Annotated in this window: 35 protein-coding genes and 1 pseudogene (2 of these 36 cut by a window edge); 17 read left to right on the top strand and 19 right to left on the bottom strand. The window is 44.9% G+C overall.

Translation table 11 applies throughout. The features are described from left to right. A protein-coding gene (locus SWP_RS15475; RefSeq protein ID WP_020913510.1) for an OmcA/MtrC family decaheme c-type cytochrome crosses the window boundary here: on the bottom strand, positions 1-2,113 show its 5' portion. 332 nt of this gene lie to the left of the window's left edge; only the first 2,113 of its 2,445 coding nucleotides appear in the window; its start codon is at positions 2,111-2,113; the stop codon falls past the left edge of the window. Positions 2,114-3,010: 897 nt separating this feature from the next. Here SWP_RS15475 and SWP_RS15470 point away from each other — a divergent pair. The 7 genes from SWP_RS15470 to SWP_RS15440 all read left to right on the top strand — a co-directional run bounded on the left by SWP_RS15470 (position 3,011) and on the right by SWP_RS15440 (position 14,813). Beyond that, positions 3,011-4,054: an efflux RND transporter periplasmic adaptor subunit gene (locus tag SWP_RS15470; RefSeq protein ID WP_044556478.1), complete on the top strand. Its 1,044-nt coding sequence runs from the start codon at positions 3,011-3,013 to the stop codon at positions 4,052-4,054. Continuing rightward, positions 4,054-7,149 (top strand): efflux RND transporter permease subunit, encoded by a 3,096-nt coding sequence (locus SWP_RS15465; RefSeq protein ID WP_020913507.1) that lies wholly within the window; start codon positions 4,054-4,056, stop codon positions 7,147-7,149. Before SWP_RS15470 ends, SWP_RS15465 begins: the two co-directional genes overlap by 1 nt. A gap of 646 nt (positions 7,150-7,795) precedes the next feature. Beyond that, on the top strand, positions 7,796-8,749 hold the full coding sequence (locus SWP_RS15460; RefSeq protein WP_020913506.1) for a DmsE family decaheme c-type cytochrome: 954 nt from the start codon (positions 7,796-7,798) through the stop codon (positions 8,747-8,749). A 17-nt stretch (positions 8,750-8,766) separates the two neighbouring features. Next, positions 8,767-10,776: an MtrB/PioB family decaheme-associated outer membrane protein gene (locus tag SWP_RS15455; protein WP_020913505.1), complete on the top strand. Its 2,010-nt coding sequence runs from the start codon at positions 8,767-8,769 to the stop codon at positions 10,774-10,776. A 41-nt stretch (positions 10,777-10,817) separates the two neighbouring features. Continuing rightward, positions 10,818-13,346 carry a DMSO/selenate family reductase complex A subunit gene (locus SWP_RS15450; RefSeq protein WP_020913504.1) on the top strand — a complete coding sequence of 843 codons (2,529 nt, stop codon included), beginning with the start codon at positions 10,818-10,820 and terminating at the stop codon, positions 13,344-13,346. A 14-nt stretch (positions 13,347-13,360) separates the two neighbouring features. Then, positions 13,361-14,038, top strand: a complete 678-nt coding sequence (locus tag SWP_RS15445) for a DMSO/selenate family reductase complex B subunit (RefSeq protein WP_044556476.1) — start codon at positions 13,361-13,363, stop codon at positions 14,036-14,038. Between the two features lie 100 nt (positions 14,039-14,138). Continuing rightward, positions 14,139-14,813 carry a TorD/DmsD family molecular chaperone gene (locus SWP_RS15440; RefSeq protein WP_020913502.1) on the top strand — a complete coding sequence of 225 codons (675 nt, stop codon included), beginning with the start codon at positions 14,139-14,141 and terminating at the stop codon, positions 14,811-14,813. Positions 14,814-14,882: 69 nt separating this feature from the next. On the opposite strand, the gene SWP_RS15435 is transcribed toward SWP_RS15440, so the two are convergent. Both SWP_RS15435 and SWP_RS15430 read right to left on the bottom strand, forming a co-directional pair. Further along, complete coding sequence (locus SWP_RS15435; protein WP_020913501.1) at positions 14,883-15,359, bottom strand: hypothetical protein; 477 nt, start codon at positions 15,357-15,359, stop codon at positions 14,883-14,885. A 172-nt stretch (positions 15,360-15,531) separates the two neighbouring features. After that, the gene (locus SWP_RS15430) at positions 15,532-15,969 is read right to left on the bottom strand and encodes a hypothetical protein (protein WP_020913500.1); all 438 of its coding nucleotides are present in this window, start codon (positions 15,967-15,969) and stop codon (positions 15,532-15,534) included. A 592-nt stretch (positions 15,970-16,561) separates the two neighbouring features. On the opposite strand from SWP_RS15430, the gene SWP_RS15425 reads away from it, so the two are divergent. After that, positions 16,562-17,101, top strand: coding sequence for a peroxiredoxin family protein (locus SWP_RS15425; RefSeq protein WP_020913498.1), 540 nt, complete (start codon positions 16,562-16,564; stop codon positions 17,099-17,101). Between the two features lie 89 nt (positions 17,102-17,190). Here SWP_RS15425 and SWP_RS15420 read toward each other — a convergent pair whose 3' ends face one another. From SWP_RS15420 to SWP_RS15380, 10 genes are all read right to left on the bottom strand, one after another. Beyond that, the gene (locus SWP_RS15420) at positions 17,191-20,262 is read right to left on the bottom strand and encodes an efflux RND transporter permease subunit (RefSeq protein WP_020913497.1); all 3,072 of its coding nucleotides are present in this window, start codon (positions 20,260-20,262) and stop codon (positions 17,191-17,193) included. 421 nt (positions 20,263-20,683) lie between these two features. Then, on the bottom strand, positions 20,684-21,340 hold the full coding sequence (locus SWP_RS15415) for a 3-oxoacid CoA-transferase subunit B (RefSeq protein WP_020913496.1): 657 nt from the start codon (positions 21,338-21,340) through the stop codon (positions 20,684-20,686). 13 nt (positions 21,341-21,353) lie between these two features. Then, a complete protein-coding gene (locus SWP_RS15410; RefSeq protein ID WP_020913495.1) occupies positions 21,354-22,052 on the bottom strand; it encodes a CoA transferase subunit A in 699 nt (232 codons plus the stop codon). Positions 22,053-22,135: 83 nt separating this feature from the next. After that, positions 22,136-23,035, bottom strand: a complete 900-nt coding sequence (locus tag SWP_RS15405) for a hydroxymethylglutaryl-CoA lyase (protein WP_020913494.1) — start codon at positions 23,033-23,035, stop codon at positions 22,136-22,138. A 3-nt stretch (positions 23,036-23,038) separates the two neighbouring features. After that, positions 23,039-23,164 (bottom strand): hypothetical protein, encoded by a 126-nt coding sequence (locus SWP_RS23970; protein ID WP_020913492.1) that lies wholly within the window; start codon positions 23,162-23,164, stop codon positions 23,039-23,041. A gap of 7 nt (positions 23,165-23,171) precedes the next feature. Continuing rightward, a complete protein-coding gene (locus SWP_RS15400; protein ID WP_020913491.1) occupies positions 23,172-25,229 on the bottom strand; it encodes an acetyl/propionyl/methylcrotonyl-CoA carboxylase subunit alpha in 2,058 nt (685 codons plus the stop codon). Position 25,230: 1 nt separating this feature from the next. Next, positions 25,231-26,109, bottom strand: a complete 879-nt coding sequence (locus tag SWP_RS15395) for an enoyl-CoA hydratase-related protein (RefSeq protein WP_020913490.1) — start codon at positions 26,107-26,109, stop codon at positions 25,231-25,233. Between the two features lie 39 nt (positions 26,110-26,148). Further along, the gene (locus tag SWP_RS15390) at positions 26,149-27,756 is read right to left on the bottom strand and encodes a carboxyl transferase domain-containing protein (protein WP_020913489.1); all 1,608 of its coding nucleotides are present in this window, start codon (positions 27,754-27,756) and stop codon (positions 26,149-26,151) included. Between the two features lie 115 nt (positions 27,757-27,871). Further along, on the bottom strand, positions 27,872-29,041 hold the full coding sequence (locus SWP_RS15385) for an isovaleryl-CoA dehydrogenase (RefSeq protein WP_020913488.1): 1,170 nt from the start codon (positions 29,039-29,041) through the stop codon (positions 27,872-27,874). 104 nt (positions 29,042-29,145) lie between these two features. Next, on the bottom strand, positions 29,146-29,541 hold the full coding sequence (locus SWP_RS15380; protein WP_044555982.1) for a MerR family transcriptional regulator: 396 nt from the start codon (positions 29,539-29,541) through the stop codon (positions 29,146-29,148). 352 nt (positions 29,542-29,893) lie between these two features. On the opposite strand from SWP_RS15380, the gene SWP_RS15375 reads away from it, so the two are divergent. Then, positions 29,894-31,798 carry a propionyl-CoA synthetase gene (locus SWP_RS15375; RefSeq protein ID WP_020913486.1) on the top strand — a complete coding sequence of 635 codons (1,905 nt, stop codon included), beginning with the start codon at positions 29,894-29,896 and terminating at the stop codon, positions 31,796-31,798. 406 nt (positions 31,799-32,204) lie between these two features. On the opposite strand, the gene ltrA is transcribed toward SWP_RS15375, so the two are convergent. Then, positions 32,205-33,677, bottom strand: a complete 1,473-nt coding sequence (gene ltrA, locus SWP_RS15370) for a group II intron reverse transcriptase/maturase (RefSeq protein ID WP_020913350.1) — start codon at positions 33,675-33,677, stop codon at positions 32,205-32,207. A gap of 1,464 nt (positions 33,678-35,141) precedes the next feature. Between ltrA and SWP_RS15365 the strand changes: the two are divergent. Beyond that, positions 35,142-36,175: pseudogene (locus SWP_RS15365) on the top strand (IS110-like element ISSpi2 family transposase). A 369-nt stretch (positions 36,176-36,544) separates the two neighbouring features. Here the strand turns inward: SWP_RS15365 and SWP_RS15360 are convergent. Next, complete coding sequence (locus SWP_RS15360) at positions 36,545-36,997, bottom strand: hypothetical protein (protein ID WP_020913482.1); 453 nt, start codon at positions 36,995-36,997, stop codon at positions 36,545-36,547. A 1,092-nt stretch (positions 36,998-38,089) separates the two neighbouring features. On the opposite strand from SWP_RS15360, the gene gndA reads away from it, so the two are divergent. Continuing rightward, positions 38,090-39,640: an NADP-dependent phosphogluconate dehydrogenase gene (gene gndA / locus SWP_RS15355; protein WP_044555980.1), complete on the top strand. Its 1,551-nt coding sequence runs from the start codon at positions 38,090-38,092 to the stop codon at positions 39,638-39,640. A 75-nt stretch (positions 39,641-39,715) separates the two neighbouring features. Here the strand turns inward: gndA and SWP_RS15350 are convergent, their stop codons facing one another. Beyond that, complete coding sequence (locus SWP_RS15350) at positions 39,716-40,198, bottom strand: hypothetical protein (RefSeq protein WP_044555979.1); 483 nt, start codon at positions 40,196-40,198, stop codon at positions 39,716-39,718. A 405-nt stretch (positions 40,199-40,603) separates the two neighbouring features. Here SWP_RS15350 and SWP_RS15345 point away from each other — a divergent pair, with 405 nt between their 5' ends. From SWP_RS15345 to SWP_RS15325, 5 genes are all read left to right on the top strand, one after another. Further along, positions 40,604-42,682, top strand: coding sequence for a phytanoyl-CoA dioxygenase family protein (locus tag SWP_RS15345; protein ID WP_020913476.1), 2,079 nt, complete (start codon positions 40,604-40,606; stop codon positions 42,680-42,682). Between the two features lie 322 nt (positions 42,683-43,004). Continuing rightward, positions 43,005-43,499: a GNAT family N-acetyltransferase gene (locus SWP_RS15340; protein WP_061388949.1), complete on the top strand. Its 495-nt coding sequence runs from the start codon at positions 43,005-43,007 to the stop codon at positions 43,497-43,499. Positions 43,500-43,532: 33 nt separating this feature from the next. Continuing rightward, positions 43,533-43,814 (top strand): DUF6916 family protein, encoded by a 282-nt coding sequence (locus tag SWP_RS15335; protein WP_020913473.1) that lies wholly within the window; start codon positions 43,533-43,535, stop codon positions 43,812-43,814. Positions 43,815-43,881: 67 nt separating this feature from the next. Continuing rightward, positions 43,882-44,529, top strand: coding sequence for a phage tail protein (locus tag SWP_RS23225; RefSeq protein ID WP_020913472.1), 648 nt, complete (start codon positions 43,882-43,884; stop codon positions 44,527-44,529). Between the two features lie 204 nt (positions 44,530-44,733). Beyond that, positions 44,734-53,295 (top strand): Ig-like domain-containing protein, encoded by an 8,562-nt coding sequence (locus SWP_RS15325; RefSeq protein ID WP_020913471.1) that lies wholly within the window; start codon positions 44,734-44,736, stop codon positions 53,293-53,295. 116 nt (positions 53,296-53,411) lie between these two features. Here the strand turns inward: SWP_RS15325 and SWP_RS15320 are convergent, their stop codons facing one another. From SWP_RS15320 to SWP_RS15310, 3 genes are all read right to left on the bottom strand, one after another. Beyond that, the gene (locus SWP_RS15320; RefSeq protein ID WP_020913470.1) at positions 53,412-55,649 is read right to left on the bottom strand and encodes an acyl-CoA dehydrogenase; all 2,238 of its coding nucleotides are present in this window, start codon (positions 55,647-55,649) and stop codon (positions 53,412-53,414) included. Positions 55,650-55,996: 347 nt separating this feature from the next. After that, the gene (locus SWP_RS15315) at positions 55,997-56,464 is read right to left on the bottom strand and encodes an OsmC family protein (RefSeq protein WP_020913468.1); all 468 of its coding nucleotides are present in this window, start codon (positions 56,462-56,464) and stop codon (positions 55,997-55,999) included. Between the two features lie 90 nt (positions 56,465-56,554). Continuing rightward, positions 56,555-57,448, bottom strand: coding sequence for an AraC family transcriptional regulator (locus SWP_RS15310; protein ID WP_187148505.1), 894 nt, complete (start codon positions 57,446-57,448; stop codon positions 56,555-56,557). A gap of 175 nt (positions 57,449-57,623) precedes the next feature. On the opposite strand from SWP_RS15310, the gene SWP_RS15305 reads away from it, so the two are divergent. Further along, a protein-coding gene (locus tag SWP_RS15305) for a hypothetical protein (protein WP_020913465.1) crosses the window boundary here: on the top strand, positions 57,624-57,671 show its 5' portion. The gene runs 333 nt beyond the window's last position; the window shows 48 of its 381 coding nt (coding positions 1-48); the start codon lies at positions 57,624-57,626; its stop codon lies beyond the right edge, outside the window.

The raw sequence follows: 57,671 nt of genomic DNA, 5'->3' as shown, positions 1-57,671 counted from the left end.
GGCTGGTGTATACCGCACCATCGCGTACTAAGTTGTTGCCATCATTGAGTGAAGTCGTTGGTGCTCGGGTGATTGATGCTCTACTGTTTTGTGCCAAAGGTAAATCAATCTGGCTAGCGTCATGGCATTGAGCGCAATCACTGATTGGGGCTGAGTAAAACTCATTACGACCAACCATATTAAAGTCGTTCTCTGCATCGACAAAACGGAAGTTTGAATGGATTTTATGGACTTCAAATTTCAGATCGCTAGAACCACCATCACGTGGTGAATCTGCTGGTGAACGCGTGAAGCGATTCGAGTTGTGGCAGGCTTTACATTGTGATGGGTCATCAGAGCGACGGCTGTCATGCTGAATAACTTGCTCATGGCATGAATCACACTTATTAAAGTTAGCACCCAATTTGAGCTCAAAGTCTGGGTTGTAGGCCAATGTCGCCGCATCGAAGAAGTTATTGATTACCGTTGAAGGTGCTGAGATCTTCTCTAGTGCGTTATTGTCTTTGCAGTTTACCCGCTCATTTTGGCTATCAACACACACGCCTGAGGAGATGAAAGTAGTCAGAATATTACCGCTAGAAAGTGGCTCTCCGTTGTTAATATTCACGTCGAGTGCACTATCCCACTGACAAACAATATCGCCAGTTGTTGCACCAGCTTGGCAAAGTGGGTTGTTATCAAGCTCAAAAGAGTTGGGGGTGTTTTTGGCCACGTGAGTTTCAAAACCTGCGCCGTTGTCCCAGTTCATCAGCAGACGAACGCTATTTTTATACTGCAGGAACTCATCTGTCAGCGCTATTCCTTCACCATGTTGGGTGATACGAACATGGACATCAAAGGCTGTAGCGCTCGTTGCGATTAAATGAGTGACTTCAAACTTCACCCCATAATCAATGCCTGCGGATTTTTTGCCTAGCGCAGCGACTGTATGGACATTCTCAACAGACATACCGGCGCCTTCGCCATGACAGGACAAGCAAGTGTCATTGTCAGCTGGGAACATGATATGTTTCTCGCTGTTTGGCTTAGCAGCTAACATGGCTTCGTTAAATGCGGTGTTATCGTGGCAAGAGGAGCAGGTTTCTACGGTTGGCATACTCTTCCAGTTGCCGCCGTCGGAGGTAATAACACCTTGAAGGTTAGGGTTTAACACTAAGTCCGCGTCGTCTGCATGGCAGCCAGTACAGTTACGAATGTCCTGTGGATAGTTAATACCGTCAATAGTGCCTTTGTTGTTCAGCACCCAAATGCCATCATTTTCAGCGTAAACAGTTTCTTTATCACCATTACGAGTAAATAGGCTGTATTTGTTACCAGCTTCGGCGAGTGTTGGTAGATCTATGCCTTGATGTATTTTATGTGCCATGACTTTCAAGTCTAAGCTTTCACCACTGATAGGGTCATTTGCATCTGGGTTGTGGCAAGTGACACAGTTATCGGTGTCAACGCGGTTACCACCGTGGAAAGCGAGTTCAGTGTGACAGCTATTGCAGCTTTCAATAGCAACAATTTGGCGAGAGTGGCTAACGTCTCCCCCTGCAGGCACCCAGTCAAAAGTGCTATTGACTACCGGATAGTTGTCAGACTTTCTAACTTCTAAACCGATGCGGTGGGTTAATGCTTCTTGCCAAACAATGGCTTCTCCAGATACAGGATCGACAGCGTCTAAAACACTAGCGGTAAAGGTGTATTGGTAGCTGCCATCCATATTATCGATTAACTCACCCTTATCAGAAGTGGGTAAGCTGACATTGTTGATGCCTGGATGCTGTGCACTATCGATATCAGTGGCTTTACGCAGATAACTACTCCAGTCTGAGGTGTAGTTGTCTTCATCGGGGATAAGTTTAGCAAGGGTGGTTCGCACGTCAGTGATCCCGACTAGGGGACTGCCATTTTGATCTTCTGCTTTAAAGGTAAACACCAGCTTATTCTCAGTAAATGTTGGCGGTAACATTGTCACCACTACATTCGCTGCACTAGTCACAGTGTCACTGTTACCCGGTGGCCCATCTTCGCCTGGTGCGCCATCTTTGCCGTCATTACAGCCTACTAATGCTAGGGCGGCAATAGTGGCCGCTAGCAAATTATACTTGGTTATTTTTTTAGACATTTCATCAATCCCACTATATTCCCAATCGAGTGTTACATCAGTTTGAGTACTGCCTGCTTATTAATGCTGACATCTACTCAAACAGAGTTGAAACAAGGTTTCAGTGAGTATTTTCTAATATGGATCAACTAATTTATAGATAACTGAAGTTCACTAGAATATAGATTCTGATAACTATAATTATCTTTACTTATATAAGTGACTGATAAAAATAATGAATAAGTAATTTAATAAGCACTAAATAATAGCAATGCAGTTTGGGAAATATTAAAAATTGTTAACTATCTAACATTAAGTTAATCCCTGTGTTGTTAGGTGTGTGATTGTTGCGTGTATTTGAAGTTTTTTATGGTTATAAAACGGGCGGTTAACCTTTGGTTTATTGCCAGTTGACTTAAGGATAAGTCAGTAATGAGTCATTTATTTGATCGCCTTCTATGTGAGGATGCGAAACTGAGAACGTCGTTTGTATTTAGGCGCTAACAAACCTCTTTCTTTCAGTGAAAAATACCAAAAATTTAAAGCTAACCATTCTAAAAGTATTATAAAAGAGTGTAATGAAGTGTAAAGCGCCAAGACAAGGCGCCTGCTATTACTTAAGCTTTAGCGTCGAACTTATGCTTCTTTCTACTGTTTTTACAAGAAGGAAGTTAAGTCATTTAGCCATTCTTCATCTATAGATTACAACGCGGTATAAATAGCTAAAAGTACAGACGTTAGCAGTCTTTATGATGATTCTAACTTTGTAATATAGGTGTTGCTTATTAGCTCCGCTGCTCCATTACGTCTTGTCGTTTGATTTATGCACTAAAATTATGGAATTCGAACAGAAATAAAGCGCCAATTTTCCACAGGTTTTCCCTTAGGTTTAAATACAGTCTCATGGGTTTTAATTTTATGAAAAAAGCATCGTTCATCTTGGTATTGTTACTGCTCCTGGCAGGATGTAATAACGCAAAAGTCGATAAGGCGAAAGACAAGTCAATATTTGTAACTAGCGCATTAGTTGAAGTTCAGAGTCTCAGTGAACCGATAAAACTTGTGGGAACACTCGTTGCTAGCCAGTCGGTTATTATTGCGTCAGAGGTTGATGGCCGTGTCGCCGAAATAGCAGCGAACGATAGCCAGCAAGTACAACAGGGGGATCTGTTATTTACCTTGATTGATCGACAAGCTAAAGCGGCTTTAGAGGAAGCGCGCGCTTTCTTAAAGGATGAAACGCGCAAGCTTGAAGAGTTCAAGCAATTGGGGGAGAAAGGCGGTGTCAGTAACACAGTGCGAGAGAGTCAGCAGGTGAGTGTTGATATTGCTCAAGCAAGGGTTAATGCTGCTCAAGTCAATTATGATTATCATCGGATATTGGCGCCCATTTCAGGGACTTTAGGTTTAGTTAACATTACTGAGGGCCAAAGATTAATTAAAAATACACCAGTAATGACGTTAGACAATACTGAGTTAATGCAGCTTGATTTGAGTATCCCTGAAAAGTACATCGCAAAACTAGCCAAAGGGCAAAATATCATCATCAAGGTCAGTGCATGGGGTGAAGAGGTGTTTAAAGGTAAGGTGGAAGCCATTGACTCGAGAGTTCAACCACAAAGTTTGGATATAAAAATCCGGGTAAGCATTGCTAATATCGCAGGCAAACTTAAACCGGGTATGCTCGCTCATGCAAAACTAGAATTTCCAGCCGCCGATTTTATCCTTGCCCCCTTGCAAGCCATCGAATACTCAGGCGAGAAAATATTCGTTTATGTGATTGATGAAAATAACCAAGCTCATCAAGTAGAAGTGCAATTGGGCGAGCAGATCGGTGAGCAGGTTATTGTCAGCCATGGGTTAGCGCCGACGCAGCGTATCGTGGTCGAAGGGTTAGTGAATATACAGGACAAAGATATTGTTAAAGAAGTGCCTGTTGTAGCTAGTGAGGCGGTTCAATAATGCTTATTTCAGACACCAGTGTTGAGCGTCCCGTTGTCGCAATAGTGCTCAGTATTTTATTAACTTTGTTTGGTATCGCAGCATTTTTCAAACTACCAGTAACCGAAATGCCCAACATGGTTAGCCCAATTGCATCGATTAGCACCAAGTATAAAGGGGCGTCGGCAGTTATTATTGAAAGCCAAGTGACCGCTAAAATCGAAGAGCAGTTAACCGGCATTAACGGTGTTAAAGACATCACCTCCGTGAGCAAAAGTGGCGCTTCGAGCATTACCGTTGAGTTTGAAGCGGGTTCAAATATCAATGACGGTGTCAGCGATATTCGCGATGCAATCTCTAGAGCTAAAGGTGCACTGCCCGATGATGCTGATGAGCCAACAGTATCAAAAGATGACGGGACGGGAGAGCCGGCACTGTACATTAATGTCAGTTCGTCGGCGATGAATCGTACTCAGTTAACTGATTTTGTTAGTCAAAATATTGAAGATAGATTCAATATTATCAATGGTGTCAGTTCAGTTGATGTCTCTGGTGGCTTATACAAGGTTATGTTTATAAAGCTTAATCCTGAGAAAATGGCTGGTCATGGAGTTACCACTACAGATATTCTTAGTGCGTTACGGGCAGAAAACCTAGAGAGTCCGGCTGGCGAGATCCGTAATGACTCGATTGTAATGCCGGTGCGAACCGAGCGACGTTATGATGCAGAAAAGGACTTCAGGTATCTAGTGATTGGAAAATCAGATTCTGGGGTCGCCATCTACCTCAATCAAGTGGCTGAGGTTAAGCTGCAAGCGGAAACTGAAAATTCAAGCTACAGGAGCAATGGTGTTTCCAGTGTGAGTTTAGCAATTGTTCCTCAAGCTGCTGCAAATCCACTGGCTCTCTCTGGCCGAATTCATGCAGAAGTTGAAAGCATTCAACAGTTTTTACCCAAAGGCACTCAATTGGTGGTGGATTATGACGCTACTGTGTTTATCGACCGTTCAATTAACGAAGTTTATAAGACGCTATTGATGACCTGCTTGTTGGTGATCTTGGTATTGTATCTCTTTATTGGTCAAGCAAGGGCAACCTTAATCCCTGCTGTGACAGTACCTGTATCGCTCATTGCCACATTTATCTTTGCAAGTTACTTAGGCTTTACCATCAACCTGTTAACCCTGTTGGCTCTGATTTTGGCCATTGGCTTGGTAGTCGATGATGCGATTGTGGTCGTGGAGAATATTCACCAGCATATAAAAAAGGGAAGTCCGCCATTGCTTGCCGCTTTTGAAGGAACGCGTGAAGTGGGCTTTGCTGTTTTAGCGACTACTTTTGTATTGGTGATGGTGTTTCTCCCCATTGCGATGATGGACGGCTTGATAGGGCGGTTGTTTACTGAATTTGCGGTGATGATAGCGGTGTCAGTGATGTTCTCAACGCTGGTCGCACTGACTTTAACACCAGTCCTTGGCGCAAAGTTACTGAGTAAGAAACAGCAGAGCAATATTATCAATCGCTATGTTGAACGCACTCTTGGCATCCTCGAGAACCGCTATAAACAACTGTTAACCACTAGTCTCAAGCAGCGTTTTATTGCACCAAGTATCATTATTGTTTGTTTAGTTGGCAGTTACTTGGTGCTCAGTCAACTCTCTTCACAACTGGTGCCACAAGAGGACCGTGGCGTTATATTAGTAAAAGTGAATGGCGCAGAAGCTACCAGTTTTGCGCGTATGTCAGAGAATATGCAAAAAATTGAAACTCGCCTAATGGTGATGTTAAAGGAGGGGAGTCTTAAGTCTTTGAGCATACAAACGCCAATCTCAGGGGGAAAAAATGGTGATCAGTACGGCTTAGCCATTCTGCAGTTGAAAGACTGGAGCCTGCGCGATGAAAATGCACAAACTATATTGAATAAAGTGAAAAAGCAGTTAAGTGATATTCCCGATGTGAGAGTAAGACCCAAGTTACCAGGCTTTAAAGGCGGCTCAAAGGAACCTGTGCAAATCGTACTTAGCGGCAGTGATTACGGTGAGCTAAATCAATGGGCGAAGGTGATGCAGTCTAAGATGGACGACAGCCCGTTGATGACAGGGTCGCTAATCGATTATTCGGAGAAAACTCCTGAAATGGTGGTGAAAGTTGATCGCCGGCGTGCCGCCGAGCTTGGCATTAGCGTGTCTGAAGTGTCTGATACCCTCAATGTGATGTTAGGCGGTAAGACCGAAACGACCTACGTTGAAAATGGTGAAGAGTATGACGTTTTTGTCCGTGGCGATGAAGCGCTATTCAAATCGAGTAGTGACTTGAGCAGTGTTTTTATGCGTACAGCCTCGGGTGAGCTGGTGTCCGTTGACACCTTTTGCAAAGTTAACCGGGTAGCCTCCGCGCAAAAGCTGACCCACATTGGTAAACGAAAATCTATTGTGCTCAGGGCTAACCTCGTTGCGGGGGCAACGTTAGGAGATGCTTTAACTAGCCTAGAGCAAGCGGCCATTACTGCACTGCCGCAAAATATTAGTTTCAGTTATACCGGCGAGTCAAAAGATTTCATCGATAATCAAAGTAGCACACTGATTATCTTTGTGCTGGCGTTATTAGTGGCCTACCTTGTTATGGCTGCGCAGTTTGAGAGTTTTATCAACCCGTTTGTCGTGATGCTAACGGTACCTACCGGGCTGTTTGGTGCCGTTTTAGGTATTTGGTTGATGGGTGAGAGTATTAATATTTACAGCCAAATCGGCATCATAATGCTGATTGGGATGGTGACTAAGAATGGCATTCTCATTGTCGAGTTTATTAGCCAGCTTAGAGATAAGGGGATGCCCTTTGATGACGCCATAGTCGATGGTGCGAGCCGAAGATTACGGCCGATAATGATGACGGCGTTTACCACGCTAGCGGGTTCACTGCCGCTATTGCTGTCAAGTGGCGCAGGGGCAGAAAGCCGCGTGTCCGTTGGGATTGTGGTTTTTTTCGGCATGGGCTTCTCAACCCTAGTGACCTTAATTGTCATTCCAACTATGTATAAGCTACTTTGCCGTGGGACAAAATCACCTGGGGCGGTGAAAAAACAACTTATGCAGATGAGACGCGCCGAGGGACTATAGTGTTTTGGCTTCATACTTCTGTGTTGAATAAACGCATAAGGGGCTAACCATTGTGTCATTACTCACTTTGGGTTAGCCAGCCTTGAGTTAGCTTGCCAAAAACACTCTGAGTAGATCAACTTCTTAAACTGATCGATACTTACAATAACGGTAATTGATTTATCGTTGTTGTAAGTATCAACACAAAAGATAGCGCGAGTTTTTCAAAGGGAAAAGTAAATAGAGGCCTAAAACTCAGTAGGTGTTTGGTGACAAAAAATGTTGAGTTGTAGTAATTTTAAGCGTTGGAGTTATAACTAAGGGGGTAGTCTTCAGTATAGGCAAACTATATGCAAAATAGTTCGTGACCAATTTCAAATAATTTTATGCTTATAAACCAATTTATTTACAAGTATGTCTTATATTAATAACTGCTAAAAATGATATCCATTCTCAGCTAAATTATTATTGGTTGAATTGTAAGGTTATTTAAATTTCACTGTTTTAAAGGTGTATTTTAATTACTATTTCTAAGTGTGAGCTAATTAGCGGATTCCTCCAGAATTTGCACCTCGTCTACTGTGGTTTTACACATTGTGCGTTGTTGAACTCCCAGTACTAGACTCTCTAGAATACCCCCTTCGATATACAAGGGGTTCGTAAGTTGATGTCCACCAGAAATATAGCCAAATTAGTGGCGACGAGTTTATTCACACTAATAATTAGTGTTTTTCCTGCTCAAGCAACACCGTGGAGTGATCTTAGCTCTGCAGATCTAGAGCAAAAGTTAACTGAAAAATTTAGCGAAGGTAAATACTCTTCAAAAGGCGCAGATTCTTGCCTAATGTGCCATAAAAAAAATCCAACAGTGATGGCGTTGTTTGATGGCGTGCATGGTGACATGAGCAGCAGTAAGTCACCGATGGCTGGCATGCAATGCGAAGCCTGTCATGGCCCTCAAGGTAAACATAATCGTGGTGGTAAAGAGCCAATGATCAGTTTTGGTTCTGCAAGCAAATTACCTGCAGAGAGCCAAAACAGTGTCTGCCAAGGTTGTCACAATGATCCTAAGCAGATGGCATGGCACAACAGTACCCATAACCTCGAAGAGGTGGCTTGCGCTGATTGTCATCAGATCCATGCTGCAAAAGATCCTGCTCTTGACCGTCTAATGGTTAACGATACTTGTACCTCGTGTCATACCCGCGCTAAAGCTGATATGAATAAGCGCTCATCTCACCCAATGAAATGGGATCAGATGACTTGTATTGATTGTCATAGTCCTCACGGTTCAATGACTGAAAGCGCACTGATTAAACCAAGTCTTAATGAAACCTGTGCCGAGTGTCATGCCGACAAACGCGGTCCTTTCCTTTGGGAGCATGCGCCAGTTATGGAAGATTGCTCAAATTGCCATACTGCGCACGGCAGTGTGAATGAAGCCCTGCTTAAAACACGTGTGCCGCAATTATGTCAGCAATGTCATGCCGACGACGGACATGCTAGCCGTGTTGCTACACAAGCGGGTCAAGATGCCTTTAGTGCCGGTAAGAGCTGTCTTAACTGCCACAGCAAGGTTCATGGTTCTAACCATCCTGCTGGCAGTGATTTTGCCCGTTAAGACTTGGAGTGAGTAATATGCGTTTAACTAAACTGTTTTCTTTAAATCTGATCACTCTAGCGTTATTTGGCAGCGCTACAGGCGCAATTGCTGCGGACTTTGGTGTCCAGCAAGCAAATACAGAACATCTCAAAACGGCCAATTATCAGTGTAAACGTTGCGTAGCGACTGATGGCTATTCTGGTACTTTTGGTGCGAGTGTTGGTGCTGTTGATGCCGATGATGATCATGCGGTTAATCAATTAGGTACGGGTACCGATGGTGCTATTGCTGGTGCAAATGCGGATTTGGCTTATCAGCAAAGCGGCTATCGCGCCAAGGTTCAAGCTCATCAACTTGGCATGGATAATGGTTTTATCAATGTCGAAGCAGGTAAAAGTGAGCAGTACAAGCTTGATCTCGATTTTCAAACCATCACTAGCAACCAATACAGTAATGCGCAAACAAACCTTTGGCATAACAACGGTGTCTTGTTGCCAAGTGAGCATACTCGTGAGCTGAATCTTGATCTACAAAGACAGCGCAGTGGTATCGGTTTTGAGTATGACTTTTCGGCATTGACGCAGTTGGGTCTTAGCAGTTATGCACGTTTTGACCGTGAAGATAAAACGGGTCACCGAAGCGCTAGCCTAATGAGCCCAAGTCCGGTTAATTTTGCCGAGCCTGTTGATGAAACTACCGATAAGTTTAGCGCCGGCATTATTGCCGATGGCGATAACTGGGTATCAGAGCTGAGCTATCACGGCTCTCGCTATGAGAACAACATCGATAACTTGAGCTTGCCACATAGCTATGATGTTTATAGTGCGACTCCTGACAATCAAGCGCACCAAGTGTCGTTGTCGGGTCAATATCGTATGGCTAGCAGTGTGTTTAGCGGACGTGTGGTATCGGGGCGTATGATCCAAGATCAAGATCTTGTGCAGATGAGCGGCAATCCGATTCAAAACTGGGATGGTCAAGTCGATACCTTTAGCAGTAACTTAGCTGCCAGTACAAGAGTAAGCAGTCGCTTACGCCTTGGTGCAAGCTACGACTACAGCAAGCGTAACAACCGCTCGTCGGTGTTTGATTTTGCTCAGTACGAATTTGATTCAATGTCCGGTGCCTTTAAACAAAACACCCCAATGGATATTGAACGTCAAACCTTTAAAGCGAATGCTAGCTACCGTTTAGCCAGTGGTTACCGCCTACAAGCAGGTTACGACTATAAACAAGTAGAGCGTAGTTACGGTGAGCGCGAAGAGACCCAAGATAGCGAAGTTTGGAGCAAATTGAACATTCGCGCCATCGACAAGCTAACCCTTGATTTCGGCTTGAGCTATGGCTCGCGCGGTGGCAGCGATTATCAGGCCAATGAGCTCACCTCAGACGAAACCGATTCTTTGATGCGTAAGTATCACTTAGCGGATCGCAATCGTACTGAAGTGAATGCCCGTGCTAGCTACACGCCACTTGAGTGGTTAACGTTCGATGTTAGTACTTACTATGCCAACGATGACTATGACGCAACTGAAATTGGGTTAACTCAGGCCAAAGATTACGGTTATGACGCCAATGTGCATCTGCAGGTATCTAAGCCGCTATCTGTTTACGCCTTTGCTGGTCAACAGTGGATTGATTCAGACCAAAGTGGCGATCAAAACTCAATTTGGCATACCGAAATTCGCGACCAGTTTATCAACTTAGGTCTAGGTACTAGCTATTCCGGCCTGATGGAAGACAGACTGACACTCGGCATGGACTACCTATTTGCCAATTCAGAAAGTAATACCGGAGTCAGCCCTTCTGGTGCGGGTTCTTACGGTGCTTACTATTCCTACAGTCATAGCATGAGCCTTTATGGGCAATACATGATCTCGCCACAGATGGCGTTAAAACTGGCTTATCAGTATGAACGTTACTTCGATACTGACAGCGCAAAGGTTACCGCCGATAGCAATTCAGGATTAATCACCTTAGGTGAAATCAATCACAATTATAACGCCCATCAACTGATGTTGACCTTCAGCTACAAGCTGCTTTAGGCCGAGTCAGTCAATATTTAAAGTTTGAGGAAAACAAAATTATGGAACGTAGAAGTTTCTTAAAAATGAGTGCTGCGCTGGGCTGTGCAGCAACAGTTACAGGCTGTAATTCTAGCTCTGATGATGCCAATGTTATACCGCCTAAACCCCCTGTTGGTGACGAGCAGGTAACCTGGTCATCGTGCTTAGTTAACTGTGGTTCAAACTGCCCAGTTAAAGTGTTTAGTCGTGATGGTGTGATTACTCGTGTTGAAACTGACCATGACATTACTGATGGCGATGATATTTACCAAGTACGTGCCTGTGCTCGTGGTCGTTCACTGCGCCAACGCACCTACGCTGTTGACCGTCTTAAATCGCCAATGAAGCGTGTTGGTAAGCGCGGCGAAGGTAAGTTTGTGCCAATCACTTGGGACGAAGCGGCTAAAACCATCGGCAACAAACTGACTTCAGTAATTGCAGAGCATGGTAACAAAGCTATTTTCCGTAGTTATGGTTCAGGTGCTTACTATGGTTTTGCATCAAACGCATGTTTCAACCGTCTGTTAAACCTAAATGGTGGTTGCTTAAGTTATTACGGTAACTACTCATGGGCACAGCAGCAAGAAGCTGCGGCGCATACTTTTGGTACCGGCAGCACTAAAGGTTCATCAACTGTAACGCTTTCAAACAGTGATTTCTTGCTGGGTATCGCTTATAACCCAAGTGAAATTCGTCAGTCGGGCAGTGGTGAAGGTTACGATTACTTAAAAGCATTACAAAAGTCTAATGGTCTTAAAGTGACCATGATTGACCCGCGTTACACTGACTCTATGCTAGGAAAAGAGTCGACCTGGTTACCAATCCGTCCTGGTACTGATGCCGCGATGGCTGAAGCGATTGCTTACCAAATGATTAGCTCTGGTTGGGTTGATACCAATTCACTAGCCTTCATTAACAAGTACGCAGTTGGTTTCGACGCTGCATCTATTCAAGCACAAAAAGATATTTTTGCAGCTAGCGATGACGCGACTAAGCAAGAATATGCTGCAGTGATGAACCCAGAAGAGAACTACCGTGACTACATTTTAGGTCTCGGCATTTATGCTGATGCACCTAAGAAGACTGCTGAGTGGGCAGAGAAAATCACTGGTATTCCTGCGGCGCAAATTAAGCAAATCGCAACAGATCTGCAAAACGCTAAGGCACCTTATATCGTTGTTGGCGCTGGCGTTAACCGCCAAGCAAACGGTGAGCAAAGCATGCGTGCACTATACATGCTATCAGTTTTGACTGGTAAGCTTGGTACTTTGGGTGCATCCAACGGTGAACTGCCATCAATGAGCGGCATGTACCGTGCGGGTATTCCTGCTGGTAGCAACCCAGTAAAAGAGAAGATCTCTTTCTTCACTTGGTCTGAAGCGATTCACCACGGCGAAACCATGACGGCTCGTAGCCATGGTGTTAAAGGTACTGACGATTTAGATACGCCGCTTGGCACTAACATCAAAGTGATTATCTCAGCTTCTGACAGCACGCTACTGAACCAACATGCACAGATCAACAATACTGCTGAAATCTACCAAGATGAATCAGGCGTTGAACTCATTGTTAGTTGTGATTGCTGGATGACGCCTGGCGCTAAATTTGCCGACATTATCTTGCCAGATACAAGCTGGTTAGAATCTAACGACTTAGTTAACGATTCATACGCATCTGGTGCGCTAGGTTACATCACCGCGATGAAATCAGCCATTGAGCCAATGTGGGACTGTAAGTCTATGTATGAAGCATCAGCTATGATCGCGAAGTACATGGGCTGTGAAGCTGAATTCACTGAAGGTAAAACAGAAGAGCAGTGGCTTGAAGAGTTATACCAAAAGACCAAAGACAGCAGCACTAACCTAGGCGTTGTGCCAGCGTTCCCAGCAACTTACAAAGAAGCGCAAGAAATTGGTTTCTTCCGTAAGCACATGCAGGATGATCACGTTGCACTGTCCAGTTACATCAATGGTGGTGAGCCACTAGCAACACCAAGTGGCAAGATTGAGATCTACTCAGCTGAGCTCGCATGGCGCGCGGCTAACTGGGATCAAGAAAACAGCCCACTAAACCCAACGGGTATTAAAGGCGACACCATTACTGCAATTCCACAGTACACAGTGACTTGGGATGGTTTTGAAGATGAAGATACCAGTACTGATTACCCAATTCAGTTAGCGGGTTACCACACTAAAGGCCGTACTCACTCAAGCTACCACAACGTACCTTGGTTACGTGAAGCGGTAGAAGATGCTGTTTGGGTTAACCCAATGGACGGTGCTAAGCACGGCTTAAGCTCTGGCGACAACATCGAGATGTACAATGAACGTGGCTCAATTGCCGTTAAGGTTCGTATCACTCCACGTGTTGCCCCAGGCGTATTTGCACTCGGTCAAGGTGCATGGTTTAACCCAGGTAAAACGGTTGGTAGCACAGGCCATATCATCGATGAAGGCGGCGCAATTAACTCGCTTACGCGTTATCAGCCAAGCCCTGTCGCTAAAGGCAATCCACAGCACACCATCCGTGTTGCAATTAAAAAGATTTAAGAGAGTAGTTAATGATGACTGAACCAACTCAATATGGTTTTTATGTAGACAGCACTAAGTGTACTGGTTGTAAAGCGTGTCACGTGTCTTGTAAAGACCGTCAAAGCAATGAGATCCGTAACAATAGCAACCCGCAAGATAACACCTTGCCAGCGCTAAACGGTGTCACTTGGCGTCGAGTGTATGAATACGGTGGCGGTGAATGGACTGTAGGTAACAACGGCTGTTTTGAGCAAAATGTATTTGCTTATTACATGTCAATTGGTTGTAACCATTGCTCTGAGCCTGTTTGTGTTAAAGCTTGCCCTACGGGGGCGATGCACAAACGTCGTGAAGATGGTCTAGTGCATGTGGCAGAAGACATTTGTATCGGTTGTGAAAGCTGTTCACGTGCTTGTCCATACGATGCTCCGCAAATTGACCGTGAACGCAAAGTGATGACTAAGTGTGATGGTTGCTTTGAGCGCATTGCTGATGGTCGTAAGCCTGTATGTGTTGAGTCATGTCCACTGCGTGCACTTGATTTTGACACTATGGATAACTTGCGTGAGAAGTACGGCGACGGCGATGGACATATTGCGCCACTGCCATCACCATCAATTACCTCACCAAACCTTATTATCAAGGCTAACGTCAATGGTAGCCCGGCAGGTAGTGGCGAAGGTAGCATTTTAAACCCATCTGAGGTTTAACGTGCCAACGAATAGCGTCAAAAACTGGCGCTATTCGTTAATCCCTAGTGTAATAAAAGCTGTGGCTAGAATGAGTCCAGCGTCGTGTTAAAGGTGAACCATGTCTTCAAATATAGCGTCGATAGATTTTGCTGAGTATCAAGGGCTAGCGCGCATTTTGCACCATTGCCTTATTCGTCATCCAGAGGCCGAGCTAGTGCAAGGGCTTAAGGATTGTGACGTTGCTGGTAGTTGGCCAACGTTTGCCAACCGAGATCAAAATAGCACAGGACGTGAGGCACTGGCTGCGTTTTTAGCACAATGGCCAACCGACACTCATGAGGCTGAACTTATTGAGTTGAAGCTCGACTATGGCCAGCTTTTTTTTGGTCCAGGTGAGCCTAATGCAGTGCCACAAGGTTCGGTCTATTTGAGTGAAGAGCAGCTGCTTAATGATCGCTCCACTATGGCGCTGATGGATTTTTATCAGGCCAATGGTGTAGACGTTGATGTTGATTACCCGCAGCCACTTGATCATATCGGGCTTTTCTTTGCGGTATTAGATCAGACCTTTGGTCGTCTGCAGCTGGAAACCGATAATCAAGCGTTAGTCCGCTTTACTCAAGTACTGCTGCAGCAACACTTGTTACCTTGGGCGCACCGTTGTTTTGAATTGGCGCAGCTCCATAGCAGCAGTGACTTCTACCGTGGTATCGCTTTGTTAGCTAGTGATTTCTTACTGCAGATGCAGCAAGATTTTCAATTGCTGCCAAAAGAGACACGTTTATATCGCTAGATAGATAGGTATAAATAAAGCCCGCAGCTGATCCAGTTGCGGGCTTTTTTATTATTGTTTAGCTTGGTTTTAACTCCCCATGTTACGGCTAGATTGACGCTTATCTAAACGAACCTTTTCAAGCTGACTGTTGATGGTTTGTAGTAGTTGGCACTGCTTTTTGCTGTCAGCGGTTAATGACTCGAACAACTCGCTGTTAACGAGTGTTTGGCTCCATTGAAAGCCAATGGTCAACACTAAGTGTTCTGCTTGGCTCAATGGCTTTTGCTCTATCTCTTTGACAAACAATAAATGACTTGCTGTGAATAGGCAGTGTAGGGTTAAAGAGTCTGACAGCGGTGTTTCATCTGTGCTTTCAAGAGGTGGTAACCAAATTGGGGTTCCCTCTATAAAGGTTAATGCCGCTATGGTGTTAGTGACCGTTGTTAACTGAGTGGCGCCACCAAATAATTGCTGCACTGCTTCACATTCTCTAAGTGTTAACGCTAAACGCTGGGCAAGAATTGACTTACTCCATTGCTGGCCTATTGAACGTGTTAGTGTCATTACTATCCTTTATCGATATCGCTTTTATAGCACTTGATTAAACTAAGTGGCAGCCACAATGGTGAGGCTGATTCTTTACTGATGATTGTAACAACAGCGTACTTTTTTTGATGTGTTCAGTGCAGCAAATTTATTGATAAAGCTAACCGGCGAAGTCAGGAATATGATGACGCTAATTGAGAGAGACGAGCAACTGTCGCACTTTTAAGCGAGTATCATCAATTTTTTCTACTACCTGCATGGCACTATTTTCATCGCTTGCCACATTCTCCCAATTGAGTTGCCAGTTGCTTTTTAACGCCTCAGCCGCTGATTGAATTTCGGGTTCGGTAACCACACTTAAATCTGCGATAAGATTGACTTTAATCCAACCTTTTCGAGGGCTGCCTTGGATGATATCTTGATCATAATGTGCCGCGTAAATAATAGACTCTAAATCTGAAAGTTGTAGTAGCAGTTCGAAGCTTGCTGAGCGGACATTGTTGTTGTATTCGGTGATCTCCATGCGCCACACGTTATAGCTAAAGCCCACTAAAGCAAACAACATACTGAACACTGCAGTCAGTTGAAACACATTGATGGTCTCTGTGCCTGAAATCGATATTTTCATTGGTGCAGCCTCAAAGATTAGCCTAAGTTAACTTTAGACAAAGACACTGCAGAGCAACAATAAATTTCAACGGTTATACCAATCAGTATAAGAAGTTGATCTACTCAGAGTGTTTTTGGCAAGCTAATTCAAGGCGAATAAATGACATAATGGTTATTCCCTTATGAGTTTGTTCAAAGCAGAAGTAGCAAGCCAAAAACACTCCTACAGGCGAGTTTTAGCGGCTTTGATGCTGCGTTAATGAATTTGAATGTAGAATAACGATGTTCTTCATTCATTGCTAACCACATGGATGTGGTGAATGTCATTAATGCAGGAGCATTTAATGACCTTACCTCAAAGGTCGCTAAACTCTCGCTGAGCGATCAAATCTTTATACTGATTGGTATTAGCCTTTAGAACGCTTTGAATTAGTGAACACTCCCCTTTAAAAAGCATCAAATAATATTGTTTGAATGAATATCCGTTAAGGTGCGGTCTGTATATAAACCAGTAGTATCTGCTTGTCGAAAAACGAGTTATCAAACGGTTAATGAGGCCAGTAGGTGCCGTAACGAGTTGAAATAGACTGCCAAGCCAGTAATGAGGTTATATGTACTTAACAGTTAACAATCTACTCCATCGAAGCAGACTTATTGAAGTTTCGCATCTGTTCTTCGCCGCTCTAGTATTAGCTATTGCTGTATTTTCAGCAGCGCTACAAGCTGCTGAATCAAAGCCGCTGGCAGCTGACTTCTCACTGAAAGATAGCCGCGGTCAAATACACGCATTAGCCGACTATAAAGGCAAGCCACTGATTATACATTTTTGGGCGACCTGGTGCCCTTATTGTAAAAAGCTGCAACCCGGATTAGAAAAGATCAGGCTAGATAATCAAGCCAGCGATCTGCAAGTGTTGGCGATTAGCTTTAATGAAGATGAGGGAGCGAAACCTGCTGAGACTTTATTAGCTCGGGGAATTCACATACCCACTTTAATTGATGGTGATAGTGTGGCTGCGGCTTACGGTGTTAAAGGGACGCCAACGACTTTTTATATTAATAGACTGGGTGAAGTGGTCTGGAAAACCAATATCTCTGATCCCAATGACCGCAAGCTTGTTGATGCTGCTGAGTATATTATGGCGAAGTAGCTAACGGTTTAGCCGCTAACGACTTAAAGTCATAAAGCACCACAGTGGCTGTGGTGCTTTAGTTATTGATAGTGCAAAAGCTTGGATGATTAGCTGCTGGCTAATAGGCAACTGGCCTGTGGCTTGAACCATTCTCGGGTGTTTTGCAAGATAACAAAGAATACACAAGCAAAGATGCAACCAATAAAGGTAGCTGAAACGATACCGCCAAAGCTTGCATAACCTAGGGCTTGTTGCGCGCCATTGCCTATCGCATCAGCCATCATCAGCGGCACAAGTCCGACACCAAAACTGAATGCTGTCATGAATACGGCGCGTGCTCTAAGTCGCATAGCCTCGACTGCTGCAGTCTTAATCGCCATGCCTTTTTCTCGCAAATCTTTGGCATATTCTATAATCAGAATAGCATTACGTACGCTCATCCCAACCAATAATACAGCGGCAAGTTGAGTGAGAATATTAATGTCGCCTTGCAGGTATATAACGCCATACACAATGCCGATAACAGCGGTGGGAACGACTAACATGATAGCTGCAGGTATTAACCAGCTCTCATACTGAGCGACCAGCACCATGTAGGTGACGAGTAGTGCCAGTGCCAGCACGATAATAGCCTGATTCCCCGCTTTTACCTCCTCGGCTGAGGCGCCTGTAAATTCAACTGAGATCCCTGTCGGTAACTCAAGCTCGTTGATTAGATTGATGACGTCGCCAGTGGCACTGACTGGAATGACATCAAAAGCAACTGATTGCTGCGCATTGAAGCGGTTGATAAAGTTAGGTGCTAGCTCTTCACTAATATCAAAAATTTTGTCTGCACTAATATGGGTTCCGTTGGCTTGGCTTAGTTTAATCGCTTTGAGGGATTCGGCTGAGGTGCGGTATTCAGGTGAGTTTTGCACCATAACTTTGTAATTGCGGCCATTCATATTGAAGGTGTTGATGTAACTGCCACCAAAATGAGCCTGCATACCTGTGACGGTATCAGCAAATGAGATCCCATATTTATTGAGCTCTTGTCGTTTTATCTCTAGCTTTATCGACGGTTTATCTACGGCGTACTGGGTCATAGCCAGCGCCACATCATCTTCAAAGCTACTGAGCTGTGCGATGATAGAGTTTGAAATTTCAAACATTTCACCAGGGCTATAGCCTTTTGCATCCTTAATAACAAAGCTGACGCCATCAACTAAGCCCAGTTCTGGGATGACTGGCGGTTTAAAAGCAAATGCTTCTACGCCAGTTTCGGCAATGACTGCATTTGCCGCCTCTATCACTTGGTTATCGCTTAGCTCACGGCTATCCATCGGCTTTAGGTTTAGCAGTAAAAGAAAGCTGCCCATATCGGCGGTGCTGGTAATTAAGTTAAAACCCGAGGCTGAGATTGAATTCGATACTCCCTCTATATCCTGTAGTTTTTCAACTAACTCTAACGTATACGCATCAGTGACTGGGAGCGCGGTACCTGCGGGAAATGAGCCTACAACAAATACTGCGCTTGCATCTTCATCTGGCAGCATACCTGTTGCTAGCTCTTTAGCATCCTCTATTGTTAGGTAAAGTGCTCCGGCAAGCAAGATGACAGATAATAGCGGCACCTTAACAAAAAAATGGGTTACAAACTTGAAGACGGTGATCTTTACGCCGATAAGTTTTTCGAGTGAGCGCGCGATAAATCCTTTTTTTGGGGGCTTCATAAACAGTGCACAAAGCGCCGGAGTTAAAGTCAAAGCCACTAGGGTTGAAACTAATACCGCAACACTAAGTACAATGCCAAATTCGCTATAGATGATCCCTGTCATGCCACTCATAAATATGGTGGGAGCAAAGACTGCAAGCAACACCAGTGCTGATGCAATAATTGGGCTGACGACTTTACCTAGACTGGCAGATACCGCTTGCTTTGGCGTCAATTGTGGTTGTTCCTGTAGCTCGTGTTCTGCGGCTTCAATAACAATAATGGCTGCATCAACCACAATACCGATAGCCATCACCAGTCCAAGCATTGAGATGATATTGATATCAATGCCTAGCGCGGCCATGGCGGCAAATGTCCCCACTAGTGACACTGGAATTGCGGCACAAGTGATGAGAGTTAATCTAAAGGATTGCATGAATACCAAGGTAATAAGTGCAACGATGATAATGGCAAGGACAAGAGTTTCTAGCACGTTATCAATGGCGCCAATGACAAATGCCGTTGCATCATAAACAGTCTGTATTTGGTAGTCAGTTTCTAAAGATGTAGTAATTGCTTGAACCGCTTTGCCGACCTCAATAGCATTGGCGCTAGGGTCTTTATAGATGAAAAGAACAGAACCCGCACTGATGCCTGCGTATGCGTTGGCTGTGTAAACTTCGGCTCCGAGCTCTATTGTGGCAACATCTTTTAGTAATACTGGTTTCTTGAAATGTTCGCCGCGAACCACTATGTTGCCGAACTCTTCAGCTGAAGAAAGGCCACCGTCAACGCTAACTGAGTACTCAAGAGTATTGCTTACTACAGAACCCGCCGATGAAATCTTATTTTGAGCGTTAATGGCGGCTTGTATGTCACCGACGTTCACAAACAGGTGGCTCATAGCATTGGGGTTTAACCAAACTCGCATGGAGTACTTTTTCTCCCCTAAAACATCGACTTTAGATACACCATTAACACGCTGCAGCGACTCTTTTAATATGCCGCCAGAAAAACCACTGATTTCAGTATCTGTAGCCTTGCCAGAAGGATCATTGATTGCCAAACCTATGAGTAAACCATTAGAGACTTTTTCAACCTTGACACCGTTTTTAGAGGCATCAGCAGGTAGCTCCGGCAATGCCAGATTAACCCTGTTCTGTACCAAGTTGTTTGCGGTGTCGGGATCGGTGCCATTAGCGAAAGTGATGGTTAGCGTATAGGTTCCATCGGCACCTGATGTGCTTTGCATGTAATCCATGCCAGAGACGCCATTAACCTGCTTTTCAATTTCAGGCGCAACGGATTTGGTGATCACTTCAGCCGAAGCGCCGTCCATAAAAGTGCTGACCTCTATGGTCACTGGCGCGACATCTGGGTACCGTCCAATAGGAGATTGCAGCGCTGCAATCACCCCGATAAGAGTGATAAACAGCGAGATGATAATCGCGAGTTTCGGCCTTTCAATAAATAGTTTGAACATACCCATCACCTTTATTTTTTCATCATCTCTTGGTTGGTATCGAATTAATACATACCTCGAAATGACTTAGTTAAGCTTGTAATACTTAGTGCTGGGTTCTATTAGACTCAAACGCTTTACTGCGAGCTTAAAACCACCGACTAAGTTGGCTTTTCTGTCGATGCTTGAATGGTATAGCAGTTAATTTGATCGTTTAAAGTAGCTACTATTAGCTTTTTGAATAGGTGAGGTTTGGTTTGTTTAAGTTACTGTTTTAAGCGAAAAAATAATCTGACCGATTATCCGAGTGAACTATGGAGTGTTATGGCATGTTTAAATTTGTGATGGTAGTCAACTTGGCGCTGTCATTTGTTTTTGTGGCGTATACTGACATAAAAAACGCAGCTCAAAGTGGCTGCGTTTTAGTTATTTGCTGAATCAACTAGAAGTTCATTTCAGGCACATGTGCAGGCACAATCAATTTCCCCGCGGTTTTAGAGACGATCTCCTCGACAGATACGCCGGGAGCACGCTCTAGTATATGGAAGGCACCATCTTTAATTTCCATAAAGGCCAAGTCAGTCAATACACGTTTGATACAACCAAACCCTGTCAGCGGTAGTTCACACTTAGGTAATAGCTTAGAATTTCCTTTTTTGTCGGCGTGCATCATGGTGACGATGATATTGTCTGCGCCAGCCACTAAATCCATCGCGCCGCCCATGCCCTTGATTAACTTACCAGGGATCATCCAAGAGGCGATAGAGCCTTGCTCATCAACTTCAAAGGCGCCGAGTACGGTTAAATCAACATGACCACCCCGGATCATGGCGAAGCTCTCGCTTGATGAGAAAAATGATGCGCCGTCTACTGCGGTGACGGTTTGCTTACCGGCATTGATAAGGTCCGCGTCAATGGTCTCTTCGGTTGGAAACTCGCCCATACCCAGTAAACCATTTTCAGACTGCAACATCACCTCTATCCCTTCAGGGATGTAGTTGGCGACTAATGTTGGAATACCGATTCCTAGGTTGACGTAAAAGCCATCTTGGAGTTCTTGTGCTACACGTTGTGCCAATTGTTCTCTTGATAATGCCATAGCGTTAGCCTCCTTAAGCTTTTACTGTTCGTTGTTCGATTCGTTTTTCGAACGAGCCTTGGATAATACGGTTAACGTAGATCCCTGGGGTATGAATATGATCAGGGTCGAGCTCACCGGGCTCTACAATGTGCTCAGCCTCGACAACGGTAATTTTACCTGCGGTGGCCATCATTGGATTGAAGTTGGCAGCTGTTTTACGGAACACTAGATTACCCATGGTATCGGCCTTCCAAGCTCGTACTAAGGCGAAGTCAGCTTTTAGTGCTGGTTCTAGTACATAATGACGGCCATCGATTTCACGAGTCTCTTTGCCATCAGCAACCGGAGTTCCGTATCCAGTAGCAGTAAAGAATGCTGGAATACCTGCACCGCCAGCTCGAATTTTTTCAGCCAATGTACCTTGAGGAGTCAAGATAACGTTTAGCTCGCCAGATAGCATCTGCTGCTCAAAAGTCGCGTTCTCACCAACGTAAGAGGCGATCATTGTATCGATCTGACGACTTTTAAGTAGTAAACCAAGGCCGAAGTCATCAACCCCAGCATTGTTGGAGATTGCGGTTAAGCCTGTCACGCCGGTTTTTACCATCTCAGCAATTAGCCCTTCTGGAATACCGCATAAGCCAAATCCACCGACCATGACGGTCATGTCATTGCTAAGACCCGCTAGGGCCTCTTGATAACTTCCGACGACTTTATTCAGTCCTGCCATTATTTTTATCTCCTAATTAAGGTTCTTAGCTCAAAATTTGTAGGGAGAGCTAAGTCTCTAATAACTGTTTAAGCAACTCGTTACTAAACCGAGATGGCTTGTGCGACTTTGGCACCACTGCTACGGCCTAGTGCTTGGCTAATTTTGTTGCCTGCCATTGCAAGTTGGTTTAAGTCGATGCCGGTTTCTATGCCAAGTCCATGTAGCATATAGACGAGATCTTCAGTGGCTAAATTCCCCGAGGCGCCTTTGGCATAAGGGCAACCACCTAGACCTGCAACCGATGAATCGATAACACTTACTCCGGTTTCTAAGCAGGCCAAAATGTTTGCTAATGCTTGACCGTAGGTATCATGAAAGTGCAGTGCTAGCTGCGAAACGGGTACCACAGTGGCAACGGCTTCAACCATTCTACGGGCATTTAGCGCTGTGCCAACGCCAATGGTGTCACCCAATGAAATTTCGTAACAGCCCATTTTGTAAAGTAATTCAGACACCCGCGCAACTTCACTCACCGCTATTTGACCTTCGTACGGACAGCCGAGTACGCAGGAGACATAACCTCTAACACGGATATTATTGGCCTGAGCCAGCTGCATCACAGGCTTAAAGCGCGCGATTGACTCCTCAATAGAGCAGTTAATGTTACGTTGGCTGAAGCTCTCTGATGCCGCGCCAAAGATGGCAACTTCGTCGCATCCTGCGTCAAGCGCAAGTTCCAAGCCTTTTAAATTTGGCGTTAACGCGCTGTAGGTTATGCCACTTTGACGAGTAATACCTTTAAGCACATCAGCTGAGTCTGCCATCTGCGGCACCCATTTAGGTGACACAAAGCTGGCTGCTTCAATACGTTTTACACCAGCGGTGGCTAAATCTTCAATTAAAGTGATTTTGTCTGCAGTGGTGACAGGCTTTTCATTTTGCAACCCGTCACGGGCGCCGACTTCAAATATGCTAACTTTATTAGGGAAAGAAGCTGACATTAATTACTCCTCTTCGCTCGCGCTGACTTCAGCGAGTAGCATGCCATCGCTAACCAGTTCACCGGCATCAAAGAAGAACGCACTGACGATGCCATCATAAGGCGCTTCCATATATGTAGGGTACTCCATTTCTCTTTTACTCCTCTTCGCTCGCGCTGACTTCAGCGAGTAGCATGCCATCGCTAACCAGTTCACCGGCATCAAAGAAGAATGCACTGACAACACCTGCATAAGGAGCCTCGATGGTATACTCCATCTTCATTGCTTCCATTACCATGATGCCTTGACCTGCAGCGACTTCATCGCCCACTGCAACCAGATGAGTCACGATAGTGCCGTTCATTGGCGCTTTGAGTTTATCTTCTAAGTTATCTTGCTCTTCAACCACTTCAGCCTGAATCGCTTGGTAGTGGTAGCTACTTGAATTGATAAACAAGGTAAAGTCATCACCGACTTGACTAACAGGTACTTTTATCTTGTGGGCGTTACTCTTTATCGACTGGCTGTTAACTGCAATTTCTGCATGAAGCGTCTCGCCAATGAGTTCGCCAGACAATGTCATTAGAGTGTCATTGATGGCGAGCTGATAAAAGGACTGACTGGCGACCTCGGACTCAGTTAACTCAAGGTGGTTAACTTGCTGGTCATCATCGAGCAAGGCGACTTGATGCACACTGGCACTATTGAGTCTAAAACCATTGACGGCTCCCCATGGTGAGTAGGGATCATGGCTGTTAACCGCACAGCGCTTGGCATCGGCTTTACGGGCACAGAGTTGATATAGTGCAGCGAGTGCCAGTGCTGTTTGACGTTCATTAGATTGATTGTCGCTAAGGCCGTGACCTATGAGTGCCTCACCATAACGCTCAATAAAGTCGGTGCTAAAGTCGGCATTAGCGAAGGCTGCGTGCTCGGCAATGTTAGCCAGAAACTCAATATTGTGCTTCAAACCGCTAATTTGATAAGAGGCGAGGGCATGGACTAGGCGCTGCAGAGCACGTGGGCGCGATTCATCCCAAGTAATAAGCTTAGAGATCATCGGGTCATAAAAGTTACTGATTACATCATTTTCACGGATCCCAGAGTCAATTCGTACATATTTACTCTGTTCAGGTTCTCGCAAAAAGTTAAGCTTGCCACTGGCTGGCAGGAAGTCATTTTGAGGATCTTCAGCGTATATACGCACTTCAAATGCATGGCCGTGAATACGAACTTCATCTTGTGCAAGCGGCAACTTACTGCCACTGGCTACCATTAACTGCCATTTGACCAAGTCTTGACCCGTAACTAATTCAGTCACGGGGTGCTCCACTTGCAGGCGCGTATTCATCTCCATAAAGTAGAAGCTGCCATCAGTATCAAGCAAAAACTCGACAGTGCCAGCGCCTTCATAATTAATGGCTTTGGCTGCTGCAACTGCCGCTTCGCCCATATTGACGCGCAGTGCGTCACTTAATCCTGGTGCTGGTGCCTCTTCAACCACCTTTTGGTGACGACGTTGAATAGAACAATCTCTATCTGACAGGTAGATGCAGTTGCCAAAGCTATCGGCAAATACTTGTACTTCAACATGGCGCGGCTGACGTAGGTAGCGCTCCATTAGCAGTTTATCGTTACCGAATGAGCTAATAGCTTCTCGTCTGGCTGATTGAATCGCTTCTAATACTTCATCTTTGCTTTCAACGATACGCATGCCTTTGCCGCCGCCGCCGTAGGCTGCTTTGATCAGCAGTGGAAAGCCCATCTCATTCGCTTCGCTGACCAATACATCATCATCTTGAGCATCGCCGTGGTAGCCAGGAACCAGTGGGACATTCGCTGCGCCCATGATCTCTTTCGCTGCACTTTTGCTGCCCATAGAATCTATTGCTGCCGCGCTTGGGCCAACAAAGGCGATACCGCTTTGTTCACATTTTAAGGCAAACTCGGCATTTTCTGACAGAAAACCGTAGCCGGGATGAATCGCTTGAGCACCAGACTTTTTAGCGATCTCAATAATCAGCTCGCCTTTAAGGTATGAATCTGCTGGCGCACTGCCACCTAAATAAAATGATTCATCAGCCATCGCCACATGGCGAGCGTCGATGTCAGCATCAGAATAAAGTGCTACAGTGCGAACACCCATTGCTTGAGCAGTTTTGATAATACGACAGGCAATTTCACCACGGTTGGCGATTAGCAGTTTGGTAAACATATTATTTGGCTCCTAGCGCATTGGCAGCATGGCTATTGTTATTGTTTGAACTGTTACTTGCTGAGCTTTGATCAACAGTCCAGTCGGGGCTGCGCTTTTCAAAAAATGCGTTCAGGCCCTCTTGGCCCTCTTTTGATACTCGAATACTGGCAATGCGTTCGCTGGTGTAATCAAGGGTCGATTTGTCGATAACACCATCTTCAAGTTTAGATAGCAGGCTTTTCACCCATGCCATACCTTGTGGGCTATTGGCTAAAAGCGCTGCGATAATAGGCGCTGCGGCGCTGTCTAACTCATCGCTGGTTTCATGAATTACCTGTAGCTCAAGCGCTTTTTGCACATCGAACCTTTCAGCGGTAAGCATATAACGACGAGCAGCACGTTGGCCCATCGTGCGTGTGACATAAGGGCTGATGACTGCAGGAATGAGTCCAAGTTTGACTTCGCTTAAGCAAAAGCTTGCGCGCTCATTGGCAATGGCAATGTCACAGCAGCAAATAAGCCCAAGTGCGCCCCCAAAAGCGGCACCCTGTACTAGCGCAATAGTTGGTTTTGGAAACTTATCGAGCACGGACATCAATTTTGCTAGTTCATTAGCATCGGTGAGGTTTTGCTCAAAATCCATTTTAGCTTGCTTGCGCATCCAGTTGAGATCGGCGCCAGCACTGAAGTTTTTGCCGTTGGCTTTTAGCAGCAACACCTGGCACTGCGAGTTATCAGCAAAATGCGCTAGCACTTTAATCATCTCGCTTATCATCACCTCATCAAAAGCGTTGTGTTTTTCTGGGCGGTTAAGGATAAGCTCTGCAACACCATTGTTAAGTGCACAGTCAACGAAAGTGAGCTGTTCGCTTGTTAATTGTAGGGTTTCATTAGTCATTGTTAAGGTCCAAAGTTAGCTGATAGCAATGGATGACCATTACATACGGAACACACCAAATTTAGTCTCTTCAACAGGCGCATTGAGCGCAGCAGAAAGGGCTAAACCAACAACATCTCGGGTCTGTGCTGGGTCAATAATACCGTCATCCCAAAGACGAGCGCTTGCATGGTACGGATGCCCCTCTTTATCGTATTGCTCAACAATAGGCTTACGGAAGCTTTGTTCATCTTCGTCTGACCAATCAACGCCTTTGCGTTTCAGTCCATCGCGCTTAACCGTTGCTAAAACGCCTGCAGCTTGTTCGCCACCCATGACTGAAATACGGGCGTTTGGCCACATCCACATCATGGTAGGATCAAAGGCGCGGCCGCACATTCCGTAGTTACCAGCGCCGTAGCTGCCACCAATAATAACGGTGAATTTTGGCACGTTAGCACATGACACAGCCGTTACCATTTTAGCGCCGTGTTTGGCGATACCTTCATGTTCGTACTTTTTGCCCACCATAAAGCCGGTAATGTTCTGTAAGAACAGCAGCGGAATTTTGCGCTGACAACACAGTTCAATAAAGTGAGCGCCTTTTTGCGCCGACTCAGAGAACAAAATGCCGTTATTGGCCACAATCCCGACTGGGTAGCCATGAATGCGGGCAAAGCCGCACACTAAGGTATTACCGTAATTAGCTTTGAACTCATCAAAGTCCGAGTCATCGACGACACGGGCGATCACCTCTTTGACATCGAAAGGCTTTTTAAGATCGGTACCGACAATGCCATATAACTCGTTAATATCGAATTTAGGTGGTTTTACAGGACTAAGCTGGGCGGCAATTTGCTTTTGATGGTTAAGTCGAGTCACCGATTTGCGCGCAAGCTCAAGTGCGTGCTCATCGTTTTGCGCCATATGGTCAGCCACACCCGATATTTTAGTATGCACTTCAGCGCCGCCGAGTTCTTCTGCGGTCACCTCTTCCCCCGTTGCTGCTTTGACTAGAGGAGGGCCTGCAAGGAAAATAGTGCCTTGCTCTTTAACAATAATCGACTCATCTGCCATAGCGGGTACATAAGCGCCCCCTGCGGTACAAAGTCCCATTACTACCGCGATTTGTGGAATACCTTTAGCGGACATTTGCGCTTGGTTATAGAAGATCCGACCGAAATGGTCTCTGTCTGGGAACACTTCATCTTGGCGTGGTAGATTTGCCCCGCCCGAATCAACGAGGTAGATACAAGGCAGGTGACAACGACTAGCAATCTCTTGCGCGCGAATGTGCTTCTTGACCGTTACAGGGTAATATGTACCGCCTTTTACAGTAGCATCGTTGGCAATAATCATACACTCAACGCCACTGACGCGGCCGATACCGGCGATCACACCCGCGGCAGGGACTACATCTTCATAAAGTTCATAAGCGGCAAACTGTGAGATCTCTAAAAAAGGTGAGCCTGGGTCGAGCAGTTTTTCAACCCGTTGGCGCGGGAGCAGCTTTCCACGAGACAGATGACGTTCTCGAGCAACTTCACCGCCGCCGAGTTCAATCTGTGAAAGTTTAGATTTAAGATCATGAACGACTTCAGCCATATCATCGAACTTGGCTTTGAATTCTTCGCTGCGAGCATTAATACGACTGCTTAGTTGAGTCACAATTTCAATCCTTTTGAAGCGGAATAGAGGGCGACGTAAAGGCTGTCACCCATGTCCAAATTTGGGCTCTAAAAGGCTCGTTAACCGAGCCTTGTTACTGATAATTTACTTTGGCTTACTTTGATTCGTTAAACAGCTCTCGACCAATCAACATACGGCGAATTTCAGAGGTGCCAGCGCCAATCTCATAGAGTTTGGCATCACGCAATAAGCGGCCTGTGGCGTACTCATTAACGTAACCGTTACCGCCGAGAAGTTGAATCGCATCCAGTGCCATCTTAGTCGCTAGCTCTGCTGAGTATAAAATGGCTCCTGCGGCATCTTTACGAGTGGTTTCACCACGGTCACAAGATTTGGCAACGTTGTAGATGTAGGACTTAGCGGCGTTCATGCCTGTGTACATATCGGCAAGTTTGCCCTGTACTAATTGGAACTGGCCGATTGATTTACCAAACTGTTCACGCTCGTGAATATAAGGAACAACAATGTCCATACAGGCAGTCATGATCCCAAGTGGGCCACCAGATAATACAACGCGTTCATAATCAAGGCCGCTCATCAACACTTTAACGCCATTGTTGAGTCCGCCAAGAATATTCTCTTCAGGTACTTCACACTCTTCAAAAACCAATTCACAGGTGTTTGATCCGCGCATACCGAGCTTGTCTAACTTTTGCGCTTGAGTGAAACCTTTAAAACCACGCTCAACGATAAATGCGGTAATGCCGTGGGCGCCTTTATCGAGATCCGTTTTTGCGTAGATTACGTAAGTGTGGGCATCTGGACCGTTGGTGATCCACATCTTATTGCCATTGAGAATGTATCTATCGCCTTCTTTGCGGGCATGCAGTTTCATCGACACTACATCAGAGCCCGCATTGGGTTCACTCATCGCTAATGCACCAATATGCTCACCGGTTATCAGTTTAGGCAGATACTTGGCTTTTTGTTCACTATTACCGTTACGGTTTATCTGGTTTACACATAGGTTTGAGTGAGCGCCGTAGCTTAAGCCTATTGAGGCTGAGGCGCGTGATATCTCTTCCATAGCAACCACGTGGGCGAGGTAACCCATGTCGGCTCCACCATACTCTTCTGATACGGTGACACCTAATAAGCCCATGTCGCCTAATACAGGCCAAAGCTCATTAGGAAAGGCGTTATCAAGATCGGTTTTTGCCGCGATAGGGGCAATTTCATTGGCAGCAAAACCTTGTATGGCATCGCGTAGCATGTCGACATCTTCGCCAAGGCCGAAGTTTAGAGATGAGTAGAGTTGAGTCATTTGCTTGTGTCCTGTCAATTTGTCTATCTGTGCGAGTCCACTGATCTGTGTCGTGATACTCGCAGGCTTATTATTTTGTTGGTGTTATCAATTACTGTTGCTGACTAGCTATTATTGGCCAGCGCATCGCGGCATTGCTGCTCCGCGGAATTTAGTTCCATGAGCACGACTTTGATGTCATCCATCTGCTGTTGCAGGGCGACTTTTTTGTCTTCCACCAAATCGAGCATAGTATGTAGCTGTGTGCTGCTGTTTTTATCTGCGTCGTAAAGCTCGAATAAACGTCTGGTTTCAGCGAGCGAAAAGCCTAAACGCTTACCGCGTAATATAAGTTTGAGTCTGACTCGATCTTTCAGATTGTAGATACGAGTCTGGCCACGGCGCTTAGGTTTAAGCAGCCCTTGATCTTCATAAAAACGAATACTACGAGTTGTGATATCAAACTCTTTTGATAGATCACTGATAGAGTATGTCGTTTGGGGGAGTTGGTTGTCTGACATTAATAACACCATATTTATTAACTTTTCTTGCACGATATATGAAGTTTACGTAAAGGTAAAGTTTGAGGTGGTCGGCAAATAATATTTTCATGTCAATTGTGCGTGCCAATCTCGCTTGATGAGATAGACAAACGTTTGACTTTTTCATGGGTGGTTTAACATTAAATTGTTATTTAACAGTTGCTTGCTTTGTTTTGTGGTTTTTGATTAGTATTGTTTTAAATCATTTTTGCTACTCATTCTAAGGTCTAATGGGGATTTTTTGTGCAGCGGAGCATAATGCTTCAAAGGACAATAATCATTGAGATGTAGTCGTGATTACGCTCAGATGACGTTAACTGGAGTATGCATAGTGAAAGATAAAAACACGCAGTTACATGCAAGTTCGATCTCAGACCCGCAACATTTTTGGGCGCAAGCGGCACAAACTATAGATTGGGTGTCATCTTGGGAAAAAGTGCTCGATGACAGTGAGGCACCTTTCTATCACTGGTTTAAAGGTGCAAAACTCAACACTTGTTATAACGCAGTCGATAGGCATGTAGAGGCGGGGCGCGGAGCGCAGGTAGCGATTCAATATGTTAGTCCCGTGACCGATACTGAATACGGAATTACCTATGCAGAGTTGCAAGCTCAAGTTAGCCGCTTGGCGGGCTATATGGACTCAATCGGCGTGAAGAAAGGCGACCGTGTGGTGATTTACATGCCAATGGTGCCAGAAACCGCTTATGCCATGTTGGCCTGTGCCCGTATCGGCGCGATTCATTCAGTGGTCTTTGGTGGCTTTGCCGCTAATGAGTTAGCTACCCGCATCAATGATGCGAAACCAAAGCTAATCCTTTCTGCTTCATGCGGTATTGAGCCATCAGGCGTTGTTGCCTATAAACCATTGCTCGATAATGCATTAGCGCAAGCGACTCACCATGTTGAACATTGCCTCATTTTAAATCGAAGTCAGCTTGAAGCGAGCTTACAAGCTGGCCGAGATGTTGACTGGCAAACTGGCATGGCAACCGCGCCCAATATTGATTGTGTGGCGTTAGAGGCAACCGATCCGCTGTATATTCTTTATACCTCAGGCACAACTGGGCAACCAAAGGGGGTTGTGCGTGATAATGGTGGCCATAGTGTGGCGCTTGCGTGGTCGATGAAGCATATTTATGACATTGAGGCCGGTGATAGTTTCTGGGCAGCCTCTGATGTAGGCTGGGTAGTGGGTCACTCATACATTGTTTATGGCCCTTTGCTGGTGGGTGCCACCACCTTAATGTACGAAGGGAAGCCGATTGGTACGCCTGATCCCGGTGCATTTTGGCGAACTATTGCCAAATATAATGTGAAGAGCTTTTTTACTGCACCCACTGCAATACGCGCGATTAAACGTGACGATCCTGATGGCGAATTTTTAAATAGTGTCGATCTTTCATGCTTAAAGAATGTGTTTTTAGCAGGCGAGCGCTGCGATCCAGATACCTTGCACTGGGCTGAAGATAAACTTAAAAAACCAGTTATTGATCATTGGTGGCAAACCGAAACCGGCTGGCCTGTGGCAGCAAACCTTATGGGATATGCGCCGGTTGAGGTTAAAGCTGGCTCGCCTGCGCTGGCGGTGCCGGGTTATCAAATTGAAGTGGTTGATGTCATGGGTGAGCAAGTTGCTGCCAATGAGTCGGGTAATGTGGTGATTAAGTTGCCACTGCCACCTGGAACGCTAACCACGCTTTGGCAAAACGAGCAGCGCTATGTGGATAGTTACTTGTCCATGTATGAAGGTTATTACTTAACGGGTGATGCAGGCTATAAAGATGATGATGGTTACCTTTATATTATGAGCCGCATCGACGACATTATTAATGTTGCTGGACATCGCTTATCGACTGGGCGCTTCGAAGAGGTATTGTGTCAACACGATGCAGTGGCTGAAGCGGCAGTGATTGGCGTCGAAGATGAGTTAAAAGGGCAAGTTCCTCTAGGTTTAGTGGTACTTAAAAAAGGAGTCACACTGGATGAACAAGAGTTGAACAAACAGCTGATGGGATTGGTGCGCAAAGAGATAGGACCCGTGGCTGCATTTAGGTTAGTGAGCGCGGTACAAAAGCTGCCTAAAACCCGATCCGGTAAAATTCTACGCGGAACCATGCGCAATATCGCCGATAACAAAAAGTATAATGTCCCCGCGACTATAGAAGATCCTGTGACCTTAGATATAGTCCGTAATACCCTAACTCGCATGGGATATGCCGACGCCCACGTATAGCGTTTAAGGCTTGTGGCTGGAAGTTTTGCAGAGATGAACTGCTTCCAGCTTCTTAACTTTGCTCTAACGGTAATTTATCTGTATTGAACCTTCGGAGCTCATTGTGATACCTAGCTTATTATTGGATTGTTAGGAGAATATGTCGCAATAGAATGTAATTCACCTGTATTGAGCTTTCGCAAGTCGCCGTGAATATATCCCTATAGGCTCAGCTAAATCATCTATGATTTAGCAGCTTGCACAGCTCAATTCAGATGAATACCTGCAAGTCCATGGTAGTCGTTAGCTCGTTTTTGTCGGATAGGCGGCACTTGTTACCAAGTGCCACCCTCCTAAGAACCGTACGTGCAACTTTCACTGCATACGGCTCAAGCCTCCACAAAGGCGTATTCTGTTACCCAGCACCCTACATAGCAGCCAAAACAGGATCAAACCAAGAGTTTCTGCCTTCCTTTGCCCGTTTCCGCTTACTTAAGTAAGCTTCGTATTCGGGGTCGTAAGGTATAGCTGCGCTCCTGATTTTCACATGTCTTTTTATCGGCGTTTGAGCTATCTGAACCAGATTAAAATGGCAGTCCATGTTGGCAATCTTCTGCCAGCCATGGAATTGCCACCCACCTATGCGATTCATGTAATATTTACGCCTCACCCAGTCCTTACTTTTCGTTGGATGACGCCTTACCGCCCATCGCCATAACAGCCAGAAAAGTTGATGGCCTACATAACCGAAAACTTGCTTTGCAACACTGTGGCGATAATAGTTCGCCCATCCTCTCAGTTTCGGATTCAATATTTTGATTAAATCGTTAACGGGGATTGTTGGATGTTTTCTGATGAATTCACGTAGATTACTCAAAAATGATAGAACGTTACTCTTGCTCGGTTTAATGAGCAGTTTGCCTTTGTACTTCCTAAGATTGAATCCCAGAAAGTCAAAACCATCATCGATATGAGTTATGTGCGTTTTCTCATCAGAGAGTGTTAAGCCTCTTTCCTGTAGAAAGCCAATGAGTTGCGGTTTGATTTCATTGACGAGCACTTCCTTCGAAGAACCTGTGATAACAAAATCATCTGCGTACCCGATAAAGTTGACTCTATTCCCTGTTTTACAAGCAATAGACTTAACCAACTGTTCTAACCCAGCCAGCGTCAGTAACATCAGCGTTGGGGAGATTATCCCGCCTTGCGGTGTTCCTTCTGCTGTTTTGTAGAACAATCCTTTATCAACATAACCACATCCAAGCCATTGTTTCAGCATTCGCTTATCTAATTGAATGTTATCGATGAGCCATTGATGACCAATCTTATCGAAACAGGCTTTGATATCTCCCTCAAGAACCCACTGACTAGAGCGCTTCATACACAAACATTTGAAGCACTGTGCAATTGCATCTGCTGCGCTTCGGTTAGGTCGAAAGCCATAGCTATTGAGGTCGGCTGCCGTTTCTGAAATAGGCTCCAAGGCGAGAAGATGAAGCGCTTGTTGCGCTCTGTCTATCATGCAGGGAATGCCTAAAGGTCTGAGTTTGCCGTTTTTCTTGGGGATGTAGATCCGCCTGAGCGGTTTGGCATGATAGCCTTTTCTGCTCAGTTGATTGACCGCCGCCATACACCGGACATCGGTGTTCCAGATGATGCCGTCGATTCCAGGTGTTTTGCTGCCTTTGTTTTGAGAAACTCTTTTAACTGCAAGCAATTTTGCTGATTTAGAGTGAGTTAATATCCACTGCAACGCTTTCGCCTTACCGTGTTTACCTTCTCGGGTTGCTTTTGCAATGCGCATTTGAAGCTTTAATACATGTTGCTTAACCGCTTTCCAGTTAATGGATTGCCATTGAGCGCTGTTAGGAGATGCACTAACTTCGATTGAAGCCATCATTTGCGTTTCTCCTTGAATAAAGTTCTTCAAATCATCTTGCAACGGGAGACCAGCTAGAAGTCAGCTCGCTTTCGCGCCAGATAACAACCTGTATCCGCATCATTACAACACGGCTTTCGCTTTTTCCAGCCTCCTTTACCTACATCACTATCAGTAGCCTTCGCAGGCCACTTTCCCCAAAGGGAGCAATACAGGCTTACCCTGTTCCGTATGTCGCGCAACGTCAGGTTAGATGCCCACTATAGTGCGGAGAGTTATTTGATCACGAAAGAGCACTGTCCAATCTCTTTCCAACTCTCGTGCCTTTTGGCCACAGCGTATTAACCACTTCCGCTGTTTCTCATATAACGCACCTTACATGGATTCACATACGTTCATCATACTGACACCCTAGCACTTACCCGATTGTGGTTATCAGGAAGAACGTCCTCTCACGATTCAGTTCCCATTTGACATAAGCCAAATATCGTTACATTGTCAGACTCGCTACTTTATTCAGAGTCTTAGGGTCATCTGGTGATACAGATGGTTCACTCTTACCGTGGTGAACAACGCTTCATACGACTTCAGGTCGCACGGACATAAATGAGCTAGAAAATCAGCTCTAGCTCATGAGTTTTTGATTAGACAAAGTATGGCAATTTCTCTAATTAGCTCCGACCCCTATACCCTTTATCCAGAGTTAGGCTGCGTCTAACAACTAAAGTCGTGGTTATGCCACATATCAAGCTTCGCTTGCCCAAGGTCGTGGCGCTTCGCCCATTCTTACAACAAAGAGTCGAGCCAAGGGGCAAAGCGCTTGCGCCCGCTCTTGATTTCACATGAGTACCCCCTCAGCGCCCCAAACGAAGTTGTCTTCCTCATACTTATTCGAAATAGCCTAACGCTTCCGATGGGACATCCTGTCCCGCGAAAGCTATGCCCAACTCTGATAGGCAGGATGCCTGAATGTCTTGAAGTGCATGGATGCATGAGAAAGACCGTGTGGGCATTACGGCTATTTCTTCAACGTAATTCGGCAACTCCGATGGGGAGTGGGTGTATTAGGTGAGTCTGTAATGGCTGTTAGTCGCTAGGTATTTGCCCAACGGGCAAGCTCATTAATGGACAGGAATGCCTTAGCACAAAGAGTTTAAAGGTCAGTATAAGGGTTCAGAAAATATATGGTAATTCAGCTGTATTGAGCTTTAGCAAGTCGCCGTGAATATACCCCTATAGGCTCTGCTAAATCATCCATGATTTAGAAGCTTGCACAGCCCAACTCAGATGAATCACTGGCTGTTCCTTGAGCCTGACTCGTTAATGGACAAGAGCCTGCTAGAGTTAAAGCGCTTGGGGTGTTGAGTTTCATTAGGGGAAAGTATGGCAAACGGGTATGCGGTAACGAATGATATGGACTCCCCTTACCAATTGGCCACTATGTGCCATATTGAAAGTGCAAACATTCAATCAAGGAGAGTCCATATGTCCTTAATTAAAGCAATTGGCATCGATTTAGCCAAATTAGTTTTTAGTATTCATGGTGTTGACGAATACGGTAAAACTAAACTAAACTAAAGCAAACAGTTAAAAGAAACAAGCTGTTAGAAAAAATCGCTAACATTCCACCCTGTATTATCGGGATGGAAGCTTGCTCTGGCGCTCACTACTGGGCAAGAGAGTTTACAAAATACGGCCACGACGTACGTATCATGGCATCTAAATTCGTTATTCCTTATCGCCAAAGTGAAAAGAATGACGCCAATGATGCTGAAGCCATTTGTGAGGCAGTGACTAGACCAAAAACACGCTTTGTTTGTATTAAAAGCGAAGAGCAACAAGCCGTTTTATGCCTACACCGCATTCGACAAGGCCAAATCAAAGACCGTACGGCGATGATAAACCGATTACGTGGCTTACTATCCGAGTTTGGTATTATTATGCCTAAAGGTCGTTATCCTGCTCAAAAGCATATTGTTGAAATTCTCGAGGATGCTGAGAACGGTTTGCCTGATTTAGCCCGCGAACTACTCCATGATTTATGGCTGAGCATAAAACAACAAAACCAAGACATATTAAGGTCTGACCGAAAGCTCTATGCCCTTGCTAACCAGATGAAAGACGCTAAGCGGTTAATGACCATACCAGGTATTGGCGAAGTTACCGCAACAGCAGTAGTCGCGACAGTCAGTGATGCAAAACACTTCTCAACTAGCCGCCAATTTGCAGCTTGGATAGGTTTGGTGCCGAAGCAGTATTCCACTGGCGGAAAGCCAACACTAGGTCGAATAAGTAAACGCGGTGAGAAGCATATCCGCACCTCGCTAATCCATGGTGCTCGCGCTGTCATCGCAAACTGTGCCAATAAAATAGATAGAACTAGTTTATGGATTAAAGCCCTTATCGAGCGAAGAGGTTTCAAAAGAGCTGTCATTGCTTTGGCAGCTAAAAATGCACGGCTAATTTGGTCATTATTGCAATCAGGACAAGAGTACCAAGTTAACTATGTAAAAACGTAAAAAGGATTAACCCAAACGGTTAACCCCACCGAGTCGACGCATTAGCAATTGACGATAACACGGTCAGACCGAGAGCGATAGAATCTGGTTAGTTGGGAAGTACATCTTTCTTGAAAGAGAAAGTAATACTGTTTAACGAATGAGATCTTTGCTCAAGCGCAAATCATCAGGGCGATAGCCAAAAGCTGTTTAGGCAGCAAGCTAATCAAACGCCGAATGTAGAGCTGCTGTCAGATCCACTGTTGTTGTGTGATTACTATTGCTTGACAAAGGGGAGTCCATGTAGCCTTACTAAGCGGCGCGAAATTGTTGGCTAAAATTGCGAGGAACGAAGCTAGCCAACTGTTTAGCGTCCGTTTAAGTAACTTGTTATATTTTTTTACACTCTGTAATTTCGTTGGTTTCACTATTAATTTGAACCCAACGGTTTTCATCAATGAACTTAGTAATAGTTGACGCTGTATCAGCTAACATAGCTTTTCTCAGACTTTCTTCTGCACCCGTAAGGAAACCAGTCTCATCTTTAATAATTGCTATTTCAATTGAGTCTATTTGCTCTTTAACTATAAAAGACTCCACTTGAAAAGTACCTACAGTGTTAGATTCTAAAATGGATTCTAATCCACCTTTTTGAATAAAGGTTACCTTGCCATTATGCGTAAAGCTCATATCTTGTGTTCGATATTCAACAATGCTAACAAGCGCCATTTCACCATTTGCCTCAGGTGAACAATCCCACTTACCATTTATCTTCAATAAGTCATTTTCGAACGCAAAACTATTAAGACTAGATAACACAAATAAAACTAGAATTTTACGCATACGTTTCCTAAAAATATAACATTTGTATACATGCCTTGCGCGTTTATCAGGTTAGACCAGTCAAGGCGTATGCACTTAATTGTCTGATTTATAATCATTTACAACGATTAGTCCAAACACACCTTCTGGAAAAACGAGAATGCACACTTTGTTTGCCTCGTATCTCCTGCAAACCGAGCAAGCGCGTTTTTAGTTACCTGAATTTACTCTTCTTTTTATTTTAGCTCAATAGCAAACCGCGAACTGATTGCGCATAATTTGGTGGTTAACCACACAAAGCCAATAATACTGTATAAAAACACAAACACTGCTCTTTCCGACTGATGAGAAAAAGTATTACAAAGAGGTTATTGCTGTATTGGACTAATTGTTGGCGTAAACTAACTTTGGGGCATTTCCAAGTTAGCCCCAAAACGACTAGCTCTAATGAGTACACCAATTACTAGGTGTAGATACGGCTGAAGCCGTCGAAAACAGGGACGTTTTCGTTGAGCCTACACGGACGTACTAGCGGCGAGCTTCAGAAGTGTCTGCACATACCCCGCTGGAGGCGATTGATAGCTGCATAGCTTCAAGTTCAGACGGGCTAACCCATAGCAAGGATACAAAGATAATGTAACCAGCCTTCATTTGGAAGTTGACTCTCTTTGGCGCATCTCCGAGTTAGCAACCGAACACTTAGGGTCTGAAATAGACACCAAATACCAAGTATAGGTACGGCAGAGGCCGTCGAAAACATGGATGTTTTCGCTGACCTATATCGATTTACTAGAGGCGAGCCTTGGCAGTTTCTGCACATTCATGGAATGACGACACCTCAACATCCTGTCTAGCAGCTACACCCTTAACTGATGATTCGATCCAGCTATATACAAGGACCAATACCGCTGGCTATTTTCTAGCGGGGATTCACTGTTCTTCATATAAAACAAGCTGGTAAAAGTTAGTGGCAACTCGCGACAAAGCTAGTAATTTAGTTACCAAAGTCTGTATAATCCGCAACAAAATAAAACCTATCCTGTCAGCAAATTCATTTGAATTTACGACTAGAATAGATAGGGGATTCTCTGTGACCTGCGGAATAATACTTAAATGAATAATCAAACCGAGCTTTATGATATTGGCGTTGTAGGATTAGGCGTAATGGGCAAGAACCTTGCGCTTAATATCGCTGATAACCACTATAGAGTTGCTGCATTTGACCTCGATGCTGACAAGGTACAAGGTGTTGTTCGCCAAGAAGAATTAGAGCGTATTAAGTATCTAAATAATGTCGTCGATGCGCGTATCGATGGCTGTAATAATATTTCTGAAATGTTATCTAAATTAGAAAAGCCGCGTGTAGTACTATTGTCCGTGCCAGCGGGCGCGCCTGTTGATGGTGTGTGCCAGTCTCTTATCGAAGCGGGTATCGAAGCTGATGATATTGTTATCGATACGGGCAATAGTCTTTGGACTGATACGGTTGAACGCGAAAAGCGTTACGCCAGTGATTTCTTGTTCTTTAGCTGCGCCGTTTCTGGCGGTGAAGTCGGAGCTCGTTTTGGCCCTTCTTTGATGCCGAGTGGCAGTTTAACAGCTTGGAATCGCATTGAACCTATCTGGCAAGCGATTGCCGCTAAGGTTGATGCCAAAACAGGTTTGCCTATCGAGCGTTTTGAGCCCGCTAACCCAGTAAAAGAGGGCGAACCCTGTACCACTTATATTGGCCCTGCAGGCTCAGGACATTACGTAAAAATGGTACATAACGGTATCGAGTACGCCGATATGCAGCTTATTTGCGAAGCATACCAGTTGCTGCGTGATGGACTTGGTTACACGCCTGCTCAAGTAGGTGAAGTGTTTGAGCGTTGGAACGCAGGTTCGCTTAATAGCTACTTAATGGAAATTAGTGCTGATGTTTTGCAACAAGCCGATCCGTTAACCGGGGCGCCGCTTGTTGATATGATCCTTGATAAAGCGGGGCAAAAAGGCACGGGTCTTTGGACTGCGGTAAGCAGTTTACAAATTGGTTGCCCAGCTCCTACTATTGCCGAAGCGGTTTATGCACGTGCTGTCAGCACTCAAAAAGTTCAGAGGCAACAGTTGAGCCAACAGCTATCAGGCCCAAGTCACACCCCTGTAGCAAAATTTGCAGATGGCGATGAACAGGTCTTTATTGCCCAGCTAGAAAACGCCTTATATTGCGCCAAAGTCTGTAGTTATGCTCAAGGATTTCAATTGATGGCGATGCAAGCTAAAGAGCAAGGTTGGAAGCTAGACTTTGCTGAAATCGCTAAAATATGGCGCGCTGGTTGTATTATCCGTGCAACATTTTTGCAGTCAATTACTCAGGCTTACCAGCAAAACGCGGAGCTTGAGAATCTATTGATGGCTGAAACATTTGCCAAGGCATTATCAGAAAAACAGAATGATTGGCGCTTTGCGGTATCCGCAGCGGTGATGAACGGTATTCCTGCGCCATGCATCAGTTCGGCACTGGCTTATTACGATAGCTATCGCTGCGAACGTCTGCCAGCGAGCTTATTGCAAGGTCAACGTGACTTTTTTGGTGCGCATACTTTTGAGCGTACCGATAAGCCTGCTGGTGATAAGTATCACTTAAACTGGAGCAGTGAAGATCGCACACTCGATAAACTGTAGCTATATGTACTAAGTCTATGGTGCTAAGACCATGATGTGTGTGCATCATGGTTTTTTAATGTCTGGCTTTGGGGATTAATCTCGCAGCCAGCTACACATTGATGGATAACCCTCTTTAGTTTCTGGGGCGAGGCAAAGACCATAATAAACTAACATTGGATAGCCAAATCCTTGGCCTTGACTAAAGGTTTCGATGTAATTTTCTGAAGCCCCTTTATAGCCATCTTGGTGAAATAAAATCTGACTTGGAAGGCCAATAAATTGTAGTGCAGCCCAAGACCAGGCAATCGCAGCCATTTCGTCAGCTGGGGAATGACCTGCTGTGTATACATCACCTGATAGGGTGCCTCTAGCTGCAAACTCTGTTACTGCAATGTGGCCAGCCTCATGGAGTAAATCCCCTGGGTTTTTCATTTTATCTTTATCGAATATTAGCTTACCTTTATCAATCAAAATGCCAGGTAAAAAAGTCTTCTGCTCAATGTGAGCTTCTCTGGCTTCAATATCTATTTCTGCCAGAAAAGTTAATATTTTCTGTAACGTCGTTAGTTCATCCATGAATTTGTCTCTACGTCGCAAATATACGCATTGTGTTGTTTTGAATTATATTCCCCTTGCTTTAAAACTCAATAACGAAGGCATTGTGCTTGCCCAATTCGTTGTTGCGTTAGCTTGAGGAGGAGTAACTATTTATATGTTATACGCTTAAAATTGAATCGGCATCATGCCTCTGAATCAGTCATCATCTCGTAAAACGGGAATATATGCTTAATCGATTGATTATTTATCATAAAGCAGTATTTTAAATTTGGCTAATGTTCAACTGATGGACCTAAGCGGTAACTTCGACTGGCTGCTTGATAGCAAGATGTTCATCCTTGTTATTGAAAATATGAGCCTGTTCAAGAGCATCACGAGTCGATATCACATTGAAGTGAAAGTAGATTAAAAGGAGTTAAGTTAATGATGTCTATAGATGAAGTGAGCATACATGTCGGTGCTATTTTGAATTCTAACTCGGCTGAGATTGGCACAGTGAAGCAGAGTATAGACTCTTTAGCCCTTATTCTTTCGGAGGCGAGTAGGGTTGATGATCTTAAAGAGGATAATATTGCTTTTGGAGAGAGCCGTACCGTATGTGGATTAGCTGTCTCACCTACGGTTGCAGCAAAATGTGCGCAAGATCTACTTAGAACTCAGTTGTTTATCCAAGGGATAGAGCAAGCAATATTGGATAAAAGCTCTCATAGTAATGAAGTGAACATTCTATATGCGGGTACGGGACCTTTCGGACTGCTCATCTTACCGCTGCTCTGTTATTACAAAGTCATGAATAGCCCAATTAGGCTATCTCTTACTCTCATTGATATCCATAAGGTGTCAATTGATGGTATCACTAAAATAATCAAGGAATTTGAGTTACAGGATTATATCAGTGAAATTATCACTGCAGATGCGACGAATTTTTACCCTAAGGAAGGTGTAGAGTTCGATTTAATTGTGTCAGAGACAATGAAAAATGCTTTAAAAAAAGAACCACAGATTTTTATTTTTGCCCATCTACAGCAGTTTTTAAAGGCTGATGGTGTTCTGATCCCTGAATGCGTTCAGGTGTCGGCATGGTTGACCCATTTGGGGTGTGAAAGTGAGCAGCAGTTTACTGGATCTCAATTGTCTTTAACTGAAGCAGAACTTTCGCCTATATTGTTGGGAATCGTCTACGAGTTAAATAAACAGTCAGCACATACAATACAGCAGCAAGGCATTGACAGCTTGGCGTGTGAGTTGAGTATTCCTGACAGTGAAACTTGGTGCCGCGTTCTATACCCAGATTTTAAAATATCAACTGAAATAAAAATTTATAAACGCTTTGTCATCACTGAACGGCAATCAGATTTGACTATTCCAGAGGTCACAATCGAACATCAATTTGTGGCTGGCTCAAAAATATCATTCGATTATATAGAGGAGCCAGAGTGGCATTTTCGCTGGCAAACTGAACATATGCAGCTGTGCATAAGATTACCTGATTATAGTGAGGTTGGTGACAGGGGAATCGCTGGCATTAAAAGGATCTGGCATAAGGCCAAGTTGGACCTGAAGGGAGGTATAGAGCCCGCTGTTAAAAGCGAAGAGTGGCTCATTGATGTTGCGATAATGGATAGGTTGGGCTGTGGGATTGAAGAGTGGGTTAGCTTTGTCTATGCGAGTCAGACGTTCGCAGAGTTTGAGCTGTGGGTATGGCAAAGAATGAGCACAATTGAGCATGATAAAACGGATGGTGTAATGCTGGATGTATGCTCCAAATCAGGAGATAGCGTGCCTTTTGCGGCTGCAGATATCTTGTCAATGGAACAGCTACAGCAGTTTGATAGGCTAGGTTATCTCATCATCGAAAATGCTATTCCTCCCTCGCAGTGCGAGGCTACCTGCAGCGCAATATGGCAGTTTCTAAATAAGCGTCCCGATGAGGTCTTATCTTGGACTGATCCACACCCTCTGTGGCAGAAAACAATGGTACAGATGTTTGATCACCCTACCTTAACGGCGAATCGAAATACGTCAATCATCAGCCAAGTTTATCGACAGCTATATCGGTATTTTGGCATCGAAAGCCAGTTGTGTACAACGACGGATAGAGTAGGCTTTAATCCACCAGAAACCGAGTTATGGTCTTACCCTGGCCCTTTGTTGCATATTGATGTTAACCGTGCCAAAGCAAAGACTTTTGGCTTACAAGGAATACTGTACTTAACCGATACTCGACTCGAACAAGGAGCGTTCACCTGCGTTCCTGGTTACCATAAGAAGCTGACCGAAGTTGCTTCAGATAGTTTATTAATGTCAGCCGACGATGACCCTTATCATTTCCCAAATCTCCATGGAACCGCTATTGCCGCAAAGGCTGGTGATCTTATTATTTGGCATCATGCTTTGCCCCATGGAGGCAGTCCTAACAAGGCTGATTCTCCTCGGATTGTCCAATATCTAAACATGTATCCTGAGCAAGAGGGAGGTGATAGCGAATTAATCCGAACTTGAATACCCTTAATGTCGTAGATGGTCAAATGCATGGTCATACTTTAGGTTGATTTTGTCTTTGGTGGGGCGTCAGTTGTGCTTGTACGCTGTATTGGCTTGGTAGCCTGTAATAACTCAGTCGTCCAGAAGTAATAAAGCTGAACTGATGGCTAGTTATCAAGACTAAAGTATTACCTTTTTTTTGCTTAACATTGATAAAAACTATGTTAAAACAATCAAGTAGGTATCTATAATAGCGAGTGGAGTATGCGTAATGTTCACTGTGCCCATGAGCTAGAAGCGTATATCGCTAATTTTAGATTTGGTTCATTAAACGGAATTAATGATGGAAAAATTACATTTTAATAACGGTTTAGCGTTAGTTCCTTCGCGCTCAACTGATGCGCCGTTTATTGAAGCACTATTTCGCAGCACTCGCTCTTTTCTCCTCAATGCAAGTTCTGACACCGATTTTGTCGAATCGCTGGTTGAGCAACAACTATGTTGGCAAACCTCCGGTTATGGCCATCAATACCCCAATGCAATGACCTTTATTGTGCTGCTTCATAGTGAGCGGATTGGCAGAGCTGTGGTTGATTTTAGTGCGAATGTGGCTCATTTAGTTGATCTCATGTTTATCCCGCAAGCCCAAGGAAAGGGCTATGGTAAGTCCGTTATCAATGCGCTACAGCAAGCTGCTGCAAAAGTGAGTGTTCCGATGACATTAGTGGTTGATTTAAGTAATACGGCAGCAATCTCTATGTATCAAAATCTAGGCTTTACAGTCGAGTCGATAAAGTCGCCCTGTCAATTAATGGTTTGGTATCCAACAAACTAGCAATCTAACAATAAATCAAATAGGAGTTGGGGAATGAAGCCGTTTACTTTCGAGAATATTAAGTCATTAGTTGGTGAACAGTTTGTGATTAAAGATCAATTGGGGAATCAATTGCCCGTATCACTCACCCATATAACGGAATCTAAACGTGAGTCGACCACATCATTTAGCGCAATTTTTGAGTTTGTAGCGGGTGGTTTGTTAGAAGATGGTGGCTACTATGTCGAACACCCAAAAATTGAAAAAAGTTATCTCTGCCTTTCACTTAACTCGTCAACAGAGTTTGAAATTTTAGTTAGCTCACTAAAAGCATAAGGCTACAAGGTTAAATTTTACTCGCAGTAACAACCAAAACATTAACAGTTTTATAAGGATATATATTATGGCTGATCCGTTTATTGGAGAGATAAGAGCAGTTGGATTTTCTTTTGCGCCTAGAAATTGGGCTATTTGTAAAGGGCAGTTGATGGAGATCAGCCAGAATGCTTCTTTGTTCTCTCTCATTGGGAGTAATTATGGTGGCGATGGTCGAGTCACCTTTGGCATAGCCGATCTGCGTGGCCGAACAGTAACCGGACAAGGTCAGCCCCCAGGGCAAGCTAATAGGGTTATTGGTCAGTTAGGTGGACGCCAAAACATTACCTTGCAGTCAGCTCAACTTCCTCCCCACAATCACCCTCTTAATGCTAGCTCAAAAGAGGGTACTACCAGCGATCCGACTAATGCGGTGCTTGCAACAGGCAGCGGTAGTTCTAAGGTTACAGTGTCTATCCCAGCAGGTATCCCTGTTAGTGGGCAGATAGGTTCTGGCCCAGGAGCTAGCCCATTACAAAATGGACAGACCTCTGACTCCAAGACTGCCAGCGGTTCAGTGACAACTGAAATGTACACTGCAGCGAGTAGCTTGACGCCAATGTCTGCCAACAGCATTGGCAATACAGGTACTGGTGCATTTATAAGTGTAGAGCAACCCTACTTAACGCTTAACTATATTATGGCGTTAGATGGGATCTATCCGACCAGAAGCTAGGTTTATTTGTATTTTTGCTAGCCGCGCAGTAAAGCAAGATCCCATGGAGTGCTTTACTGCGAATAGGAAAAATTGGGAAGTATTGAAGTCGAAGTCTTTAATGTGGCCTATTTGAAGTTAGTAGCTTCGAGTTAATCGCTTCAAGTTAATCGCTTGAAGTGAAAGTTTTGATATCAATCGTTAACACATGGAAGTGCGTCCGTTATGAGTAAACTACTCCTGCCCGTTTTATCTTTAGTTAAGCAGTTAGTTGGTTCAGTGCTACTGTTATTATCATTTTTTAGTCTTTCAGCTAATGCTGCCACGAGTACCATCTTAGATACTGACCCTGTAGACGTTGGTCCAGTCAAATCGTTTAGTCTGAGTAGTGCCAACCATGGTAGCTTTGATTTTAAATGTACCGAAGATGCTGACAGTGTCTCGTTTGCTGCGTTAATGGATTGTGGCGGTGGGAATATTGCTGGTTTTTATGGAGCTAGTGAACATGAGCCCATTGCTGGAATTCTTGGTTTATCAGTCTATTCAAGTGATGCGCCGCGCGGAAACCCTGATGCGATTTGGTTGGTATTTAGACAGCAGGCTGGTCAGGAATTCGATTTTACGAGTTTTTCAGTCGCAGTCTTAAGGGATGAGAATAATCGACTAGAAGTTTTGGGGCTAAGAGACGATGCCATCGTTGCCAGAGTTGAATTTGCTATCAACCCTTCTACAATTGATGACGATCCAAGCGCTGCAGGTATAACGACGGTTACTCTTCCAAGTGACTTTGATAACGTTGATGAGGTCAGGATCCGCCATAAAGCGACACTCGCTCCAACTTACCCTGGCTTTTATGGACATCAATTTCATAATTTTGTGATAAATGATGGCCCAGCTGCTAACACCGCTCCGACTATTTCAGTTGATAACTCAACAGCAAGTTACACTGAGAATGCGGCTGCCACTCAGATAGATGTCGCTGCTACGCTGTCTGATGCCGACGGTGATGCCGACTGGGATGGTGGCTCGTTACAGGTTCAAATAACGGCAAACGCAGAAGCTGCTGACGAAATCAGCCTAAGTGATTTAGATGTTGACGGTATAGCCATCACTGTTTCTGGTACCAATATTCTTGCTAACGGTACAGATATTGCTGATGTAAGCGTATCTGGCGCTGTAGTAACAAATAACACACTCTTAACCATTACTTTCAATAGTGATGCCACCAATGCCAATGTGCAGGAAGTATTGCAGTCTTTGCGTTATCGAAATACCTCAGATAACCCTGGCACCAGTAATCGCACTATCACTTTCACCGCGACGGACTCTAATTCCGCCTCAGTAAATGATACTCGCACAGTTTCTGTTACTGCACAGAATGACGATCCGCTGCAAAATGGAGTATTACCCACAGAACTATCTGTAACTGAAGATATGATTAGTAATTTAGATCTAAGCGCAGTCAGTATTAGTGATGCGGATGCCGTTAATACGACATTAAAGTTAAGTGTGACAGGAGGAGCATTAACTGCAGCTGATGGTGCAGGCTATAGTCTCAATATTACAGGTTCTGGAAGTACAACGGTTTCTATCTTTGGTACTCCTGCAAGTATAAATAGCTATTTAGATACAGCCACAAATATTAAATTTCTAGGCACGGCTAATGCCAACGGTGATGGTGCAGGGGTATTAACGTTAGTTGGAAATGATGGCGGAAATACTGGCGATGGTGGCGGTGGGGATATTGCTTTTGGTTCGATCAACATTGATATCTCTGCTCAAAATGATGCGCCGTCCGATATTGGCCTAAGTGCAACTAGCATTAATCAAAGTGCGACAGGTACAGGAATTCAGGTTGGCGCGCTCAGTGCGGTAGATATCGATAGTAATAGCTTTACGTTTAGCTTGGTTGCTGACGGTGTATCTATTAATGGTAGTTGCGGCGCTGGTAACGATGCTAGTAACAACCTATTTCAAGTCACGGGTACCGCTTTTGAAACCCAATCGGTAATAGCGGCAGGTAGTTACAAAGTCTGTTTGCAAGTCAGTGATGGTGCGACCAATTACCAAAAGGCGTTTAGCATTATGGTAATGGATAATGGTGCGCCTGATGTCACGATCTCAGGCGCTAGTGGTAATATCAATGCGGCCTTTACGGCGACCTTCAGCTTTAGTGAAGCCGTGACAGGCTTTGTGATGAGTGATATCTCGGCGAGCAACGCCACGGTCACTAACTTCGCAGGCTCAGGTACAACTTATACGGCACTCATTACCCCAACAGTAGCTGGCAGTGTAACAGTCGATGTCGCCGCTGGTGTTGCAAAAGATGTCGCCGATAACGGCAATACTGCTGCAACGCAGCTGAGCGTGAGCTATGACGCCAGTCAGCCAAGCATTGCGATTAGTGGAGCCAGTGGCAATATCAATGCGGCCTTTACGGCAACCTTCAGCTTTAGTGAAGTTGTGACAGGCTTTGTGATGGGTGATATTTCGGCGAGCAATGCCACGGTCAGTAATTTCACTGGTTCAGGTACAACTTATACGGCTCTCATTACCCCAACAGCAGCAGGTAGTGTGACCGTCGATGTCGCCGCGGATGTGGCAAAGGATGTCGCGGATAACGGCAATACCGCTGCAACCCAACTGAACGTGACCTATGACGCCAGTCAGCCAAGCATCACTATTTCAGGTGCCAGCGGTAATATTAACGCGGCCTTTACGGCTACTTTCAGCTTTAGTGAAGTTGTGACAGGCTTTGTGATGACTGATATTTCGGCGAGCAACGCCACGGTCAGTAATTTCACTGGTTCAGGTACAACTTATACGGCTCTCATTACCCCAACGTCTGCAGGTAGTGTCACGGTTAATGTCGCTGCGGGTGTTGCAAAAGATGTCGCCGATAACGGCAATACTGCTGCAGCGCAGCTGAGCGTGAGCTATGATGCCAGTCAGCCAAGCATTGCGATTAGTGGTGCCAGCGGCAATATTAACGCGGCCTTTATGGCAACCTTCAGCTTTAGTGAAGTTGTGACAGGCTTTGTGATGACTGATATTTCGGCGAGCAATGCCACGGTGAGTAATTTCACTGGTTCAGGTACAACCTATAGCGCAACTATTACCCCAGCAGCAGCGGGCAGCGTGACGGTCGATGTCGCCGCGAATGTGGCAAAAGATGTCGCCGATAACGGCAATACAGCAGCAACGCAGCTGAGCGTGACCTATGACGCCAGTCAGCCAAGCATTGCGATTAGCGGTGCTAGCGGTAATATCAACGCGGCCTTTACGGCAACCTTCAGCTTTAGTGAAGCGGTGACAGGCTTTGTGATGGGCGATATTTCAGCCAACAACGCCACGGTCACTAACTTCACTGGCTCAGGTACAACCTATACGGCTCTCATTACCCCAACGTCTGCAGGTAGTATCACGGTTAATGTCGCTGCGGGTGTTGCAAAAGATGTCGCCGATAACGGCAATACCGCTGCAACGCAGCTGAGCGTGACCTTTGATGCAAGTCAGCCAAGCATTGCGATTAGTGGAGCCAGCGGCAATATCAACGCGGCCTTTACGGCAACCTTCAGCTTTAGTGAAGTTGTGACAGGCTTTGTGATGACTGATATTTCGGCGAGCAATGCCACGGTCAGTAATTTCACTGGTTCAGGTACAACCTATAGCGCAACTATTACCCCAGCAGCAGCGGGCAGCGTGACGGTCGATGTCGCCGCAGGTGTTGCAAAAGATGTCGCCGATAACGGCAATACCGCAGCAACGCAGCTGAGCGTAGCCTATGACGCCAGTCAGCCAAGCATTGCAATTAGTGGAGCCAGCGGCAATATCAACGCGGCCTTTACGGCAACCTTCAGCTTTAGTGAAGTTGTGACAGGCTTTGTGATGACTGATATTTCGGCGAGCAATGCCACGGTCAGTAATTTCACTGGTTCAGGTACAACCTATAGCGCAACTATTACCCCAGCAGCAGCGGGCAGCGTGACGGTCGATGTCGCCGCAGGTGTTGCAAAAGATGTCGCGGATAACGGCAATACAGCAGCAACCCAGCTGAGCGTGACCTTTGATGCAAGTCAGCCAAGCGTTGCGATTAGTGGAGCCAGCGGCAATATCAACGCGGCCTTTACGGCAACCTTCAGCTTTAGTGAAGCTGTGACAGGCTTTGTGATGGGCGATATTTCAGCCAGCAACGCAACGCTCTCGAACTTCAGTGGAAGTGGCGCTAGTTATAGCGCGCTGATCACACCATCGGCTGCAGGTAGTGTGACTGTCGATGTCGCCGCAGGTGTTGCAAAAGATGTCGCCGATAACGGCAATACCGCTGCAACGCAGCTGAGCGTGACCTTTGATGCTAGTCAGCCAAGCATTGCGATTAGTGGAGCCAGCGGCAATATCAATGCGGCCTTTACGGCAACCTTCAGCTTTAGTGAAGTTGTGACAGGCTTTGTGATGGGTGATATTTCGGCGAGCAATGCCACGGTCAGTAATTTCACTGGTTCAGGTACAACTTATACGGCTCTCATTACCCCAACAGCAGCAGGTAGTGTGACCGTCGATGTCGCCGCGGATGTGGCAAAAGATGTCGCCGATAACGGCAATACTGCAGCAACGCAGCTGAGTGTGACTTACGACGCTAGCCAGCCAAGCATCACTATTTCAGGTGCCAGCGGTAATATTAACGCAGCCTTTACGGCAACCTTCAGCTTTAGTGAAGTTGTGACAGGCTTTGTGATGGGTGATATTTCAGTTAGCAACGCCACGGTCACTAACTTCACTGGCTCAGGTACAACCTATACGGCTCTCATTACCCCAACGTCTGCAGGTAGTGTCACGGTTAATGTCGCTGCGGGTGTTGCAAAAGATGTCGCCGATAACGGCAATACTGTCGCAACGCAGCTGAGCGTGACCTTTGATGCTAGTCAGCCAAGCATTGCGATTAGTGGAGCTAGCGGTAATATTAACGCGGCCTTTACGGCTAGCTTTACTTTCAGTGAGTCTGTGACAGGGTTTACCAGCGCTGATATTTCAGTTAGCAACGCCAGCGTTTCAAATTTCACTGGCTCTGGCGCCAGTTATAGCGCGCTAATCACACCTACTGCAGCGGGCAGTGTGACCGTCGATGTCGCCGCGGACGTGGCAAAGGATGTCGCGGATAACGGCAATACTGCAGCAACGCAGCTGAGCGTGACCTTTGATGCAAGTCAGCCAAGCGTTGCGATTAGTGGAGCCAGCGGTAATATTAACGCGGCCTTTACCGCTAGCTTTACTTTCAGTGAGGCAGTGACAGGGTTCGATAGCGCTGACATCTCAATCAGTAACGCAACGCTCTCGAGCTTTAGCGGAAGTGGCGCCAGTTATAGTGCGCTGATCACACCTACTGCAGCAGGAAGTGTAACCGTTGATGTCGCCGCGGATGTGGCAAAAGATGTCGCGGATAACGGCAATACAGCAGCAACCCAACTGAGTGTGACCTATGACGCCAGTCAGCCTAGTGTCGCGATTAGTGGTGCCAGCGGCAATATTAACGCAGCCTTTACCGCTAGCTTTACTTTCAGTGAGGCTGTTACAGGGTTCGATAGCGCTGACATCTCAATCAGTAACGCAACGCTCTCTAGCTTTAGCGGAAGTGGCGCCAGTTATAGCGCGCTGATCACCCCATCGGCTGCAGGTAGTGTGACCGTCGATGTCGCCGCGGATGTAGCAAAGGATGTCGCGGATAACGGTAATACTGCGGCAGCGCAACTGAGTGTGACCTATGATGGCAGTCAACCTAGTGTCGTTATTTCTGGTGCCAGCGGTAATATCAACGCGGCCTTTACGGCCACCTTCACCTTTAGTGAGTCAGTGACAGGGTTCGATAGCGCTGACATTTCAGTCAGCAATGCATCTGTCACTAACTTCGCAGGCTCAGGCACAACCTATACGGCACTCATTAGCCCAACCGCAGCAGGTAGCCTGACGGTTGATGTCGCCGCGGATGTAGCAGTGGACTCGGCAGATAACGGCAATACCGCCGCCGACGCGTTCAGCGTTATCTACGATGATACGCCGCCAACGGTAATTATTAACGGAGCTACGGGGGACATTAATAGTGCATTTACCGCTAATTTGATCTTTAGTGAGGAGGTCGAAGGCTTTGACCTCACAGGAGTTGAATTGACCAATGCCACTTTATCTCAGTGGAGCGGTGAGGGGCTAGGTTATAGCGTTCTAGTGACACCTATCGAACAAGGTGAGGTGTCACTATTAGTTAAAGAGAATGCTGCGGCCGATAAGAGTGGTCGATTGAGTCTATCCTCAGAGTTATTCAAAGTTAATTTTGATAGTGTTAAACCTGAAGTGACCTTATCGCTGCTGGCAATGGAAGAGCGTGAAGAGTTTGCCATAGATATGCTCTTTACTGAGCCTGTCATTGGCTTGACGTTAGAAGATTTTCAAATTGAGAATGGTATCGCATTAAGTTTAGTCGGAGAAAAGGATAAATATGTTCTCAAGGGCTCGGTAACATCTGTAGGGCAAGATGTCTTGGTGCAGGTTCCTGCCGATGTTGTCGAAGACAGTGCTGAAAACGGTAATTTGGAGTCAACTAACTGTGCCTACCCAACTAACAGCCCTGGTAGTGTACGCATTGATGGCTTTAAAGTTGTCGAGCAGACTATTACTGCGGTAATTGATGATGTTGATGGCATAACCGAACCCGCTGCGAGTTACCAATGGTTCAGTCATTTGAATGAACAAAGTAGCAGTATTGGTGGCGAAGATGATTTCTATGTACTGACGAGTGAGGAAGCAGGCAAAGCGATCTCCGTAATAGCAACTTATCTCGATGATGCGGGCAGAACTGAGACTGTCTCGTCAGAGCTCACGGCCATGGTGATGACTATTCCTGAGCACGCGCTTGCACTGATTAGTGATTTTGCGGATCTCGATGGTGACGCTGCTCAATTGCTTGCCCAAGTTTATCTCGATGCCGGAGTCAGTAATGCATCATTAGAGCAATTAGATAGCATATTGACTTTGCTCAATAATGCTGTGGCAAATTACCATGCAGCTGATATTGATGAGGTCGCGGAAATTGAAGCATTAATTGCACTTATCCTTCAGGGACAAGACAGTGATGGTGATGGTATACCTAACCTGGTTGAACGCGATATCGATACTGACGGCGATGGGATAGCTGATGCCAATGATACAGATTCAGACAATGATGGTATCAGTGATGCTGCTGAATTTTCTGTCTCCGTATTACTCGCTGCTGAGGCTAGTAACTCAAACTCCAAACCAAATGCTCAATCCAGCGCTAGTCCTGCTTTGGCTAACGCAGCCTTAACAAACGTAGGGGTTATTGATGGCGACGAAGATGGCATTATTGACTTTTTCGATGCCGATGTTGATGGAGATAACCAGATAGATGATGGGCGAGCCGACATTAACTTTGACGGTGTTGATGACAACTTAGCCTCATTAACGGCAGTAATCGATTTGTTGTCAGAATTTGACTTAGACCAAGATCTTAGCGCGAACCACCTCGATCTGGACTCAGACAATGACGGGGTTGCAGATGTAATTGAAGCAGGGCTTGAGGATGCCGATAGCAATGGGTTTAATGATGATCCTAGCAGCATGATTAATACTGTCGAAGCGCTTATCGATACCAATAGTGATACTAAGCCTGATTTTCTTCAGCTAAAAAGTAACGGGGAGGTGTTTGACTTAATCAACTTTGGTTTACCCCTTGAAATGGATGCAGATCAAGATGGACGATTAGACGATACTATCGATATGGATCATGATGGACTTATCGATATTGTAGATGGAGCGGTTGGCGCATTTGGTAGCTTGCCTGATCTTGATGGCGATGGATATGCTAACCATGCCGATGACGATGATGATGGCGATGGCATTCCTGACGTTGATGAGAACCCGCAACAAGCTTTTTATACAGGTTTTGATGCCGATGCTGATGGCATAGATGATGGGGTAGATCATGAAGTTAATGGTGTCATTTATGGTAGCGATAGTGATGGAAATGGAGTCAGGGATGATAGAGAAATGTTAGATACAGATAATGACGGTATAGCAGACCATTTAGATGTTGACTCTGACAATGACGGTACCAATGATGGCGAGGATATTAGTAATAATAATGGGCCTGATGGTAAGACTATTATTGGTGGCGGGGCGATGCACTTCGTCGCCCTTATAGTATTGCTTATGATTGCTATGGTGCGCCAAATAAGAGTTCGAGCAGTCAGTATTATACCTGTCTTCATGCTTGCCACATTGGCGTGTGTAGTGCCTGCTCATGCACAGTATTCGATTGGTGGGGGACTCGGTGCCGTCAACCTTGAGCCAACGCTTTACATCGACATTGATAAAGACAATGACTATGACCTATCTTACAATCTTGAGCTTGGGTATGGCTTCGATGATAGCTGGTGGCTTAAATTACGTGGCGTTGAGTTAGGTCAAGTTGATTTAAGTCAAAACGGCAGCCTTAATGCTGAGATTGATTATCGAGGTGTGGCATTATTTGGCCAATATCAAACCGCTATTTTTAGTGATTCAGGGTTAGAAGTGTATGGTTTAGCAGGCGTTAGTTGGTTAGAAACCAAAACCAGTGGACCTCTGAATATTGATGACAATAGCGACCAGCAGTTTGCCGCCGGTGCTGGGCTATATTATGGATTCAACCAAGATAACGGCTTAGCATTTGAATGGGTCTCTTATGCTGAAGATGTATGGGTTGTAGGGTTGCAGTTTACCAGCCGGTTTGGGCGTTAATCAGTAAGCTCGAGTCCTTGCCATTAAAGTCTTTACAGCGAATATCTTAAAAATAATGGCCGTTTTGCTTACACAAAACGGCCATGTTCTTGTCAAAAACATAAATGGAGCTGAGGTTAGTTAGCGATTTTTAGGTCAGCTTTTTCAGTGATGAGGTTCATATCAAAATCAAACTCATCGACACGGATAGCACGTTCACGTTTAAGGTTATAGTCCTGTAACTGCTTGTGTTCACCATCATTGATCACCTTGGCTTCAAGAGCTGCATCTAAAGTGAGTGCAAATCTAACTCCTGGTTTAAAGGTACGTGCTCTTATTGCCTTCTTCACTTTAGCAAGCAGTGGTAAACATTCCATTTTAGCTAGGTAGGCTTGCTCGTTGATATAGTTACCGTCGCCAGCCACTGGCTTAACAAGATGGGTGAGGTGCTTCTTAAACTCAGAGTTTAGTTGGGCTTGCTCGGCTAACTCACGAACTAAGTCATCGTTGATCTTTGTCATCTTAGGTGAATAAGTTACTGTGATTAAACGCATAAACTTAACTGTGGCTGAAGATGGGAAATTATCCAAGAAGTCTAATAGTGCCTTTTCAGCTTGGCACAATGACCAGCGAGTTGCGTAATGGAAATATGGCGCAGCCTCTACTCTTTCGCTTGCTGGTAGCTTTTGCTCATAGTAACGGATTGATGCCATTGCTGCGTACAGATAGCTCATTACATCACCAAGACGTGCTGATAGCATCTCAGCTTGCTTGAGCTTGCCACCTAGCACTAACAGTGAGAAATCGGCATAGACTGCTAACTTCGATGCTAGCTTATGAACCGACTGCTCATATGGTTTCACCTCTGAAAGTGTTGAACTTGCAGCTGCGCTGAATGGCAGTAATCCAAGTTTAAAGGCACGTAAACTATTACCCACGCTATAACCTATCGTTTTACGTAAAATGCCGTTGAATACTCTATCTGCACCTTTGTCATTAGAGTGAATAGACTCAACCATGTTTTGTAAATACGGGTGGCAACGCATCACGCCTTGACCAAAGATCATCAGGTTACGGGTGAGAATATTCGCCCCTTCGACTGTGATAGCAATTGGTTGTGCAACATAGCCAGAGGCTAAAGTGTTTTGAGGACCATTTTGAATCGCTTTACCAGCTTGAATGTCCATTGCAGAGTCAAGAATGTCACGACCCAGTTCGGTCATATGGTATTTGGCAATTGCGGTGACAACTGATGGCTTTAAGCCAAGACCCAAGCCTTCAGTGGTCAGTACTCGCATCGCTTCTTGCAAATAAGTTTTACCTGCAATGTCAGCAAGCTTTTCTTGAATACCTTCGAACTTACCAATTGATAGACCAAATTGCTCACGCACTGCCGCATATTCAGCCGATGATTTAAATGAACATTGGCTAACAGACACACCTAAAGCTGGCAGTGAAATACCGCGACCTGCACCTAGGCAGGCTACAAGCATTGCCCAGCCACGACCAATATTTTTCTGGCCACCAATAATAAAGTCCATTGGGATAAAGACATTCTCACCACGGGTAGTACCGTTGTAAAAACGAATGCCCATTGGATCATGACGATTACCTAGTTCGACACCTGGATGTGCTCTTGGGATTAAGGCACATGTGATGCCTAAGCTCTCTTTACCGCCAAGCAGGCCATTTGGATCTTCAACTTTAAAGGCCAGACCAAGTACACTCGCAATTGGAGCAAGGGTGATGTAACGCTTGTCCCAAGTCACGCTTAAACCTAACACCTGCTCACCTTCATATTCGCCCATTGTCACGGTGCCAATATCAGGAATTCCGCCAGCATCCGAACCCGCCTCTGGGCTGGTTAATGCAAAACAAGGGATCTCTTGACCGTTAGCTAGACGCGGTAACCAGTAATCTTGCTGAGCTGAAGTGCCGTAATGCATCAATAGCTCACCCGGACCGAGTGAGTTTGGCACCATAACCGTCACGGCTACCGCTGAGCTTTTTGCTGCGATAGTTGCAACAATGGTTGAGTTTGCATATGGACTAAACTCTAGGCCGCCAAATGACTTTGGAATGATAAGAGAGAAGAATTTATTTTCTTTCAAAAAGTTGAGAATATTCTCTGGCAGATGTTTACTGCGCTGGATTTCAAAATCATCAACCATCTCAATTAATGTCTGTACTGGGCCGTCGAGAAAGGCTTGTTCATCTGCTGATAATGTTGCTACAGGAATATCGCGTAGGGCGGCAAAGTCAGGCACGCCTTGGTAAATTGAACCTTCTAACCACACATCGCCAGCGTCGAGTGCTTCTTGTTCTGTAGTAGAAATGCTCGGTAATACTTTTTTTAGTTTAGTTCTAATGCTCATTTTCGATGCTCGTCCGACCAGAAGTATGGCTCACATTACGTCACAAATTGAGCGGCAGATCAAATTTTCAAACGATAAATTTAAACGGTTGTTTAGATTTTTGTCTGGCAATGAATATTAACTATAAAAATTTCATAAGCTTACGCCTGTACTCTGAAATTAAATTATTTTTAGTCTTTTGAATTAATTGGTGAAAATTTGCGTTTTTTAATGAGAAAACAATCAAAGTAATGATGCTTATTGCTAAATTAGACTTTATAGGTGCAGGTGTTTTTCGCTTGATTTCAGAGGTAGATATATTGCAATGCAAGCTAATTCTCTACTGAGAAAATTAGCTTGCAGCGGGGTTATTCACTTAGCTCTTTAGTCAGGATCTCAACGATGGTTTCAGGATTAAGACTATTGGCAATAAAGCAGTTTGCATGAGATTTTTGATGAATTTTAGCTATCACGTCTTCACTTACTTCAACACCTTCGGCAAAGGTTATTTGTGGCTGTAAAGTGATTCTATTGACAAATAGCTTACCTTGCTCATTTTTACCAAGCTCAGCTTCTGCATGGTCATAATAGCTAACTACGGGCAGGCGTTTCAGGTGAGCGATGGTTAAAAATGTCAGCATATGACAGGAAGATAATGCAGCTAATAAGCTCTCTTCTGGATTAACAAAAGCACTATTACCACTATATTCTGGCGCAGATGATGCGTTAACTTGTTGGCCGCTGCCAAATACAATGTTGTGATCGCGACAAAAACCAGCGGGCTCTTTAGCCGACGTTACTGATGCCATCCAGCTAATATCAATATTAAAACTCATGTTGTTTACTCGCTGTCAAAAGAGTGAAAGTAACTTCTTGTTTATTGTGGGTCAACTTAACGACGGCTAAGCTGAATGTAATTGATAGCGTTAAGCTAGTGTATTGCTTTTTCGACTGCTGCCTGGGCCATAACCAAAGTAGCGTTTAAAGGCTTTTGCAAAAGATACATCGGTTTGATAACCAACATCTAGCGCTGTTTTATAAACACTGTCACCTGCGCGCAGCTGCTTTTTTGCTTGTGACAGGCGTAGTCGAGTTAAATACTCAAGTGGGGTCAGCTCAAGATAGGATTTAAAATAACTGGCAAAGCTTGCCCGTGAATAGCCTCCTATTTCGGCCATAGTATTTACGGTCCAGTGATGAGCTAAGTCGGTATTAATAGCATGTAGTACTTTATTCATTTTTGGATCTTGTAACGCTTTGAACAAGCCGATATTAGTCTGCTCATCTAAGGATAGTTTTCTTATTAGGTTTAAGAAAAAGACTTCACTTAAACGCGATAAAATCACCTCGTTGGCCAATAATCCCAGCTTAGCTTCTTCGATAAGGCTTTGGACTATGCCTGCTAGTGCGCCTTGCTGCTGATGTTTATGGAGCACCATACATGTCGGCAATTGACAAATAAGCGGGTGGCTTTTGTCTTCACTAAAATCAAAGTAACCACATATCAAGCCAGTTTGATTGGCTGACTTGTGAGCCATTGGGTAGGCGATAAAGCTATTGATGCTAGCGGCTGTTTCTGCATCATCACTGCTGCTGATTATGTGGGGGGCGTCGTGTGGAAAAACGACTAAGTCACCAGCGTTTAATTCAAGGGCTTTAATATCATCACAATATAGATACGCTTGACCTTGGCTAACTAAGTGGAAGCTCGCCAGTCCACTGCCGGAGGTATCCGTGCTCCATGTATTGCAAAGTAAGGAGCGGTGGAAGATTGTCGCGTTAAGGTGAAAATTGGCAAGTAATTTATTGATGTCAGTCATTGATAACCATTTTTTGTCAGTTAAAAGCCAAAAGCTTGTCATTATCTTTTTTAGAGAGTGAATTTAATAAGATTAGACGATCGGGCATAAAGCGCAGAGCTTGAGGCATACTCTCTTTTTCTCTACCTCGCTATGCTGGTGTTGTTAGTTCAAACACATCATTAAGGAATAGAAAATGAAAAAATTCATCACTCAAATAATGCTAATGACAGCACTGGTATTT

This window comes from Shewanella piezotolerans WP3, from assembly GCF_000014885.1.
Taxonomy (GTDB): Bacteria; Pseudomonadota; Gammaproteobacteria; order Enterobacterales; family Shewanellaceae; genus Shewanella; species Shewanella piezotolerans.
This window is presented reverse-complemented; position numbering and strand designations above follow the sequence as displayed.

Excerpts from the sequence above, each read along its gene's own strand:
- SWP_RS15335 (WP_020913473.1), top strand. The coding sequence starts at position 43,533 with ATGAAGCCGTTTACTTTCGAGAATATTAAGTCATTAGTTGGTGAACAG.
- SWP_RS15405 (WP_020913494.1), bottom strand. The coding sequence starts at position 23,035 with ATGTCAGCTTCTTTCCCTAATAAAGTTAGCATATTTGAAGTCGGCGCC.
- SWP_RS15310 (WP_187148505.1), bottom strand. The coding sequence starts at position 57,448 with ATGACTGACATCAATAAATTACTTGCCAATTTTCACCTTAACGCGACA.
- SWP_RS15455 (WP_020913505.1), top strand. The coding sequence starts at position 8,767 with ATGCGTTTAACTAAACTGTTTTCTTTAAATCTGATCACTCTAGCGTTA.
- SWP_RS15350 (WP_044555979.1), bottom strand. The coding sequence starts at position 40,198 with ATGGATGAACTAACGACGTTACAGAAAATATTAACTTTTCTGGCAGAA.
- SWP_RS15380 (WP_044555982.1), bottom strand. The coding sequence starts at position 29,541 with ATGTCAGACAACCAACTCCCCCAAACGACATACTCTATCAGTGATCTA.
- SWP_RS15345 (WP_020913476.1), top strand. The coding sequence starts at position 40,604 with ATGATGTCTATAGATGAAGTGAGCATACATGTCGGTGCTATTTTGAAT.
- SWP_RS15465 (WP_020913507.1), top strand. The coding sequence starts at position 4,054 with ATGCTTATTTCAGACACCAGTGTTGAGCGTCCCGTTGTCGCAATAGTG.
- SWP_RS23225 (WP_020913472.1), top strand. The coding sequence starts at position 43,882 with ATGGCTGATCCGTTTATTGGAGAGATAAGAGCAGTTGGATTTTCTTTT.
- SWP_RS15325 (WP_020913471.1), top strand. The coding sequence starts at position 44,734 with ATGAGTAAACTACTCCTGCCCGTTTTATCTTTAGTTAAGCAGTTAGTT.
- SWP_RS15430 (WP_020913500.1), bottom strand. The coding sequence starts at position 15,969 with ATGAAAATATCGATTTCAGGCACAGAGACCATCAATGTGTTTCAACTG.
- SWP_RS15460 (WP_020913506.1), top strand. The coding sequence starts at position 7,796 with ATGTCCACCAGAAATATAGCCAAATTAGTGGCGACGAGTTTATTCACA.
- SWP_RS15420 (WP_020913497.1), bottom strand. The coding sequence starts at position 20,262 with ATGTTCAAACTATTTATTGAAAGGCCGAAACTCGCGATTATCATCTCG.
- gndA (WP_044555980.1), top strand. The coding sequence starts at position 38,090 with ATGAATAATCAAACCGAGCTTTATGATATTGGCGTTGTAGGATTAGGC.
- ltrA (WP_020913350.1), bottom strand. The coding sequence starts at position 33,677 with ATGATGGCTTCAATCGAAGTTAGTGCATCTCCTAACAGCGCTCAATGG.
- SWP_RS15440 (WP_020913502.1), top strand. The coding sequence starts at position 14,139 with ATGTCTTCAAATATAGCGTCGATAGATTTTGCTGAGTATCAAGGGCTA.
- SWP_RS15340 (WP_061388949.1), top strand. The coding sequence starts at position 43,005 with ATGATGGAAAAATTACATTTTAATAACGGTTTAGCGTTAGTTCCTTCG.
- SWP_RS15395 (WP_020913490.1), bottom strand. The coding sequence starts at position 26,109 with ATGACTAATGAAACCCTACAATTAACAAGCGAACAGCTCACTTTCGTT.
- SWP_RS15385 (WP_020913488.1), bottom strand. The coding sequence starts at position 29,041 with ATGACTCAACTCTACTCATCTCTAAACTTCGGCCTTGGCGAAGATGTC.
- SWP_RS15410 (WP_020913495.1), bottom strand. The coding sequence starts at position 22,052 with ATGGCAGGACTGAATAAAGTCGTCGGAAGTTATCAAGAGGCCCTAGCG.
- SWP_RS23970 (WP_020913492.1), bottom strand. The coding sequence starts at position 23,164 with ATGGAGTACCCTACATATATGGAAGCGCCTTATGATGGCATCGTCAGT.
- SWP_RS15400 (WP_020913491.1), bottom strand. The coding sequence starts at position 25,229 with ATGTTTACCAAACTGCTAATCGCCAACCGTGGTGAAATTGCCTGTCGT.
- SWP_RS15360 (WP_020913482.1), bottom strand. The coding sequence starts at position 36,997 with ATGCGTAAAATTCTAGTTTTATTTGTGTTATCTAGTCTTAATAGTTTT.
- SWP_RS15445 (WP_044556476.1), top strand. The coding sequence starts at position 13,361 with ATGACTGAACCAACTCAATATGGTTTTTATGTAGACAGCACTAAGTGT.
- SWP_RS15315 (WP_020913468.1), bottom strand. The coding sequence starts at position 56,464 with ATGAGTTTTAATATTGATATTAGCTGGATGGCATCAGTAACGTCGGCT.
- SWP_RS15435 (WP_020913501.1), bottom strand. The coding sequence starts at position 15,359 with ATGACACTAACACGTTCAATAGGCCAGCAATGGAGTAAGTCAATTCTT.
- SWP_RS15320 (WP_020913470.1), bottom strand. The coding sequence starts at position 55,649 with ATGAGCATTAGAACTAAACTAAAAAAAGTATTACCGAGCATTTCTACT.
- SWP_RS15415 (WP_020913496.1), bottom strand. The coding sequence starts at position 21,340 with ATGGCATTATCAAGAGAACAATTGGCACAACGTGTAGCACAAGAACTC.
- SWP_RS15470 (WP_044556478.1), top strand. The coding sequence starts at position 3,011 with ATGAAAAAAGCATCGTTCATCTTGGTATTGTTACTGCTCCTGGCAGGA.
- SWP_RS15450 (WP_020913504.1), top strand. The coding sequence starts at position 10,818 with ATGGAACGTAGAAGTTTCTTAAAAATGAGTGCTGCGCTGGGCTGTGCA.
- SWP_RS15425 (WP_020913498.1), top strand. The coding sequence starts at position 16,562 with ATGTACTTAACAGTTAACAATCTACTCCATCGAAGCAGACTTATTGAA.